Origin of the sequence: Lentzea terrae (assembly GCF_003265345.1) — a bacterium.
Lineage (GTDB): Bacteria > Actinomycetota > Actinomycetes > Mycobacteriales > Pseudonocardiaceae > Lentzea > Lentzea terrae.
Genome location: NZ_QFWW01000001.1, coordinates 248,520 through 304,731 on the forward strand (window position 1 = coordinate 248,520; position 56,212 = coordinate 304,731).

58 protein-coding genes and 1 pseudogene (2 of these 59 only partly in view) are annotated in these 56,212 nt (G+C 68.0%); 29 read left to right on the forward strand and 30 right to left on the reverse strand.

Going from position 1 to position 56,212, the window contains the following annotated elements:
- The 3 genes from kdd to DI276_RS01090 form a co-directional block, all read right to left on the reverse strand.
- Nucleotides 1-465 carry the start of an L-erythro-3,5-diaminohexanoate dehydrogenase gene (gene kdd / locus DI276_RS01080; RefSeq protein ID WP_112261345.1) on the reverse strand. 546 nt of this gene lie to the left of the window's left edge, so only the first 465 of its 1,011 coding nucleotides appear in the window; the start codon lies at nt 463-465; its stop codon lies beyond the left edge, outside the window.
- 70 nt (nt 466-535) lie between these two features.
- Nucleotides 536-2,044 carry an alpha-amylase family protein gene (locus DI276_RS01085; RefSeq protein WP_112261346.1) on the reverse strand — a complete coding sequence of 503 codons (1,509 nt, stop codon included), beginning with the start codon at nt 2,042-2,044 and terminating at the stop codon, nt 536-538.
- A complete protein-coding gene (locus DI276_RS01090; RefSeq protein WP_112261347.1) occupies nt 2,041-3,000 on the reverse strand; it encodes a TIGR03885 family FMN-dependent LLM class oxidoreductase in 960 nt (319 codons plus the stop codon). The genes DI276_RS01085 and DI276_RS01090 overlap by 4 nt, the downstream gene beginning before the upstream one ends.
- A 186-nt stretch (nt 3,001-3,186) precedes the next feature.
- Here DI276_RS01090 and DI276_RS01095 point away from each other — a divergent pair, with 186 nt between their 5' ends.
- Nucleotides 3,187-3,582, forward strand: a complete 396-nt coding sequence (locus DI276_RS01095) for an SsgA family sporulation/cell division regulator (RefSeq protein ID WP_112261348.1) — start codon at nt 3,187-3,189, stop codon at nt 3,580-3,582.
- Here DI276_RS01095 and DI276_RS01100 read toward each other — a convergent pair.
- Nucleotides 3,579-4,139, reverse strand: coding sequence for a GNAT family N-acetyltransferase (locus DI276_RS01100; protein WP_112261349.1), 561 nt, complete (start codon nt 4,137-4,139; stop codon nt 3,579-3,581). The two genes, DI276_RS01095 and DI276_RS01100, sit on opposite strands and share 4 nt — an antisense overlap.
- Nucleotides 4,136-4,594, reverse strand: coding sequence for an FxsA family protein (locus DI276_RS01105; RefSeq protein ID WP_112261350.1), 459 nt, complete (start codon nt 4,592-4,594; stop codon nt 4,136-4,138). The genes DI276_RS01100 and DI276_RS01105 overlap by 4 nt, the downstream gene beginning before the upstream one ends.
- A 130-nt stretch (nt 4,595-4,724) precedes the next feature.
- Between DI276_RS01105 and DI276_RS01110 the strand changes: the two genes are divergently transcribed.
- On the forward strand, nt 4,725-6,107 hold the full coding sequence (locus DI276_RS01110) for a KamA family radical SAM protein (RefSeq protein ID WP_112261351.1): 1,383 nt from the start codon (nt 4,725-4,727) through the stop codon (nt 6,105-6,107).
- A gap of 565 nt (nt 6,108-6,672) precedes the next feature.
- Here DI276_RS01110 and DI276_RS01115 read toward each other — a convergent pair.
- A complete protein-coding gene (locus DI276_RS01115) occupies nt 6,673-7,881 on the reverse strand; it encodes an FAD-dependent oxidoreductase (RefSeq protein WP_112261352.1) in 1,209 nt (402 codons plus the stop codon).
- Between the two features lie 121 nt (nt 7,882-8,002).
- Between DI276_RS01115 and DI276_RS01120 the strand changes: the two genes are divergently transcribed.
- Nucleotides 8,003-8,659, forward strand: a complete 657-nt coding sequence (locus DI276_RS01120; RefSeq protein WP_112261353.1) for a TetR/AcrR family transcriptional regulator — start codon at nt 8,003-8,005, stop codon at nt 8,657-8,659.
- A gap of 208 nt (nt 8,660-8,867) precedes the next feature.
- Here DI276_RS01120 and DI276_RS01125 read toward each other — a convergent pair whose 3' ends face one another.
- Both DI276_RS01125 and DI276_RS01130 read right to left on the reverse strand, forming a co-directional pair.
- Nucleotides 8,868-9,296: a DUF6069 family protein gene (locus DI276_RS01125; protein ID WP_198680392.1), complete on the reverse strand. Its 429-nt coding sequence runs from the start codon at nt 9,294-9,296 to the stop codon at nt 8,868-8,870.
- Between the two features lie 292 nt (nt 9,297-9,588).
- Entirely contained in the window at nt 9,589-10,518 is a 930-nt protein-coding gene (locus DI276_RS01130) for an MBL fold metallo-hydrolase (protein WP_112261354.1), read from the reverse strand.
- A gap of 80 nt (nt 10,519-10,598) precedes the next feature.
- Between DI276_RS01130 and DI276_RS01135 the strand changes: the two genes are divergently transcribed.
- The 9 genes from DI276_RS01135 (at nt 10,599) to DI276_RS01175 (ending at nt 20,243) form a co-directional block, all read left to right on the forward strand.
- The gene (locus tag DI276_RS01135; protein WP_232836367.1) at nt 10,599-11,579 is read left to right on the forward strand and encodes a LysR family transcriptional regulator; all 981 of its coding nucleotides are present in this window, start codon (nt 10,599-10,601) and stop codon (nt 11,577-11,579) included.
- A 149-nt stretch (nt 11,580-11,728) separates the two neighbouring features.
- Nucleotides 11,729-12,661 carry a fumarylacetoacetate hydrolase family protein gene (locus DI276_RS01140; RefSeq protein ID WP_232836368.1) on the forward strand — a complete coding sequence of 311 codons (933 nt, stop codon included), beginning with the start codon at nt 11,729-11,731 and terminating at the stop codon, nt 12,659-12,661.
- Nucleotides 12,658-13,782, forward strand: coding sequence for an FAD-dependent monooxygenase (locus tag DI276_RS01145; RefSeq protein ID WP_112261356.1), 1,125 nt, complete (start codon nt 12,658-12,660; stop codon nt 13,780-13,782). Before DI276_RS01140 ends, DI276_RS01145 begins: the two co-directional genes overlap by 4 nt.
- Entirely contained in the window at nt 13,779-14,813 is a 1,035-nt protein-coding gene (locus DI276_RS01150; protein ID WP_232836369.1) for an amidohydrolase family protein, read from the forward strand. The genes DI276_RS01145 and DI276_RS01150 overlap by 4 nt, the downstream gene beginning before the upstream one ends.
- A 24-nt stretch (nt 14,814-14,837) precedes the next feature.
- On the forward strand, nt 14,838-15,779 hold the full coding sequence (locus DI276_RS01155) for a VOC family protein (RefSeq protein WP_112261358.1): 942 nt from the start codon (nt 14,838-14,840) through the stop codon (nt 15,777-15,779).
- Between the two features lie 10 nt (nt 15,780-15,789).
- The gene (locus tag DI276_RS01160; protein ID WP_112261359.1) at nt 15,790-16,734 is read left to right on the forward strand and encodes a fumarylacetoacetate hydrolase family protein; all 945 of its coding nucleotides are present in this window, start codon (nt 15,790-15,792) and stop codon (nt 16,732-16,734) included.
- A 40-nt stretch (nt 16,735-16,774) separates the two neighbouring features.
- Complete coding sequence (locus DI276_RS01165) at nt 16,775-17,977, forward strand: MFS transporter (protein WP_112261360.1); 1,203 nt, start codon at nt 16,775-16,777, stop codon at nt 17,975-17,977.
- Nucleotides 17,977-19,575 carry a sensor histidine kinase gene (locus tag DI276_RS01170; protein WP_112261361.1) on the forward strand — a complete coding sequence of 533 codons (1,599 nt, stop codon included), beginning with the start codon at nt 17,977-17,979 and terminating at the stop codon, nt 19,573-19,575. The genes DI276_RS01165 and DI276_RS01170 overlap by 1 nt, the downstream gene beginning before the upstream one ends.
- Complete coding sequence (locus tag DI276_RS01175; protein WP_112261362.1) at nt 19,572-20,243, forward strand: response regulator; 672 nt, start codon at nt 19,572-19,574, stop codon at nt 20,241-20,243. The genes DI276_RS01170 and DI276_RS01175 overlap by 4 nt, the downstream gene beginning before the upstream one ends.
- A gap of 14 nt (nt 20,244-20,257) precedes the next feature.
- Here the strand turns inward: DI276_RS01175 and DI276_RS01180 are convergent, their stop codons facing one another.
- The 7 genes from DI276_RS01180 to pabB all read right to left on the reverse strand — a co-directional run bounded on the left by DI276_RS01180 (nt 20,258) and on the right by pabB (nt 25,575).
- Entirely contained in the window at nt 20,258-20,536 is a 279-nt protein-coding gene (locus DI276_RS01180; RefSeq protein WP_112261363.1) for a muconolactone Delta-isomerase family protein, read from the reverse strand.
- Between the two features lie 17 nt (nt 20,537-20,553).
- Nucleotides 20,554-21,258 (reverse strand): alpha/beta fold hydrolase, encoded by a 705-nt coding sequence (locus tag DI276_RS01185; RefSeq protein ID WP_112261364.1) that lies wholly within the window; start codon nt 21,256-21,258, stop codon nt 20,554-20,556.
- Nucleotides 21,255-22,121 carry a class III extradiol dioxygenase subunit beta gene (locus DI276_RS01190; RefSeq protein WP_112261365.1) on the reverse strand — a complete coding sequence of 289 codons (867 nt, stop codon included), beginning with the start codon at nt 22,119-22,121 and terminating at the stop codon, nt 21,255-21,257. Before DI276_RS01190 ends, DI276_RS01185 begins: the two co-directional genes overlap by 4 nt.
- On the reverse strand, nt 22,114-22,458 hold the full coding sequence (locus DI276_RS01195; RefSeq protein WP_112261366.1) for a protocatechuate 3,4-dioxygenase: 345 nt from the start codon (nt 22,456-22,458) through the stop codon (nt 22,114-22,116). The genes DI276_RS01190 and DI276_RS01195 overlap by 8 nt, the downstream gene beginning before the upstream one ends.
- Nucleotides 22,459-22,477: 19 nt before the next feature.
- Nucleotides 22,478-23,350 (reverse strand): formyltetrahydrofolate deformylase, encoded by an 873-nt coding sequence (gene purU, locus DI276_RS01200; protein ID WP_112261367.1) that lies wholly within the window; start codon nt 23,348-23,350, stop codon nt 22,478-22,480.
- Nucleotides 23,350-24,162: a methylenetetrahydrofolate reductase gene (locus DI276_RS01205; protein WP_112261720.1), complete on the reverse strand. Its 813-nt coding sequence runs from the start codon at nt 24,160-24,162 to the stop codon at nt 23,350-23,352. The genes purU and DI276_RS01205 overlap by 1 nt, the downstream gene beginning before the upstream one ends.
- Before the next feature lie 189 nt (nt 24,163-24,351).
- A complete protein-coding gene (gene pabB / locus DI276_RS01210) occupies nt 24,352-25,575 on the reverse strand; it encodes an aminodeoxychorismate synthase component I (protein WP_112261368.1) in 1,224 nt (407 codons plus the stop codon).
- A gap of 233 nt (nt 25,576-25,808) precedes the next feature.
- On the opposite strand from pabB, the gene DI276_RS01215 reads away from it, so the two are divergent.
- The 8 genes and pseudogenes from DI276_RS01215 to DI276_RS01245 all read left to right on the forward strand — a co-directional run bounded on the left by DI276_RS01215 (nt 25,809) and on the right by DI276_RS01245 (nt 30,527).
- Nucleotides 25,809-26,531, forward strand: a complete 723-nt coding sequence (locus DI276_RS01215) for a PIG-L deacetylase family protein (protein WP_112261369.1) — start codon at nt 25,809-25,811, stop codon at nt 26,529-26,531.
- Nucleotides 26,528-27,223, forward strand: a complete 696-nt coding sequence (locus tag DI276_RS01220) for a 4-carboxy-4-hydroxy-2-oxoadipate aldolase/oxaloacetate decarboxylase (protein WP_112261370.1) — start codon at nt 26,528-26,530, stop codon at nt 27,221-27,223. The genes DI276_RS01215 and DI276_RS01220 overlap by 4 nt, the downstream gene beginning before the upstream one ends.
- A gap of 42 nt (nt 27,224-27,265) precedes the next feature.
- Nucleotides 27,266-28,669, forward strand: a complete 1,404-nt coding sequence (ligM, locus tag DI276_RS01225) for a vanillate/3-O-methylgallate O-demethylase (RefSeq protein ID WP_112261371.1) — start codon at nt 27,266-27,268, stop codon at nt 28,667-28,669.
- A 178-nt stretch (nt 28,670-28,847) separates the two neighbouring features.
- A complete protein-coding gene (locus DI276_RS51760) occupies nt 28,848-29,111 on the forward strand; it encodes a GntR family transcriptional regulator (protein WP_232836414.1) in 264 nt (87 codons plus the stop codon).
- A complete protein-coding gene (locus DI276_RS01230; RefSeq protein ID WP_232836370.1) occupies nt 29,009-29,452 on the forward strand; it encodes a GntR family transcriptional regulator in 444 nt (147 codons plus the stop codon). Before DI276_RS51760 ends, DI276_RS01230 begins: the two co-directional genes overlap by 103 nt.
- 15 nt (nt 29,453-29,467) lie before the next feature.
- Nucleotides 29,468-29,803, forward strand: a complete 336-nt coding sequence (locus DI276_RS49655) for a hypothetical protein (RefSeq protein WP_157984441.1) — start codon at nt 29,468-29,470, stop codon at nt 29,801-29,803.
- A gap of 116 nt (nt 29,804-29,919) precedes the next feature.
- Nucleotides 29,920-30,237, forward strand: a pseudogene (locus DI276_RS01240) (lysine 2,3-aminomutase); the annotation flags it as partial.
- 62 nt (nt 30,238-30,299) lie between these two features.
- Nucleotides 30,300-30,527 (forward strand): macro domain-containing protein, encoded by a 228-nt coding sequence (locus DI276_RS01245; protein WP_112261374.1) that lies wholly within the window; start codon nt 30,300-30,302, stop codon nt 30,525-30,527.
- Nucleotides 30,528-30,546: 19 nt separating this feature from the next.
- Here the strand turns inward: DI276_RS01245 and DI276_RS01250 are convergent, their stop codons facing one another.
- From DI276_RS01250 to DI276_RS01260, 4 genes are all read right to left on the reverse strand, one after another.
- Entirely contained in the window at nt 30,547-30,825 is a 279-nt protein-coding gene (locus DI276_RS01250; RefSeq protein WP_112261375.1) for a hypothetical protein, read from the reverse strand.
- Complete coding sequence (locus DI276_RS52905; RefSeq protein WP_269814215.1) at nt 30,825-30,947, reverse strand: hypothetical protein; 123 nt, start codon at nt 30,945-30,947, stop codon at nt 30,825-30,827. The genes DI276_RS01250 and DI276_RS52905 overlap by 1 nt, the downstream gene beginning before the upstream one ends.
- 319 nt (nt 30,948-31,266) lie before the next feature.
- A complete protein-coding gene (locus tag DI276_RS01255; RefSeq protein ID WP_157984442.1) occupies nt 31,267-34,854 on the reverse strand; it encodes a S8 family peptidase in 3,588 nt (1,195 codons plus the stop codon).
- A gap of 144 nt (nt 34,855-34,998) precedes the next feature.
- Nucleotides 34,999-35,334 (reverse strand): SDR family oxidoreductase, encoded by a 336-nt coding sequence (locus DI276_RS01260; RefSeq protein ID WP_157984443.1) that lies wholly within the window; start codon nt 35,332-35,334, stop codon nt 34,999-35,001.
- Between the two features lie 19 nt (nt 35,335-35,353).
- Here DI276_RS01260 and DI276_RS50695 point away from each other — a divergent pair, with 19 nt between their 5' ends.
- The 6 genes from DI276_RS50695 to DI276_RS01290 all read left to right on the forward strand — a co-directional run bounded on the left by DI276_RS50695 (nt 35,354) and on the right by DI276_RS01290 (nt 40,996).
- Nucleotides 35,354-35,551: a hypothetical protein gene (locus tag DI276_RS50695; RefSeq protein WP_198680393.1), complete on the forward strand. Its 198-nt coding sequence runs from the start codon at nt 35,354-35,356 to the stop codon at nt 35,549-35,551.
- Nucleotides 35,552-35,646: 95 nt separating this feature from the next.
- Nucleotides 35,647-35,853 carry a hypothetical protein gene (locus DI276_RS01270; RefSeq protein WP_112261378.1) on the forward strand — a complete coding sequence of 69 codons (207 nt, stop codon included), beginning with the start codon at nt 35,647-35,649 and terminating at the stop codon, nt 35,851-35,853.
- Entirely contained in the window at nt 35,850-36,248 is a 399-nt protein-coding gene (locus tag DI276_RS01275; protein WP_112261379.1) for a hypothetical protein, read from the forward strand. Before DI276_RS01270 ends, DI276_RS01275 begins: the two co-directional genes overlap by 4 nt.
- Before the next feature lie 279 nt (nt 36,249-36,527).
- Nucleotides 36,528-37,982 (forward strand): family 43 glycosylhydrolase, encoded by a 1,455-nt coding sequence (locus tag DI276_RS01280; RefSeq protein WP_112261380.1) that lies wholly within the window; start codon nt 36,528-36,530, stop codon nt 37,980-37,982.
- Nucleotides 37,983-38,096: 114 nt separating this feature from the next.
- Complete coding sequence (locus DI276_RS01285; protein WP_157984444.1) at nt 38,097-39,578, forward strand: family 43 glycosylhydrolase; 1,482 nt, start codon at nt 38,097-38,099, stop codon at nt 39,576-39,578.
- A 38-nt stretch (nt 39,579-39,616) separates the two neighbouring features.
- Nucleotides 39,617-40,996 (forward strand): glycoside hydrolase family 43 protein, encoded by a 1,380-nt coding sequence (locus tag DI276_RS01290; RefSeq protein ID WP_112261382.1) that lies wholly within the window; start codon nt 39,617-39,619, stop codon nt 40,994-40,996.
- 80 nt (nt 40,997-41,076) lie between these two features.
- On the opposite strand, the gene DI276_RS01295 is transcribed toward DI276_RS01290, so the two are convergent.
- From DI276_RS01295 to DI276_RS01305, 3 genes are all read right to left on the reverse strand, one after another.
- Complete coding sequence (locus DI276_RS01295; protein ID WP_157984445.1) at nt 41,077-43,185, reverse strand: patatin-like phospholipase family protein; 2,109 nt, start codon at nt 43,183-43,185, stop codon at nt 41,077-41,079.
- A gap of 48 nt (nt 43,186-43,233) precedes the next feature.
- Nucleotides 43,234-44,826: a P-loop ATPase, Sll1717 family gene (locus DI276_RS01300; protein WP_157984446.1), complete on the reverse strand. Its 1,593-nt coding sequence runs from the start codon at nt 44,824-44,826 to the stop codon at nt 43,234-43,236.
- Between the two features lie 114 nt (nt 44,827-44,940).
- Nucleotides 44,941-45,516, reverse strand: a complete 576-nt coding sequence (locus DI276_RS01305) for a hypothetical protein (protein ID WP_157984447.1) — start codon at nt 45,514-45,516, stop codon at nt 44,941-44,943.
- A gap of 191 nt (nt 45,517-45,707) precedes the next feature.
- Here DI276_RS01305 and DI276_RS01310 point away from each other — a divergent pair, with 191 nt between their 5' ends.
- Genes DI276_RS01310 through DI276_RS01320 form a run of 3 tightly spaced genes read left to right on the forward strand, consistent with a single transcriptional unit; the run spans nt 45,708 to nt 47,704 of the window.
- Nucleotides 45,708-46,667, forward strand: a complete 960-nt coding sequence (locus DI276_RS01310) for an aldo/keto reductase (RefSeq protein WP_198680394.1) — start codon at nt 45,708-45,710, stop codon at nt 46,665-46,667.
- A 54-nt stretch (nt 46,668-46,721) separates the two neighbouring features.
- Entirely contained in the window at nt 46,722-47,147 is a 426-nt protein-coding gene (locus DI276_RS01315) for a nuclear transport factor 2 family protein (protein WP_232836371.1), read from the forward strand.
- Nucleotides 47,144-47,704: a TetR/AcrR family transcriptional regulator gene (locus DI276_RS01320; protein WP_112261388.1), complete on the forward strand. Its 561-nt coding sequence runs from the start codon at nt 47,144-47,146 to the stop codon at nt 47,702-47,704. The genes DI276_RS01315 and DI276_RS01320 overlap by 4 nt, the downstream gene beginning before the upstream one ends.
- A gap of 3 nt (nt 47,705-47,707) precedes the next feature.
- On the opposite strand, the gene DI276_RS01325 is transcribed toward DI276_RS01320, so the two are convergent.
- The 8 genes from DI276_RS01325 to DI276_RS01360 form a co-directional block, all read right to left on the reverse strand.
- Entirely contained in the window at nt 47,708-48,943 is a 1,236-nt protein-coding gene (locus tag DI276_RS01325) for a cyclase family protein (protein WP_112261389.1), read from the reverse strand.
- Nucleotides 48,944-49,271: 328 nt separating this feature from the next.
- On the reverse strand, nt 49,272-49,742 hold the full coding sequence (locus DI276_RS01330) for a peptidoglycan-binding domain-containing protein (protein ID WP_157984448.1): 471 nt from the start codon (nt 49,740-49,742) through the stop codon (nt 49,272-49,274).
- 16 nt (nt 49,743-49,758) lie between these two features.
- On the reverse strand, nt 49,759-50,211 hold the full coding sequence (locus tag DI276_RS01335) for a peptidoglycan-binding domain-containing protein (protein WP_198680395.1): 453 nt from the start codon (nt 50,209-50,211) through the stop codon (nt 49,759-49,761).
- Nucleotides 50,212-50,487: 276 nt separating this feature from the next.
- A complete protein-coding gene (locus tag DI276_RS01340; protein ID WP_112261391.1) occupies nt 50,488-52,479 on the reverse strand; it encodes a glycoside hydrolase family 32 protein in 1,992 nt (663 codons plus the stop codon).
- Nucleotides 52,480-52,496: 17 nt separating this feature from the next.
- Complete coding sequence (locus tag DI276_RS01345) at nt 52,497-53,453, reverse strand: glycoside hydrolase family protein (protein WP_112261392.1); 957 nt, start codon at nt 53,451-53,453, stop codon at nt 52,497-52,499.
- A 38-nt stretch (nt 53,454-53,491) separates the two neighbouring features.
- Nucleotides 53,492-54,376 carry a carbohydrate ABC transporter permease gene (locus DI276_RS01350; RefSeq protein ID WP_232836372.1) on the reverse strand — a complete coding sequence of 295 codons (885 nt, stop codon included), beginning with the start codon at nt 54,374-54,376 and terminating at the stop codon, nt 53,492-53,494.
- 3 nt (nt 54,377-54,379) lie between these two features.
- Nucleotides 54,380-55,333 carry a carbohydrate ABC transporter permease gene (locus tag DI276_RS01355; protein ID WP_112261393.1) on the reverse strand — a complete coding sequence of 318 codons (954 nt, stop codon included), beginning with the start codon at nt 55,331-55,333 and terminating at the stop codon, nt 54,380-54,382.
- Nucleotides 55,334-55,388: 55 nt separating this feature from the next.
- Nucleotides 55,389-56,212: the 3' portion of a sugar ABC transporter substrate-binding protein gene (locus DI276_RS01360; RefSeq protein WP_232836373.1), read on the reverse strand. The gene runs 436 nt beyond the window's last position; 824 of the gene's 1,260 nt are visible here — the last part of the coding sequence; its start codon lies beyond the right edge, outside the window; its stop codon occupies nt 55,389-55,391.

The window sequence follows — 56,212 nt, forward strand, 5'->3', positions numbered from 1 at the left end:
CATGTCGTCCGGCAGCACGGCCGCGATGGACCGCCCGAACAGCACCGCGGTCCCCCGGCACGGCACCTGCTCGTCCTCGCCGTCCCAGTCCTGCAGGCCGTCGTTGATCTTCAACGGCGTCAGGGTGAGGCTGACCAGCGTCGCGATCCGGTCGCCGGCCTTCAGCCCGAGCGGCGACTCGGGCCCGACCTCCAGCACGGTACCGAGCAACATGCCGCCCGAGCCGGTGACCGGGTTCTGCATCTTGCCGCGCTCTTCGACGATGTCCAGCACGGCCTGGCGGACGGCTGATCCGCTGCCGTGCTGCTCCCTGAGCTGCCGGAACGACGCCGCGTCCAGGTTGAGCCGCTCGACCGCGACGATCACCTCGTCGGCGGCGGGGACGGGTTCCGCGTCCAGCCGCCACGCCTGCTGCGGCAGGACGCCCTTGGGCTCGAGGACGCGGTGCAGTCCGTACGCGCTCACCTGAAAATCCTTCGGTCGACGACGCTGTCTCGACAATATCTTCACGTGAAGCGTAAAGATCCCGCAAGCATCACTCGGTAACGAGCCTGAACCACCTGCAGTCGTAGGGTGCGAGGTCGATCTTGGCACCGCTCTTCGCCGGCCGCACGTTCCCGCCGGTCAGCAGGTCGGTGAGCACACCTTCCGCGGGCACCCGCACGGTGATCTCCCGGTTCGCGAGGTTGTGCACGGCGATCACCGTGCCGCCGTCGCAGTCGGCGCGGTGAGCGAACACCGCCGGGTCACCCGCGTCGAGCACCTGCGCGTTGCCCCACGCCAGCTCCGGGCACTCCCGGTAGAGCCGGATCAGCTGCCGCATCCAGGACAGCAACGAGTCGTGATCGTGGCGCTGCTCCTTCGCCTTTTCCCAGTCCATCGGCACGCGCACCGCCAGCCTGCCCTCCAGCGACAGGTCCTCGTCCAGGCCGAGCTCCTCGCCGTAGAACAGCACCGGCGTGCCCGGCAGCGTGAAGAGCAGGCTGTAGACCATGCGGATGCGGCGCTGGTCGTGGTTGAGCATGCCGGGCAGCCGTCGGCGCAGGCCGCGGCCGTAGAGCTGCATGGACGGGTCGGGTCCGAAGGCGTCGAAGACCTCCTTGCGTTCGTCCTCCGGCAGCTTGTCCAAGGTCAGCTCGTCGTGGTTGCGCACGAACGTCGCCCAGTGGCCGTCGCGTGGTGGCTGCGGGCGTTCCTGCAGCGCCTTGACCAGCGGGCCGCTCGACTGCCGCGCCAGCGCCAGGTACATCGCCTGCATGCCCACGAAGTCGAAGCACATCGTCAGCTCGTCGCCGACGCCCTGGCCGTAGTAGGCCATCGTGTCCTTGTACGGCAGGTTCACCTCACCCAGCAGCACGCCCTCGCCGTTGCGGCGGTTGAGGAACGCGCGCAGGTCGGTGAGGTAGTCGTGCGGATCGGGCAAGGAGAGCGCGTCGGTGGCGTCGTTGTGCTCCAGCAGGAACGGGACGGCGTCGACGCGGAAGCCGCTCAGGCCCAGCTCCATCCAGAAGCCCATGATGCGCGCGATCTCGTCGCGGACCTCGGGGTTGGAGACGTTGAGGTCGGGCTGGTGCTTGTAGAAGCGGTGCAGGTAGTACTTGCCGACCTCCTCGTCGTACTCCCAGAGGCTCTTCTCCTTGTCCGGGAAGGTGATTCCCTGCGGGCCGTCGGTCTGCGGCTCGTCGGCCCAGACGTACCAGTCGCGCTTGTCCGGGTCGTGGAACCACGGGTGCTGGTCGGACGTGTGGTTCACGACCAGGTCGGCGATCACGCGCATGCCCCGGTCGCGGGCGGCGCGGACGAACTCCACGAAGTCGCCGAGGGAGCCCAGGCGTGCGTCCACGGAGTAGAAGTCGGTGATGTCGTAGCCGTCGTCGCGTTCGGGCGTTGGGTAGAAGGGCATCAACCACACACACGTGACGCCCAAGGCGTGGAGGTGGTCGATGCGTTCGGTGGCGCCGCGGAAACCGTTGTCGGAGAAGGTTTCCACGTCGAGGCAGTAGAGGACGGCGTTCTTCCACCAAACGTCTGACGTGCGGATCATCGCGTCACCTCCGGGAGCACGTGCTCGCCGAACGCGTCGACGAACGGGATCAGGTCCTGGCCCACGTGGTGCAGGTAGATCTCCTCGAAGCCCAGCGACGTGTAGGCGTGCAGGTTCTCGACGTGCCACTTCAGGTCGGAGGAGACGTCGACGACCTTGGTGACGTCTGCGGGCGTGACGTGCTCGGCGACCACGTCGAAGTGCTCGGCGAGTTCAAGGTCCCAGCAGACGGGTGGGCGGAACACGTTGGAGCGCCACTGCTCGTGCGCGATCGTCAGCGCGGTGTCGTCGTCTTGCGCCCAACTCAGGTGCACCTGAAGGTGGAGCTTGCCGCGTCCGCCGGCGTCCCGGTACGCGTCCGCGACCTCCCTGAGCTGCTCGGGCGCGGCGTTGACGGTGATCAACCCGTCGGCCCACTCGGCGCACCAACGCGCGGTCTGGGGGCTCACGGCGGCGCCGATCAGCAACGGCGGTTCGGTCGGCCGTGTCCACAGCTTCGCGCGGTCGACCGTGACCAGGCCGTCGTGGCTGACCTCCTCACCGGCGAGCAACGCGCGGATCACGTCCACGCACTCGCGCAGGCGGGCGGTGCGGAGGTGCTTGGGCGGCCAGCCGTCGCCGGTGATGTGCTCGTTGCTGGCCTCGCCGGTGCCGAGCGCGGCCCAGAACCGGCCGGGGTACATCGCGGCGAGGGTGCTGATGGCCTGGGCGGTGATCGCCGGGTGGTAGCGCTGGCCAGGGGCCGTGACCACGCCGAACGGCAGGTTCGTGGCCTGCAGTGCGGCGCCCAGCCAGGACCAGGCGAACCCGGAGTGGCCCTGTCGTTCGCTCCACGGGGAGAAGTGGTCGGAGCTCATCGCCGCCGTGAACCCGGCCTCCTCGGCTCTCTGCACGGCGGCGAGCAGGTCGGTGGGGTGGACCTGCTCATGTGACGCATGGATGCCGAAAACGGTCATGCGACTTCAGGTACCCCGCACGAAGATCGAGGCAACCTGCTTGCCGGTCCTGATGTTCTGACCAGGCCGTTCCCACCGGCCCCTGCCCGTGCACCTGACCGCCGAACTTTTCCGCCGATCCCTTGAACCGATCCCGAACAGCATCCGTGTGGATGGCAGCACCCTCGGAGCGGAGGAGGAACGGCGATGTTCAACGAGACCCGTATCGGCACCGCCACTGTCGTCGAGTTCATCCGGCCGGACGGCTCGATCGAGCCGATGAACGTCGACCTCCACTACCGCTCAGACGATCCGCACGCTGTGACAATGCGGTTCCAGGCCCGCGACCAGGAGTCGACCTGGTTGGTCGGCCGCGAGCTGCTGTCGGACGGCCTGCTGTCGCCGGCCGGCCTCGGCGACGTGCGGCTGCGGCCCGAGCACGGCGACCTCCTCGTGCTGGAGCTCTTCACCGAGGACTCGCACGCGGTGTTCCACCTGTCGGCCGACGAGCTGGGCCGGTTCCTGGACTCCACCTACGCCGTGGTGCCGGCCGGGCAGGAGGTCCTCGACTTCGAGCTGCTGCTGAAGGACCTGCTCGCCTAGAGTCGCAGGCCCAGGACCAGCTTGTCCGCGGAGTCGATCACGCGGAAGCCGAGGTGTTCCCAGAAGCCGATGGCGTGTGTGTTGTGGCGCCGCACGTGCACATGAACGCCCTTCTCGAGCCGTTCAAGCAGTCTTCGCACCACCGCGCCGCCGAGCCCCTTGCCCTTCGCGCGGGGCAGCAGGTTCGCGTGCATGTGCGCCGGATAGTCCTTGACCAGCACCGGATCGACCTTCGCCGGGTGGTGGATGTGCCGCACGACCCGGTTCGCGTTGGCCGTTAGCGGATAACGAACGCGCAGGTCAGGCCACCAGTCCCGCTCACAGCGCTCCTCGAACGCCTCGCTGTCGGGCGCTGCCAGCGCATAACCGCAGACGCCGTCGTCGTCCTCCACGACGAACGCGAGGTCAGGCTCGAACGCCACATACGGCCCGACGTAGGCATGACCGAGCAGACGAGCGTCATCGAACAGATGGCGCGCGCCCAGGCCACCGTTGCCGGTGTCGAGGCAGATGTCGTAGAGCGCGTCCAGGTCAGCGGGCCGGTACGCGCGGATCACGTCAGCTCGCGCCGATCCGTGACGATCACGGGCTCGACGTCGACAACTTCGCCCTCGACGACCTGACCGGGCCCGAAGCGGCGGTCGTGCTCGAACTTCAGCGCGGCCGCCTCCGCCTTGCGCGCCATCCTGCGGCTGACGAGCTTGCGCGTGGGCGGGAACAGCAGGAACAACGCCGCCACGTCGCTGATGAAGCCAGGCACCATGATCAACGCACCGGCCGCCGCGATGAGCACGCCGTCGGCCATCTCCTGGTGCGGCTGCTGGCGCTTCCACACGGTCTCGGAGAACGCGGCCATCGTCTGCGCCCCCTGCCTGCGCACGAGCTGCAGACCCACGAGTGTGCCGAGCAGCAACAACGCGATCATCCACAGCCCGCCGATGGCGTTGCCAACGGCGATCATGACCGCGATCTCGGCGAACATCCCGAGCAGCACCAGGGCGAAGACAGGCATGCCTCTTGAACGCACGGGGCCTCCGTTTTGCTCCCTGGGCGCCCTCCACCAGCGCTTGAGCTGAAATATTTACGGCACGCTAGCGATATGACAGGATATCTTTACGCGACCTCGACGCTGAGGAGTACGGATGACTGCGCTGCACGACGCCCCCACGGCGTTGGAACGGCTGGACCGCCAGCCGTACACGTACGTGCGCCGTGAGCTGGTCGAACCCGACTGGCGGCGCTTCCCCGGCTGGTCCCACGTGACCGAGGCGCAGTGGCGCGACGCCCAGTGGCAGCGGGTGAACTGCGTGAAGAACGTCAAGCAGCTCCGCAAGGTCACCGGCGACCTGCTGACCGAGAAGTTCTACGACGACCTGGCCGCGGACCAGGAAACCTTCGCGACCATGTCGATGCTGCTGCCGCCGCAAATGCTCAACACGATGGCGGTGGACGCATCTCCTGCGGACTTCACCGACGCCTTCCTGGCCGACCCGGTCCGCCGCTACATGCTCCCGGTGAAGTCCGACCGCGACCCGCACTGGCCGTCGCACCCGCACTCCCAGCGCGACTCGCTGCACGAGGCCGAGATGTGGGTCGTCGAGGGGTTGACCCACCGCTACCCGACCAAGGTCCTCGCCGAGATGGTGTCGACCTGCCCGCAGTACTGCGGCCACTGCACCCGCATGGACCTGGTCGGCAACTCGACGCCGCTGATCGACAAGCACAAGCTCTCGCTGAAGCCGGTCGACCGCCAAGACCAGATGATCGAGTACCTGAAGAAGACCCCAGGCGTGCGCGACGTCGTCGTCTCCGGTGGCGACGTGGCCAACGTGCCGTGGCCACAACTCGAGTCGTTCCTGATGCGCCTGCTGGACATCGAAACCGTGCGCGACATCCGCCTGGCCACCAAGGCCCTGGCCGGCCTGCCGCAACACTGGATCCAGCCACGCGTCGTCGAAGGCCTGGAGCGCGTCGCCCGCACCGCCTCGCGCCGCGGCGTGAACCTGGCGATCCACACCCACGTCAACCACGCCCAGTCGGTGACGCCACTCGTCGCCGAGGCCGCGCGGACTGCTCTCGAGGTCGGCGTCCGGGACGTGCGCAACCAGGGTGTGCTGATGAAGGGCGTCAACGCCACGCCGGACGATCTGCTCGACCTTTGCTTTGCGCTGCAAGGGGAAGCGAACATCCTCCCCTACTACTTCTACATGTGCGACATGATCCCCAACGCCGAGCACTGGCGGGTGTCGGTGTGGGAGGCGCAGGAGCTCCAGCACGCGATCATGGGCTACCTGCCTGGGTACGCGACGCCGCGCATCGTGTGCGACGTGCCCTACGTGGGCAAGCGGTGGGTGCACCAGCTCGCCGAATACGACCGCGAGCTGGGCATTTCCTACTGGACGAAGAACTACCGCACCGGGATCGAACTCGAGGACCCCGAGGCACTCGACCGCCGCTACCCCTACTACGACCCGATCTCCACGCTCGGCGAGGCCGGCCAGAAGTGGTGGTCCGACCAGACCTGACGGGTCACGATGGGGCCGTTTTCGGAGCACCTTCCGAAGGCGGCCCCATCAGCATGTTTTGCCTGGTCAGACCCCATAGTGTCTCGTTGCGCCTCGACACCAAGGGGCCCAGAAGGGGCCCAGGAAGTCCAAAGTGGACGGCACTGTTATTCCACATTGGACTATCGGAGCTCATGCCTTGAATCGCCGGTGCGCTGACCACTGAGGCGTTCTCACCTGCTCGGTGCGCGTTTCCCGAACGCGCAGGGGTGGCCTGCTGGCATCACGTTGCGGCTGACGTCACGGCCTCAGCTCACCTGCTCGAACGCACTGTTCATCGGCCAGCTCGCCGGCCCGCTCGTCGTGCTGGCCACTGACCGGCCCCGTCAACGGGCCTTCGCCTGCACTTCTGGTCATCGGAGCCGTCCCGCTGGTCGTCGCGGGCGGCAGCGCTCGATTCATCCAGGCCCGAGCGATCCGTCAAGGCGTCGTCTGGAGACCCGCCGCGAACCACTGACATTTCGCCCCAAGGGGCGTTCCTGTTGCCCGTTCCCAAGCGTGGCAGCGGGAACGCGCCAGCGACACGTCAGTCTTCGATGAGGGCCAGTTGCTTGTTGATTTCGCGGTAGTTGTTGTCGCCCACGACCTTCTGCAGCAACGAGGTGTGGTCGAAGATGAAGTCCCGGATGGGCCGTAGCGGTGCCGGGGCGTGGTGGAAGACCTTGCCGAGGATCCATGCCTGCTGGACCTGCCGGGCGGTGTGGGGTTTGCGCGGGTCCTCGTAGCTTTGCAGACAACGTTGTACAGCGGTGAGATCGGTGAGGTCGACGCCGCGCAATGCGCGGCCGAGGAAGTAGCCGTCCTCAATGGACATGCCGGCGCCGTAGGCTGCGTAGGGTGAGGTCGGGTGTGCCGCGTCGCCCACGAGGGTGGCCCGCCCCTTGGACCATTGCTTCAGGCGTGGCCGGTCCCGCAGTACCCAGTGCTGCACGTTGTCCGGCTCTGTCTGGGCGATCAGTCCGGGCAGGGGGGCGAGGAACCCCTCGGCCAACGCGGTGGCCGCGGCCTTGAGGTCGGCCGGCGCTGGGGCGTCGGGATCCGTGGCGGTCAGCACCCACCATTGGAAGCCGTCGCGGCCCTTGTGCCGGATCGACGTCCAGCTTCCCTGCACCGTTCTGCCGTGTGTCAGGACGGATTTGTTCGGTTCGGTGCCAGCAACGTCGGAGAAGGTGAATCCACCGAAGATGTGCAGCCGATGCTCACGCCTGGGCGCGTCTCCCCACAGCGTGCGCCGTACCAGCGAGTCGATGCCGTCGGCGCCGACCAGTAGGTCGTGTTGGGCTGTCGTGCCGTCGGGGAAGTGCAGGGTGACTGCGTGGTCGTCCTGCTCGATGCGTGTCACGTGCTGGTTGAACCGGATGGTGCCCGACGGGATGGCGGCGAGCATTCGTTCGTACAGTTCGGGCCGCAGCAGTCCGATGAACCCGCCACCGTATGAGCGCTTGGTCTGCGGGTCCTGCTTGACGTCTACGCGCACGCGGCCGCTGATGCTGCGGAACTCGGTGTCCGTCGGCGAGCCGAAGTCGTTGATGTCCACTCCGAGCGCGCGCAGCGCCTTCAGCGGCGGCGGCCACAGGTTGAGGATGTTGCCCGCCGGCCGTGCCTCGCGGTAGCGCTCGTAGACGACGACGTCGTGACCGGCCTGGGCGATGGACAGGGCCGCGGCCATGCCGGCCGGTCCGGCGCCGAGGATGGCTACGCGGCCGCAGGGTCCGTTGGAGTGCGGGATGGCCATGGGGAGACCTCGCGACATCGAGAGGAAAAACAGTAGCGATCGCTACTGTTTTCGCAGTTTGTAATGTGCGCTACGGTTTTGTCAAGACCTGGGATGTATCGGGGATGAGGGAGACGACGTCATGGGTGAGGCCGAGTCGGCGCCCGCGGCCGACCTGGAGATCCGACCGCCCAAGCAGCGGCGCAGCCGCGAGGCGTGGAACCGGGTGCTCGACGCCGGAGTGTCGATCCTGGAGGACGGCGGGTACGAGGCGTTCACCATCGCCGCCGTGTGCGAGCGGGCCCAGGTCGCGCCGCCGGCGATTTACGCCCGCACGACCAGTAAGGACGCTCTCTTCCTCGCCATCTACGAACACGGCATGCAGAGCCTGCGCGCGGAGCAGCGGGTTTTCGCCGACGACAGCCGTTGGGCGGACTTGTCGGCGGCCGAACTCGTCCGTGCGGCGGTGGCCGAAACGGTCGGCATGTTCTTTCGCCACGAACGATTTCTGCGGGCGGTCATCCTGATCTCCGCGTCGCATCCCGAAGTCCGGCGCCGGGGTTCGCGCTACAGTCAGGAGCACGGGGACGGATTCGCCAAGGTGATCCTGCGGGTGGCGGACACCATCACGCACCCCGATGTCGAGGCCGCGGTCAGCTCCTGCTTCAGCACGGTGTTCGCCGCATCGGTCATCCGTGTCGCATACGGTCCTGGATTCGCCAGCTCGCTGCCAGTCGACGACGACGCGTTCATCGCCAATCTGGCAGCGACGGCGGTGCGCTACCTGCTGTCCGACTGACAGTGTCCGGCCGGTGAGGGGATCCCCGGGATGGTCCTTAGTGGACTGTTGAGGACAATGTGCTGCCATGTCTCGGTTGCAGGCTTCTGACCCGCCCCGATGGGTTCACCCAGTGCCCATGGATGGTTCGAACGAGCGGGCCAGCGGTACGGATTCCACCCCGAGTGGACGCCTTCGGTTTCGAAGGCGTCCAGTTCTGTTTCGGTGATCAGGCGGGGATGGCGGCGTTCTGCGGCTTGTCCGCGGGCAGTGGCAGCACCTTCTGGAAGATCGGTACCGCGATCGCCGCCACCACGACGTGCATCAGCATGAGGCCGACCACGCCGAGCGGGCTCGCGCCGGGGATGCCGAACAGCGGCAGGTCGGGCAGCAGTGAGACGGCGACGACGATCGGCACCAGCTTGCGCAGCAGGGCGTTCGGCCGGGCGGCCTTCCGGCGGATCAGGGCCCACGCCGCGGCGGCCACAACCGTGCCGACCGCGGTGAGGAACACGTAGGCCTGGGGCGTGAGGCCCTGGATCACCTCGGGTGAGGCGCCCAGCGCCTGGGCGGCGACGGATACGACGGTGTTGGCGATGGAGGCCAGCACGATCGCGGCCAGCAGGCTGAGTGTCACCTTGATCTTGCTCGTTTCCATGACTGTCTCTCCTGGGGCTCTGCGGATGGCGTCAGCTCAGGTTCTCGAGCAGGGCAGTGACGGCGTCCTCGACCAAGCGCCGATACCGGATGTCATGGCGGTGTCGTGGTCACAGCCGTGGTCCGGCCACGATGAGCTGAGTGTTGTAGCGGGGGTGGCGCGTGGGGCGCGGCGATCGCCGCCGAGGCGGCGCACACGGCTCCGGCCTGGGCGTCCACCGCTGAGCCGTCGGGCGCCGAGCCGCAGGAATTGCGCCGAGTGCTCGACCGGCCGGATCTCGAAGTTCATCTCATTAGGCCCTGCAAGTCAGCGGGCGGCCGCCGTTGTAGGTGACCATGTCGCGGAACGCGGCCGGCACGTCGATGCGTGCGCCCGGAGCGGCCCCGTTCTCCTCGGCGTAGGCGCGGTGCAGGTTGCCGACGATGCGTTCGCTGTCGAGCCATCCGGCGTACTGACCGAGGTCGCACTCACGGGCGGCATCGAGCGGCGAGAGTCCAGCCGCGACGCCCTGCTTCGCGACCTCCTGGAGGAAATACAGGTACCCCAGCGCATCGTCGATGACCTCGGGACCGCACACCGGGCCGTGGCCGGGCACGATCGTGGTGGCGCCGAACGCGGTGATCACGTCCTTCAGGACCGCGATCGAGCCTGCGACAGAACCGGAGAGTAGGAAGGGTGTTCCGCCCGCGAACAGCAGGTCGCCCGCGAAGAGGACGGAACGCTCCGGCACCCAGATGACCGAGTCGTTCGTGGTGTGCGCTGGACTACCCACATGGCGGACCTCGCAGCGCAGGTCGTCGACCCACAGCGTCACACCCTCGCGGTAGGTCAGAAACGGTGGTGCCAGTGGTAGCGAGCCGTCGTCGATCGGCTCGAAGATCCCGGTGAGCCGCGGCCCGGCGGCCATGGCCAGCATCTCCGACCGGGTGTTCTCATGCGCGACGATCGTGGCCCCGGGAAGCCAACCGTTGCCGGCGGTGTGGTCGGGATGGCTGTGAGTGTTGACGAGGGTGTGCACCGGTCCCGGCGACACGGCACGCATGGCGGCGTCGAACGCACGGGTGCGCCGTTCCGTCGAGCAGGTGTCGACGGCCACCGTCCCGGACCGCCCGACGAGCATCCCGGTGTTGTTGATCATCCAACCGCCATCGGGCTGCACGTAGGCATAGATGCCCCCACCGAGGTCCTCGATCCGAGGATCGCTCACAGCACCGTCACTCATGCGTTTACCCTCGGACCCCCTAGTCCGATCGGGAAGCTGATTTCGCGTATACCCGCCATCGGTGAGACTGATGACCTGGCGTGCTCGTGCGAGCCCACACCAGGCAGATGTCCCACATCAACGAGCGCGATGCGGAGGCCGCTGTGAACCTGTCCAACCTGGACTTGAACCTCCTTGTGTCGCTGGACGTGCTGCTCGAGGAACGGTCGGTGACACGCGCCGCCGCTCGCCTGGGTCTCTCCCAGCCCGCCCTCTCCGGCGCGCTCGCCCGGTTGCGACGACACTTCGACGATCCACTGCTCGTCCGTTCAGGCAACACGTCCGAATTGAGTCCACTCGCCGAGGCGCTGCGGCTCCGCACGTCACACGCGCTGAACGAGGTCGAGCGCGTGTTCGCCAGCGAGGCCGTGTTCAATCCGGCGACCTCCAGGCGCACCTTCACCCTGCAGGTCTCGGACTACGCCATGGCCGTGATCGGTCCGCGGGTCGCGCAGGTGCTCGGGGAGCAGGCTCCAGGTGTCGTGCTGCGGTTCGAGAGTCAGTCGAGCACCGCGATGAACAGCACGACCGACTGGCTCCGCGGGGTGGACGGCATGATCCTTCCGCGCGGATTCGTGTTCGGCCTCCCCGCGATCGACCTGTTCGCCGACGAATGGGTGTGCGTGGTCGATCAGGACAACAATGCGGTCGGTGACGTCCTGACCATGACGGACGTCGCCGAGATGCCCTGGGTGCTCACCTACCACGGACCGACCCGATTCCTCGCTGCCGTGCGACAGCTGGAGCAACTGGGCATCGAGCCCAGGGTCGAGGCGGTCGTCGAGAGCTTCCTCGCCCTGCCGTTCTACATCACCGGAACCCGCCGCCTCGGACTCATTCAGCGTCACCTCGCGGAGATGCTGGCTTCCGGCAACCGACTCCGGGTGCTCGCATGCCCCTGGGGCGTGGTGCCGGTCGTGGAGACGTTGTGGTGGCATCCGCTGCACACTCGCGACCCTGGTCACGCCTGGCTGCGGTCGGTCCTCACCGAGACGACCCAGCACCTCAACCGACGAACCTGAGGTTTCGTGGCGGAAGTTCCGCCGACAGAGGCAGGGTGCGCTGAAGCGACATTCGTCTGCCTTATGTGGGGCATCAGCGATTTCGGCTTCCCTGATGTGGTCGGTCCAGAAGACAGTGGTGGCCGTCACAGCAAATGGAAGGACCACTTGTGGTTACCCCTTTCGCTCTCGCCACGGTCACCGATGACACCGCGGAGCGTCCTGCGCTGGTCGTTGATCTTGACGGAGCTCCCACCTGGCGAGACCTCTCCGATCTCGGGCCGACCGTGCACGCGCTGCTGCAGGACTGGGACTCGGTGCTACGGACGCTGCACACACTGACCGACCAGGCCACCCGCCCGCTGCAGCGAGAACAGGTCCGGCGTCCGCTCGTGCCGGGTCAGGTCCTTCAGGCCGGTGCGAACTACCGCACCCACGTCATCGAGCTCGCGGTCAAGCACGCCCCCGGCGACCGGCCCGAGGCCGAGGTACGGGCCGAGGCCACCGCGGCGATGGAACGCCGCACCGCCGACAGCGACCCGTACCTGTTCATCGGACTGCCCTCGGCCATCACCGGCCCCTACGACGATGTCGTGCTGCCCGCCTACTCGCAGCAGCACGACTGGGAGCTCGAGCTGGCCGTCGTGATCGGCCGAGAGGCGTTCCAGGTGGATCGCGCACGCGCCCTCGAACACGTCGCCTGCTACACGATCGCCAACGACCTCACCACGCGTGACCTGGTGTTCCGCCGCGACATGCCAGCGATCGGCTCCGACTGGTTCCGGGCGAAGAACGCCCCTGGCTTCACCCCGCTCGGCCCCTACCTGGTGCCCGCTGAGTTCGTGCCCGAGCACCCACAGATCCGGCTTGAGCTCAACGGAGAAGTGATGCAGGACGAGTCCACCGAAGACATGATCTGCGACGTCGCCGCGATCGTCGCCGCCGCGTCGCGAACGACCCCGCTGCGCCCCGGCGACCTGTTGCTCACCGGCAGCCCTGCCGGCAACGGCATCGCCCACGGCCGTCTGCTGCGTGCGGGCGACGTCATGACCGGCACGATCACCGGTCTGGGTGTTCAGCGCACACGGGTGGTCGCGCCGTGACCGCCGTGGAGTCCGTCGGGATCATCGGCGCCGGAATGGCCGGTCTGGGCGTCGCCATCCTCCTCGCCGAAGCGGGCGTGCCGGTGGAGGTCATCGAGACCACGCCGGAGGTCGGTGCCCTCGGGTCGGGTGTCACGCTGCAGGGCAACGCACTGCGCGTCCTGCGCCGCCTCGGCGTGTGGAAAGGGATCGAGCAGGCGGGGTACGCCTTCGACTCGGCCGCACTGCGCACGCCGGACGGCACGCTGCTGGCCGAGATGACAGACACTCGGACCGGCGGTCCGGACCTTCCTGCCACGGTGGGGATCTACCGCCCCGACCTGGCACGCCTGCTCGTCGATCGCGCTGTCGAGCTGGGTGCGAAGGTGCGAACCGGTATTCGGCCCGTCTCGCTCGAGCAGGACGACCACGGGGTCGACCTCGAATTCTCCGACGGCACGCGCGCTCGCTACGACCTCGTCGTGGGTGCGGACGGGGTGCGGTCGTGGACCCGTGACACGCTCGGCATCCAGTTGGAGACCGAGCCGGTAGGCATGGGGATCTGGCGCGCGTTCGCGAAGCGGCCACCGTCGGTGACCCGCACCGACCTCAGTTACGGCGGCGCGGCCTACATCGCCGGGTACTGCCCGACTGGCGAGGACACGCTGTACGCCTACCTCGTCGAGGACTCGCAGGACCGCAGCACGCTTTCCAACGACGAGCGGCTGGCCACCATTCGCGGGCTCGCCGAGCACTACCACGGCGCGTGGGACGACATTCGCGAGAACCTGACCGACCCGTCCCAGGTGAACTACACGTGGTTCGAGTGGCATCTCCTGGATGGGCCGTGGCACCGCGGCCGCACGGTGTTGATCGGCGACGCCGCCCACTGCTGCCCGCCGACGATGGCACAGGGGGCCGCTCAGGCGCTGGAGGACGCGTTCGTCCTGGCCGAACTGCTCACCGACCGCGACATCCTGGACGAGGACCTGTGGTCGGCGTTCACCGCACGGCGGCTCGACCGCGCGCGCATGGTGGTCGAGGGTTCGGTGCAGATGTGCCGATGGCTGTTGGCCGGCGAACGGGGCGACCTGCCAGGACTGCTGGGCCGCGTCCACTCCCTGCTCACGGAGCGGCCGTGAACACTCCAGTGGAGCCCCAGCCGGGCAAGGACCTCGTGATCGACGTGCACGCCCACTGCCTTGTCCCCGAGGTGGAGGCGCTGGTCGCCGACCAGCCGGCACTCGCGGAGCACCGCGCGCTCGACGCGCGGCGCCACGGTGCGGAGTCGATGGCGGTGTCGGGGCAGATGGTCCGTGCGGCCCTGCCCGCGCTGACGACCGTGGAGCGGCGCCTCTCCGATATGGACGCCGCGGGCGTGGACGTGCAGGTCGTCTCGCCGTCCCCGTCGCATTACCACTACTGGGCCGGCCCCGGCCTCGCGACCGCCGTCTGCCGAGCGGCGAATCGCGGCGTGGCGGGCGTCGTCTACCGGGCCCCCGACCGGCTGGTGGGCTTCGGGCTGGTCCCCCTGCAGCATCCCGATCTGTGCGTCGCCGCTCTCGACGACGCCCTCGGTCTCGGTCTCAAGGGCGTTGAGATCTCCTCCTTCGCCCCCGGCGTCGAACTGTCGGACGCACGGCTCGACCCGTTGTGGGCGCGGGCCGCCGAGACCGCCGCCGTGGTGTTCCTGCATCCCTTCGGCTGCTCACTCGACGAGCGACTCGACCGGTTCTACCTGGCCAACACGGTCGGACAACCGGTGGAGAACGCCGTCGCCCTCTCACACCTGATCTTCTCGGGGGTCCTGGACCGCCACCCGAACCTGCGGGTGGTCGCGGCGCACGGCGGCGGCTACCTGCCCACCTACCTCGGTCGCTCCGACCACGCCTGGCAGGTGCGCAGCGAAGCCCGGCAGTGTGCCGAAGAACCCTCGGCCTACCTGCGCCGGATCTGGTTCGACTCGCTCGTCCACACCCCGCAGGCACTGCGCGCTCTGGTCGCCGCCGTCGGCGCCGACCGGGTCCTGCTCGGCTCCGACCACCCATTCGACATGGGCGTGCCCGATCCGGTTGCCCGCCTCGACGCCGCCGGCCTCGACCCGGCCGACCGCGCCGCGATCGCCGGCGGCACCGCACAGAAGCTGGGGCTGGTCCCCCAGAGGGAATTCTGACAGGAGGGAATTCTGATGCCAGACATGACGGCTGCGCGCCTGATCACGCACTTGCGGCACATCGACATCGCCGTGCCCGACCTGGCCGTCCAGCAGGCGTTCTACACCGGACAGTGGGGTCTCACGGAAGTCGCCACGGACACCGGATTGTCCTTCCTCGCCGCGGAAGGCTCGCCCGAGCAGTACATCGTGCGCCTTCGTCAGGCCACCGACAAGCGCATCGACCTCATCGCGTTCGGTGCCGCGACCCCGGCCGACGTCGACGCACTCGCCGGCCGACTGGCACGGGGTGGCGTGACTCTCGTGTCAGAGCCAGGAGCGCTCGCGACGCCCGGCGGCGGCTACGGGTTCCGGTTCTTCGACAACGAGGGCCGCACCGTCGAAATCTCCGCCGGCGTCGCCGAGCGGACCCACCGCAAGATCGAAGAAGGCGAGTCGATCCCGGTGCGCCTGTCGCACGTGGTGGTCAACTCCGCCGATCCCGAGGGCACCGTCGCGTTCTACCAGCGCCATCTCGGGTTCGCGCTGTCGGACATCCTCACCCACCCGCGGATGGGTCACATGATGTGGTTCCTGCGGTGCAACCCCTGGCACCACAGCTTCGCGATCGCCCGCTGCCCGCACCCGTCCCTGCACCACGCGAGCTTCGAACTGCGCGGGATCGACGAGTACATGCGCGGTACCGGACGTCTCCTGCGGGCCGGCGTCGAGAAGATCTGGGGGCCTGGCCGGCACAAGGCAGGCAACAACACCTTCTCGTACTTCCTCGACCCGCAGGGCAACACGGTCGAGTACACGACCGAGTTGCAACTCCTGGACGAGGACACCTGGCACCCCGGCCTGCACGACCTCTCCGAGCCCGACGTGGCCGACCAGTGGGGCACCGCCAACCAGATGAACGAGTTCGTCGCGAAGAAGTCGTTCAACGACCCGGACCGGGGCCTGTTCCTGGCCCCGCCCGTCTGAGGGCCGGCCGATGCGATTCGCCACGATCTCCGAACCCGGAGGGCAGGTGCGGTGCGGGGTCGTGCAAGACGACACGCTGCTGCGCCTCCCTGCCGGGACCACGGTGCTCGACCTGCTCTGTACCGATGGGCTCCTCGACGCCGGAGCCCGCGCTGTGGCCGACGGCGACGCCGTCCCGCTGGCCGGGATGCGGCTGTTGCCACCGCTCGAGGCACCCACCGTGCGCGACTTCGTCGCGTTCGAGGAGCACGTCGAGGGAATGACAGCCGGGGCCGGAGTGGGGCCGGAGTGGTACGCGGCACCAACGTTCTACTTCACCAACCCGTATGCGCTCGTCGGCGCACACGACGACGTGGCAGTGCCGCCCGGCTGCTCCAAACTGGACTTCGAGTGCGAGGTCGCGGCGGTCATCGGCAGGGGTGGCGCCGACATCGCCCCCGGCGACGCGTCCGCCCACATCGCCGGCTACACGATCTTCAACGACTGGTCGGCACGCGACCTCCAGTTCCGCGAGATGGCCGTCCGCCTCGGGCCCTGCAAGGGCAAGGACTTCGCCACCACGATCGGCCCCGTCCTGGTCACGGCCGACGAACTCGAGCCCTACCGCGATGCCGACGGATTCCTCGCACTCGGGATGACGGTTGCGGTCAACGGCATCGAGATTGGTCGTGACCTGCTCTCCAACATGAGTTGGCCGTTCGAGGACCTCGTCGCCTACGCCAGCCGCGGCACCGAGGTTCGTCCCGGCGACATCCTCGGCTCCGGCACCTGCGGCAACGGCGGCTGCCTCGCCGAACTGTGGGGCCGCGGCCGCACCGATCTGCCCCCGCTGCAGCCCGGAGACGTGGTCACGATGACGGTCGAGGCTCTCGGCACTCTCCGCAACACAGTCGTCGCCGGACGCGAACCGCACCCGATCGCGAGTGCCCGGTCCCGCCCTCGCACGCGCCCCTGAATCTGTCCCGTTCTGTCCCCACAACGCCGTGGAGGTCCTCATGAACACCGACGCATCCCGAACCGCAGGGCTGCCACAGCTCATCCTGTTACTGGCGGCCAGTTCCATGCCCGTGCTCGGGGCCGTCCTGATCGCACCCGTGCTCCCGCTCATCGCTCAGCACTTCGCGTCCGTGCCGGGCATCGAGGTCCTGGTGCCGATCGTGCTGACCATCCCCGCGCTCGTCATCGGGCTGACCGCTCCGTTCGCGGGACAGATCGTCGACCGGCTCGGCCGACTGCGGGTACTGCAGGTCGGCATGGTCGGCTACGCGGTCGCCGGCACCGCACCCCTCTGGCTCGACAGCATCGGCTCGATCATCGCCAGCCGCGCGTTCGTCGGAGTGTTCGAGGCCGGCATCACGACGGCGGCAACCACGCTGATCGGCGACTACTGGAAGGCGAAGCGCGACCGCTACATCGGTCTCCAGGCGACGACGGCGTCGTTGGGCGGGGTTGCTTTCATCGCGCTGGGCGGCGCGCTCGGGGCCGGGGGCTGGCGCGCACCGTTCTGGGTCTACGCGATCGCGCTGGTGCTCGTCGTCCCGATGGCGTGGCTCCTGTGGTCGCCCCAGCGATCGTCGGAGCCGGCGGATCCGCGTTCACACGGCGTTCCGTGGCGCGCGCTCGCCACGCCGTGCGGGGTGACGCTGTTCGGCGGCGTGGTCTTCTACATCCTCATCGTCCAACTGCCCACCGTGCTGACCTCGATCGGGATCACGTCCACCGCGACCACCGGCCTGCTGACCGGCGTGCTCGCCATCGCCATCGCCATCGGCGCGGCGCTCTACGGGCGCTTCGCGAAGCTGGGCAGGCGAGTGCTCCTGCCCATCGAGTTCGCGACATCAGGCCTCGGGCTCGTCATCGTCTTCGCCACGTCGAGCGTCACGGTGGTAATGATCGGCGCCGTCATCACCGGGTTCGCGAGCGGCCTGCTCTTCCCGACGCTCATCTCGTGGGTGCTGGACAACGTCGAGTTCCCCCAGCGCGGGCGCGGCACCGGGCTGTGGACCGGCACGGCGTTCGTCGGCCAGTTCCTCTCCCCCCTTGTCGTGGCGGGGCTGGCAGTCTTCACCGGCGGGCTGCAGGGCGGAATCGGCGCACTCGGGGTGCTCTCCGTCATCGTCGGAGCCGCGCTGTTCCTGACCTTCCGCAAGCAGAACCCGGCGCCCGCTTCCGCCGTCCCCGCCCGCGCCTACCGGTGATGGGAACCTCAGGCGACGGCGATCTCCACGAGGCGACGTGGGCGCGGCTGGCTCTCGACGCTCCTGACGGGCTCGCCGTCGTCGACGCCGCAGGACGGTTCCTGTGCGTCAACCGCACCGGCGCTCGTGTACTGGGCGCTGCCGGACAGGACCTTGCCGGGATCACCACTCCGTTCCAGCTCGCTCACAACGTCGCTGCCGAACCGGCGGGTCTGTTCGACGACCCTGGTGAACAGGTCATCAGGTGGCAGCCGCCGAACGGAGCCCGGCGGGAGCTGGCCTACCGCGTTCAGCGCTCCTCGGACGGGACGGGCGTGTCGCTGATTTCCTTCCGCGACGTCACCGACGAACGCCGTCGGCTGCGGCGCATCGCCGCAGTGGCCCGCACCGCCGCGAAGCTCGCGACGCAAGGATCGCTGTCGGCCACGCTGGACGCACTGGCGTACGAGGTTCTGCAAACCGACGCTCTGGCCGGCGTGCAGATCCTCACCGTGGACGACGACAGCCGAGTCCTGCGGATCATGGGCTCGGCGGGCTTCCGCCATTGGCCCGGCTTCTTCGACGCCCTCCTGGAGTGTCGCGAGAGGGGAGCATCATTGAAGATGCTCGACGCGCTGCGGCAGACAGAACCGATCGTGGTACCCCATCGTTGGCAGACGATCCGCGAGGACCCCAGGTGGGAGCCGCTGATCGAGTACCTCGGCGAACTCAGGTGGGACTCGTTCGCCAGCGTTCCCCTGATCATCCGCGGACGCCCCGCCGGAGTGCTGAACGCCTACTTCGCGCCTGGCCAGGACGTCGGCGCCCGCACCGTCGAGTTCCTGGTCGCGATGGCCGAACAGGCAGTGATCGCCGTCGACTACGCGTCGCTGATGGAACGGGAACGCGACGTGGTCCGAAGGCAGGAGCGTCAACGGCTTGCCCGTGACCTGCACGACTCGATCGTGCAGCAGGTCTTCTCGATTTCGATGCAGGCCAAGTCATTGGAGGTGCTGGCGGGCCGTGACGGCGCGTTGCGGACCACTGCGGTCCAGCGCTTCGCGGACGAGGTGGGCCAGCTCGCGCAGACCGTCCTGACCGACCTGCGGGCGATGGTCCACGAACTGCGTCCCTCCTCCAGCACCGAACCCGGAGGCATCGAGGAGTCCGTACGCGCGCTCGTCGAAAGCACGACGAACCGCACCGGACTGCGGTTCACGCTGACCATCGGTCGCGGCCTCGATCACGTCCAGGGCGAACCCGCCGAGGACGTCTACCGAATCCTCGCCGAAGCGATCCACAACGTCGTCAAGCACGCCAAGGCTGCGCGCGTGGTCATCCGGTTGGCGATCCGCGGGGAACAGCTCACCGGCACCGTCTCCGACGACGGCCGCGGACTGATCGAGGCTGCCGTCAGCTCCCCCACGCCCTCCTCCGGCTACGGCCTCAGCACGATGCGGGAGAGGGCACAACGGTGGGGTGGAACGGTCACCGTCAAACCGCGCAAGCGATCGGGCACCACAGTCCGGCTCGTGGTTCCCCTCAACTCCGGCGTTCGACTGGAACAGCCGCCGGTTCTGATTTCGCCCTCACCAGAGCTTCGAGGACAGACGCCATGACCCACACCGCTGCTGCCGCGACCCGAGTCCTCATCGTCGACGACCACGCCGTCGTCCGCAGGGGCATTCGCGCCTACCTCGAGGTGCTCGACGACATGGAGGTGGTCGGAGAGGCGAGTGACGGGCAGGAAGCTCTCGACAAACTCGAGACCATGTCGGCTCACGGCGAGCTGCCGGATGTCGTTCTCCTGGACCTGCTGATGCCACGGATCGACGGATCGACGGTGGCCGCCGGGGTCAGCGCTGCCTACCCGTCCGTGCGCGTCGTGATCCTCACGAGCTTCGGTGAGATGGACCGCGTGCACACCGCGCTGGCCAACGGCGCTTCGGGCTATCTGCTCAAGGACGCCGGGCCGACAGAGGTCTCCGCCGCCATCCAGGCGGCGGCCCGCGGTGAGGTCTTCCTCGATCCCGCGATCGCCAGGCGACTGACCCAGGAGATCCTCTCACCGCAGACCGGACTGAGCGCGCTGACCGATCGCGAACGCGCGGTGCTCTGTCTGGTGGCCACAGGACAGTCCAACAAAGCTATCGCGAAAGATCTCGTCATCAGCGAGCGCACCGCACGGACGCACGTCAGCAACGTGCTCCGCAAGCTGCGGCTGACCTCTCGGACACAGGCGGCGCTCGTCGCGGTTCGGGAAGGACTCGTTGCGCCACAGGTCTGAGAGCCAACGGCGAACTACGCGCGCTCCTGTGGATGGGTGGCCAACGCCTCGACAGTGATGTCCATCCACTTCCACATCGGCAACGAGGTGAGCGCGTCGTGCAGCGCGGCCGGGTCCTCGGCCTCGTACAGCCCGACGGTGGCGTTGCGGCCCGGCACACGCCAGAGCCGTTTGAGCACACCAGCTTCCCTGAGCTGCATGGCACGCTCACGCTCGCCCTGGCGCAGCTGCTCGCGAGTCTCGTCCGGCGTGTCGGCCGGTAGCAGGTTCTCGGTGCGAACCAGGAATTCCATGTTTCGTCCTCCAGGTCTCAGGCGGCCACGGTGAGGAGCAGGTCGGCGAGCTCCTTGGGCGCGGTGACCATCGCCTCGTGACCGGTCGCGATCGTGTGGACCGGCCAGTCACGAGCAGCGGCGCGTTCGGCGTGCGTCTCGAACACGCGCATCCAGTCGGTGCATTCGATGAAAGCCGCTGGCACGCGTTCCACGGCGCCGGACAACCGCAGCGGCTCCGTGTAGGTGCGCCACGGGTGCGGTGTGAGCCGTGCGGACAACCAGTCCACATCGGACTGTTCGGTGACGCCGAGAACCTGCAGCGATCGGACGGGGATGAGCCAGCCGAAACCTGGTCCGGCGACCGACTCGCGGTAGTGGCCGGCGATGGTCGTGGGCTGCAGGTCGATCGCGGCCTCGCCGTCGTCTCCGACGAACGCGTCGAGGTAGATCCGCTTGTGGATCCGATCAGGGACGCGGTCGGCGACGCCGGTGACGACCTGCCCCGCGTAGCTATGCCCCACCAAGACGACGTCGTGAGCGTCGTACGCCTCGACGAGACCGACGACGTCCTCGATGTGTGTTCCGAGACCGACCGAGGGGTGCAGCGTGTGCGCGCGGTCGCTGAGACCTGTGAGCGTCGGCGTGTGGACCTCGTGGCCGGCAGCGCGCAGCAACGGAGCCACGCGCTGCCACACCCAGCCGCCGTGCCAGGCACCATGCAGCAGCACGAAAGGGGTCATCGGCTCACCGCACCCGAGGCACCGAGATCCTCGAACAACGCCAGTGCGGCCGCCGTGTTCGAGGCCGGCACGTGGTAGGTGTCGTGCACCCGGCGAATGGAGTCGCTGAGCGCGCCGCGCATGACCAGCCACATGATCAGTTCGATGCCCTCGGTTCCCGCGTCTCGGATGTAGTCCTCACGGGTGAGCGCCGCGAGCTTCTCCGGCTCCGTCTCGATCGCCTGGAGGAACATCCGGTCGAACTCGGTGTTGATCAGGCCCGCTCGGGCGCCCGACAGCTGGTGGGACATGCCACCGGTGCCGAAGACGGCAACCCTGATGTCCTTCGGGAAGGACCGGATCGCCCTGCCGAGCGCCTGCCCGAGGGCGTAGCAGCGAGCCGCGGTCGGCTGCGGGTACTGGATGACGTTGACCAGGATCGGCACGACGGCGCACGGCCAGGCATCGCCGGGCTCCGGGCAGTAGACCGACAACGGCACGGTGAGACCGTGATCGACGTCGAGCTGGTGAAAGGTGGCGATGTCGAACGAGTCGTCCATGAGCTCAACGACGAGGTGCTCGCTCAGCTCCGGTGCGCCTACGACCCTTGGCACCGCACGACGTCCCCAGCCCTCGTCGGCGACGTCGTAGCTTTCCGCCGTTCCGATGCCGAACGTCGGCACCAGGTCGAGACCGATGGAGTTCGCGTGGTCGTTGTAGACGATGACGGCGACGTCCGGCCGGTGCTCGGCCATCCACTCCCGTGCGGGGGCGTACCCGTCGAAAAGCGGCTTCCAGTACGGGTCCTCGGTCTTCTTGTGGTCCATCGCCGCTCCGATGGAGGGCACGTGCGAAGTCGCCAGGCCCCAGATCACTTCAGCCACACTTCCGCCCTCCAGCCTTGAGCGCCTCGGCGAATTCCTCGGCCGTCATCCCGGTGAAGACACCGCCGAGGTACTGCATCGACTTCTTGTCGATCATCGCGAGCTTGAACGAGTAGAAAATGGACGCTCCCAGGTCGTGCATCCTGATCCAGTCGCGTTCCAGCACCGATGCCTTCTGCTCGGGTGTGAGACCGTGCTCGTCGCAGTAGCCCGCTTCGTCCGCGGCGAATCGTTCCCGGTTCGCCGCGGACGTGAGCGAGCCGAACATCTTGTTCAGCGCGTAACCACGCCGGTTCTGCCTGATGTCGAGGACGTAGTTGTCCTGTGCCTTGGTCATAGTCGTGTCCCTCACACTCCTAGAAGACGACGGTGGTGTTGCCGTCACGGATGACGCGGTCGTCGCAATGCCAGGCGACCGCCCGCGACAGCACGAGCCGTTCGACGTCGGCGCCCTTGCGCTGGAGGTCGCGGGTCGTTTCCTCGTGCGACACCCGGATGACGTCCTGCTCGATGATCGGGCCCTCGTCGAGGTCTTCGGTCACGTAGTGGGCGGTGGCGCCGACGAGCTTCACCCCGCGCTCCTTGGCGCGCTGGTAGGGGCCGGCGCCCATGAAGGCCGGCAGGAAGGAGTGGTGGATGTTGATCACCGGAACAGCGAGTTCGTCGAGGAAGTCGCCGGAGATGATCTGCATGTAGCGGGCGAGGACGACCGTGTCGACGTTGCCCTTGAGCAGGTTGAGGTGTTCCTTCTCCGCGACGTCCTTCCTGTTCTTCTCGACCGGCACGTGGAAGAACGGGATCCCGAACTGGCGGACGTCGTCGCCGAGATCGGGGTGGTTGGAGATCACCATCGGAATGGTCATGTCCAGCTCGCCGCGGCGCTGCCGCCACAACAGGTCGAGGAGGCAGTGGTCGGCCTTCGACACCATGATCGCGACGCGCTTGCGGCGCTTGGCCTCGACCAGCCGGTACGACAGGCCGAAGTCGGCGACCAGCTTCTCGTCGAGCGACCGCTCAAGCTCCGGCAGCTTCGTCGAGAGGTTCGGCAGGGTGAAGACGGTGCGCTGGAAGAACCGCCCGCCGGTGGGGTCGCTCGTGGACTGGTCGAGCGCCACGACGTTGGCGCCGTGCTCGGCCAGGACGGTGGACACGCGCGACACGATGCCCGGCTGGTCCGCGCCCTGGACGATGAGCCGGCCGTAGTCCTCTTCGGAATGAGTCGCGGCCATCAGCGATCGTCCTTGTCTCGCACCGCGGCCAGCAGTTCCTGCCGCCACAGCTCGGTTTTGCCGAGTTCGTTGAAGGTGAAGATGTGCAGTCCGGCGATGTTGTTCGGGATCTTCGACGCCGCGGCTCCCAACGCTCGCGCGAGCCTGGTGGGCCGGTAGGCGCCGGGCAGCAGGAACTTCCAGAGCAGGCTCTGCTGCTTCTGCAGGAACCTCGCGGACTGTCCCAGCCCGATGCCGGCCGAGATGCGGATGAGCTTTTGCCTCGTCACCGGTCCGGGCATGCCGACGAAGACCGGAAGGTCGACACCGTCCTCGGCGATACGAGCGGCCCAGTCGGCCGTGGTCCTGGCGTCGAAGCAGATCTGCGTGACGACGCGAGTGGCCAACGGCGACTTCTGCTTCAGCGCCAGATCGATGGCGTCCTGCGGGATCGACCCGTGTCCTTCGGGGTAGCCACCGATTCCGATCTGGTCGAACGGGTGGCCGATCTCGCCCATCGCCTGGAGCAGCGAGAACGCGTCGGTGAACCTACCTGCGGGCGTCGGCGCGTCACCGCCGATGACGAACACCGACCTCGTGCCCGCCTCGACGAGCCGTGCGATGACGTCGGCGACGTGCCTGTCGTCGACGAACTGCCGGGCAGGCAAGTGTGGCGCGACCTGGTAGCCGTGACCAAGCAGTCGCTCGGTGAGGCCGAGGGTGGTGTCGATTCCCTTCGCCTCCGTCACGGTGACCGTGAGCGGGACACTCCTGGGGACGTGGTCGAGCACGTCCTGCTCGGTGTTCTTGAAGGGCATGACCTCGTAGCCCATGTTCCGCACGAGGTCGGCGAGACTCCTTCGCCGGCGTCGGCCCTCGGCCGCCTCCGTGCTGCTGAGGTTGACCACCCGGTCCTCCTTTCGATCTGGGTGACGGGGTCAGCTCAGGACAACGTCATGGGCCGGACTGGCGAGTTGCGGGGCGGCAGCAACACCGCCTCGTTCAGTACAGCCGCGTGAGCGTCACGTTTCGTCGGGCATCGAGGCCGACTTGACCGCGACAAATGACCGATGTGGACGGATGGCCGGCCGCAGCTGCCGCAGGTCGCGCCGTGCCGTCAGCACTGCGGCCTTCGCCCGCAGTTCCGCGTACTCGGCCGCGGGGTCGGAGTCCCACGTGATCCCGCCGCCGGTCCCGTACATCCCCCGCTGCTGGTCGCGATCGACGACGAGGGTGCGGATCGCCACGTTGAACCGGGCGCGGATGTCTTCGGTGTGTGGTGCCACGAAACCGATCGCGCCGCAGTAGACACCTCTGGGGGTCGGCTCGAGGTCCCGGATGATCTCCATGGTGCGCTGTTTCGGTGCCCCGGTCACCGAGCCGCACGGGAACAGCGCGCGGAAGGTGTGCTCGATCCCCACGCCGGGCCGAAGTACCGCGGTCACCTCGGACGTCAGCTGGTGAACGGTCTCGTACCGTTCTGCCTGACACAGAGCGGTGACCGCCACTCCCCCTGGGACGGCCAGCTTGGCGACGTCGTTGCGCACCAGGTCGACGATCATGATGTTCTCCGCGCGCTCCTTGGGACTCGCGCGCAGCTTCGCAACGAGGTCACGGTCCTCCGCCAACGTGCGGCCTCGTCGCGTGGTGCCTTTCATCGGTTTCATGCGCAGACGGTTGCCGACTGTCTCGAAGAACAGCTCCGGGCTGGCGCTGGCGATGACGAACCGCCCGGTGTCGATCAGAGCGTTGTACGAGCCACCCTGTGCGTGAACCAGGTCGGCGTACAGCTGGGAGACATCGCCCTCGACGTCGGCCGCCATGCGTGTGGTCAGGTTGCACTGGTAGGTGTCACCTGCGGCGATGTGCCGCTTCACCGCCTCGACCGCTTGGCGGTGTTCGTCCTGTTTCCAGTCGTAGCGCCAGGGGCCTGTTCGACAGGTTCGCCGCGGCGGTGACTCGATCACCGGAACTACTTCCGGAGCAGGGGTTATCCCGAACCAGGTCAGGGGAAGCTCGCCGCTCGGACGGTGGACGGCGAGCGAGGGGTCCAAGCCGGCCGCCGCTTCGTAGGACACGAATCCGAAGGCCCACCAGCCGTTCCGGGCAGCGGAGTCCACTTCGGACAGAACCTCGGCGACGTGCTCTGGTTTCCACGCCTCAAGGTCGTAGGCGAAGTCCGGAAAGCGGTGCGCGATCCCGCTGCGAAGATCATCGAACCGCGCCCACACAGGACTGAATCTCATTGATCGGCCGCCCTCCCGCCGTCTCCCAGCGCATAGAAAGAGCCCGTAACCAGACGCTAAGTCCCCGCACGAACCTGCCGAAACGGTCCGATGTCGACTTTCCCGACGTCAATCAACCTGTGGTCGGCGAGTCAAATGACGTAGCAAGGACCGGTCGCCACGACCTGATGACGGGGCGGGTCCGGCTCCTACTGTCGGTGCCGAGAGTCAACGACGATCGAGGAGTTGCCAGGATGAGTTCCACACTGGTGATCAGCGCGCACGCAGGAGACTTCGTATGGCGTGCCGCGGGTGCGATCGCGCTGGCCACCAGTCGAGGTCATCGGGCCAAGGTTCTCTGCCTGAGCTTCGGCGAGCGTGGCGAATCGGCGAAGGCGTGGCGGGAAGGCAAGTCTCTCAACGAGATCAAGGCGATTCGGCGCGGCGAGGCCGAAGCCGCGGCGGACGTGCTGGGCGCCGAGATCGAGTTCCTCGACGCCGGCGACTACCCGCTGCTGGAGTCGCACGAGCTCGTCGACCGCATCGTGCGGGCGTACCGGGACGTGAACCCCTCGGTGGTCCTGACGCACCCGCTGCTCGACCCCTACAACGGCGACCACCCTGCCGCTGCGCGCATGGCGCTGCAGGCACGCGTGCTCGCACAGGCCATCGGCTACGACGCGCCAGGTGATCCGCTCGGTGCGCCGCCGGTCTTCTTCTTCGAGCCGCACCAGCCGGAGCAGTGCGACTTCAAGCCCAACGTCCTGCTCGACATCACTCCCGTGTTCGAGACCAAGCGCAAGGCCATGGAATGCCTGCCCGCCCAACAGCACATGTGGGAGTACTACAGCGACTTGGCCAAGCGCCGCGGCGTGCAGGTCAAGCGCAACGCCGGCCCCAACCTGGGCCTGGCCCACAACACCATGGGCGAGGCCTACATGCGGCTCTACCCGCAGGTCACCGAGGAGCTCGCATGAGGACGGTCATCGTCACGGACCCGCCCCGTGCGCCGATCGAGAAGGTCGACAAACTGGCCGAGTACGGCGTCGCCACAGTGCACGAAGCCTTGGGGCGCACCGGTTTCCTCGGCCCCAGCCTCCGTCCGGTGCACCTCGGATCTCGCATCGGTGGAACGGCGGTCACTGTCGTGTCCTGGCCGGGCGACAACCTCATGATCCACGCGGCCATCGAGCAATGCCGTCCCGGTGACCTGCTCGTCGTGACGACCACCTCCCCCAGCACCGATGGCATGTTCGGCGAACTCTTCGCCACCGCACTGCAGGTCCGGGGAGTCCGGGGCCTCGTCACCGCAGCCGGTGTCCGCGACGTGGCGGAGCTGCACGAGATGAACTTCCCCGTGTGGACCGCCGCGGTCAGCGCCCAGGGCACCGTCAAGGCCACCGCGGGCGCCGTCAACGTGCCGGTCACGATCGGAGGCCAGTCGATCCGCCCAGGCGACGCCGTCCTCGCCGACGACGACGGCGTCATGGTCGTGCCACGTGCGGACGTCGACAAGGCGTTGGAAAAGTCGCACGCGCGGTCGGAGAAGGAAGAGGCCACGCGCCGAGCCTTCCGCGACGGCGAGCTGGGCCTGGACCGCTACGGACTGCGCGACAAGCTCACCCAACTCGGCGTCGAGTACGTCCCCGCCAGCGAATACGGGCTCTGAAAACACGCCCGCCCACCCCGATTTCCCGAAGGAACGGAAGACATGACCGCGAAGAACCTCCAGGACGTCCTCGACCGGGCGGGCAACACCGTCGAGCTGCTCCGCAACTCCCAGCTCGGCGCGTACATCTACCCCGTCGTCCCGTCCGAGTTCACGAACTTCCGCCGCGAGGTCACCGCCTGGCAGAACACGGCCGTGCTCTTCGACCAGAGCCACCACATGGTCAACCTGTTCATCTCGGGCAAGGACGCGCTGAGGCTGCTGTCCGACACGGGCATCAACAGCGTCGCGAAGTTCGAGGTCGGCACCGCGAAGCAGTTCGTGCCCGTCTCCCCCGAAGGCGGAGTCATCGGCGACGGCATCCTCTTCCGCGAGGCCGAGGACCAGTTCACCTACGTCGGCCGGGCGCCGGTCGCCAACTGGCTGTCCTTCCACGCCGAGCAGGGCTACGACGTCGACCTGCGACTCGACCAGCGCTCCCCCTCCCGCCCCTACGGCAAGCAGGTCACCCGGGACCTCTGGCGGTTCCAGATCCAGGGCCCCCGCGCCTGGGAGGTCATCGAGAAGGTGAACGGCGGGCCGGTCGAGCAGGTCAAATTCTTCCGCATGGGGCACATCACCATCGCCGGAGAGCAGGTCCGTACGCTGCGCCACGGCATGGCCGGAGCTCCGGGCCTCGAGATCTGGGGTCCGTACGAGAGCTACGACAAGATCCGCGACGCGATCCTCGAGGCCGGCCGGGAGTTCGGCCTCGAACCCGCGGGAGCGCGCGCCTACTCCTGCAACACCCTGGAATCGGGTTGGATCCCTTCCCCGCTGCCCGCCGTCTACACCAGCGACGAGCTGCGTCCGTACCGCGAGTGGCTCGGCGCCGACAGCTACGAGGCCACCAACGCCCTTGCCGGCAGCTTCGTCTCCGATCACATCGAGGACTACTACCTCAACCCGTGGGAGCTCGGGTACGGCTCCTTCGTGAAGTTCGACCACGACTTCATCGGCCGCGACGCCCTGCAGGCGATCGATCCCGAGCAGCAGCGTCGCAAGGTGACCCTCGCCTGGGACCCCGAGGACGTCGCCAAGCTCCTCGCCTCCCCCGTCGACCCCGAGGGCTCCGGCTACCAGTTCTTCGACCTGCCCAACGCCAACTACGGCTCGTCCAACTTCGACTCCATCGTGGACGCCGACGGCAACAACATCGGTCTCTCCCTCTTCACGGGCTACAGCGCGAACGAGCGCAAGGCGCTCTCCCTCGCCACGATCAACCCCGACGTCCCGCTCGGCGCCGAGGTCCGCGTGATCTGGGGCGAGCCCAACGGCGGTAGCCGCAAGACCACGGTGCAGCCGCACGAGCAGTTCGCGGTCCGCGCGATCGTCAGCCCGGCGCCGTACTCGGTCATGGCGCGCGACGCCTACCAGGCGGGCTGGCGCACCTCAGTCTCGGTCTGATCCGCATCCATCCAGACCCATCAAGCCGCGCACAAGGCGGCACCGGTCCCGCCGGGGTGAGGCGGAACATGCCTCACCCCGGCGGACCAGTTCAAATGAACGGGAGTGCGCTGTGACGGTCAGCGTGGAACAGGCCGCTGCAACGTGCTCGATCACAGACCAGATCCGCGACGCCATCGTGGGTGGTGACTTCGTTCCAAACCAGCGTCTGGTCGAGGCCGACCTGTGCGAACAGTTCGGTGCCAGCCGTGCTTCCGTGCGCGCCGCGCTCGTGGAACTGGCCAACGAACGGCTGGTCGAACGCGTGCAGAACCGCGGCGCCAGGTTCGTGCAATCACGGTGGACGAGGCGGTCGAGATCTGCGAGGTGCGCATGGTCGTCGAAGGCCTCTGCGCCGCCAAGGCCGCCGAGCGCATCAGCCGCGACGAGGTCAAGGAGCTGAAGGCGATCAGCAAGAAGATGAGCTCGGCCGTGTCCGGCGGTGACGTGCTCGGCTACTCCGAGCTCAACCAGGAACTGCACCGGCGCGTGCGAGAGATCAGCGGCCAGCACGCGGCTCGTGCAGTGCTTGAGCGGTTGCGGGCGCAGAGCATGCGGCACCAGTTCAAGCTCGCGATGCACCCCGGTCGGCCGAACGTCTCTCTGCCCGAGCACCTGGCCATCATCGACGCCATCTGCACCCGAGACCCCGCCGCCGCGGAAGAAGCGGCGCGCGCTCACCTGCGCAGCGTCAACACAGCACTGCAGGAAATCGCCTCAGGGGATTCTGCTGGTCGACTTTGACCCACATGGACCTACGTGCGCGCGTCACGACTCTGCCTGCTGCCGCTGCATTTGGAGTTCATGGTCGTCCTGCGCGGTGTCGTTGACGGCTGGGAAAAGCCGCTGGACCGCAGCGACGATCGCCGCACGCCGAGCGGCCATGAGGGCATCGCGATCTTCGCTGTCGGACGTGCGCCTCTCAACGCATCCGGCGCGCCACAAACCTCTCTGTGCGGCCAGCTGTCTTGCGCGGTGCTCGATCATGGCGACGGGATCTTCGTGCCCCCTGGGAATCACAGCCTGGACCTACGGCGGGACCGTGGTTCCCTCGGGCACGACCCCAAGATCAAGACGGGCTCAGCCGCTAGATAGTGTTCAAGGCCGAGCTGCGTAACCTCAAGGGGCCCAGAGGGGCCCCATGATCGACATTCACCCCAGCCTCTACGCATCGCCGCAGGTCGCGCGGCCGCCGGGCGTGTCGGAAAACCATGTGCGACATGATCCCCAACGCCGAGCACTGGCGGGTGTCGGTGTGGGAGGCGCAGGAGCTGCAGCACGCGATCATGGGCTACCTGCCCGGCTACGCGACGCCGCGCATCGTGTGCGACGTGCCGTACGTGGGCAAGCGGTGGGTGCACCAGCTCGCCGAGTACGACCGTGAGCTGGGCATTTCGTACTGGACCAAGAACTACCGGACCGGGATCGAACTCGAGGACCCTGAGGCGCTCGATCGCCGTTACCCCTACTACGACCCGATCTCCACCCTGGGCGAGGCCGGCCAGAAGTGGTGGACCGACCAGGCCTGACGGGTCACGATGGGGCCGTTTCGGAGCTACTCCCGAAGGCGGCCCCTGGCGACCTCGGGGCCATGATCGGCCAGCACGGGCTGCGCCGGACGGAGGAAGGGCCGCCGATCCGGTACGACGCGCTGGAGTCGTGCCTGGAGAAGCTCGCCGGGCACGCACGGCAGCGAAACGCCGCGGTGCACATGCCGAAGATCGGCGCCGGTCTCGCCGGTGGCGACTGGGATCGGATCGAGTCGATCGTTCGCCGTGCCCTGGCCGGTGTGCCGACGACGGTGTACGTGCTGCCGTGACTGGGTGCGGCCGGCGCGCTCATCCCGCCTGTCGGGCGACGGCCTCCGCCCACATCCGCTCGAAGTAGTCGCGATCGACTTCCTCGTACCCTTGATCGTCGTCGCGCCAGTCGGGCTCAAGCGGCTGGTCTGTCAAGGTCATACCGAAGTCCGGGTCCTCTTCCTCGAGAGAGGTCACCATCCGGTCGCCTACCACGGTCACCTGACGGACCGGCTCACCGTCGACGAACTCGCACACGGCGAAACCGTCGTCGGCCGAGAACGACTCGATCTCGAATCGGACATACACAGTGCTCATCAGAACGGTGTCTTCCCACTTCTCACGATCCGGCTCGCGATGTCGAGCGCATCGTCGGACAGATGCGCGAACACGTGCTCACGCCCCTTGATCAGGTTGAGTCCTGACACATCGATCTCCACGTCGCTACCCCCTACTACGACCCGATCTCCACCCTGGGCGAGGCCGACCAGAAGTGGTGGTCGGACCAGACCTGACAGGTCGCGATGGGGCCGTTTTCGGACAGACTTCCGAAGGCGGCCCCATCCGCGTGTTTGGCTGCTCAGAGCCCCATGAAGTCGCAACGTGCGCCGACGTCAAATCCCGCCGGGAGATCCAGATGAACAGCCTACTGTGTCCACTTTGGACACAGTAGGCTGGCATTGCTTCCTCGAAGAGGATTCGTTCGACGACCGGTTCGAGTTCGGCACCGCCAAGCTCGAGCAGGGCACCCCTCCGGCCCTACTTCACCGCGTAGGCCCTGGTGATCGTCTCCGTCACCGAGTTGCCCAGGACGTCGGTGGCCGTCGCGCGCAACGACGCGAAGCCCGCCGGTCCCGCGGGAATCTCCAGCTTCCCGCCGGCGACCTTGACGCGGCGCCACGTGACGCCGTCGTCGAAGGAAACCTCCACGCCGAGCGACCGCACGCCCGCGGCCCGTGCGCCAGGTTGATGCGCTGCGGACACCGTGCCGCTCACCGCACCGTGCGCGGTGTTGCGATCGTCGAGGTTCAGCGCGTACCTGATGTCGAGCAACGGCAACGCTGTCCGCTCATCGGTGCCGGACCGCGAGTGGAACCTCCACTCCGAGCGCACCTCGGGAGACAGTGCCGGGTTGAGGTTTCCGGACGGTCGCACGGCCTTGGCGGTGAAGGTGAGCCACCCCTGCCCGGACGGCACCTCGAACGTTCCGAGCGCGGGCCGGTCACCGCGGGCGATCTCCTTGCCGCCCCGGGACAACACGGTCGTCCCGGTGTGCAGCGGGGTGAAGAAGCTTGCCGTGGTGGGATCGCTGTCGGAGAACATCGGGATCGTCAGACTGATCCGGTCGCGCGTGCGGTACGCCCACGGCAGCGGTTTGCCGTCCTGCCGCGAGATCGGCGGCGTGGTCAGCTCCGGCCCGAACGGCGCGGCGAAGACGCGTGAGGTCCGCTTCTCCCCCGCTTCGAGCTGCACCGGCAACGTGATCTCCGCGTGCGACTGGTCGCCGTTGTCCAGGTATCCGCCGGTGTCGGCCAACTGCACCCCGACACCGGGTGTGACGTAGTCCGTGCGGCGCTGCGGCCACTTCGACTCCACCTCCGCCCCCGCACGCATCAGCCCGAGACCCCATGACGCGACACCGAATCGGTACGTCCCCGGCGGCATGGTGTCGATCAGCCTGCGTTCGATCCGGCCGAGGCCCGCCCTGGCGAACTTGAAGTCGTACCCGTCGGGCAGACCCTTGACCTCCTGCCCGAGGAAGTAGGACACCGGGCTGTTCGCTCGCACGGACAGCGTGGCCTGCACAGTCCGTTGCGTCATCAGATCCTGCACGCGGCGCAGATCCGCCGCGTTGTAGATGAGGCCGGTCGGCAACTCGGGTTCGGCGTCCGGGTCCGAGTCACTGGTGGGCATGAAGAAGGAGAGCACCGCACGCGCGCCCTTCTGCTTCAGCAGCTTCACCCCGTCCATCAGCTGGTCACCCGGCGTGTACACCGGGTCGTCCCAGCTCTTCGGTGTGATCACCGCGATCGCGCCGGAAACGTCACCGGCGGCCTCGATCGACGCCCGGTCCGCCTCACCGACGCCGACCAGCCGGCCGGTGTGCGTGCCCGTGAAGTCGTTGGTCCACGGGAAGTACGTGTCCCCGAGCTCGAAGCCTCCGGCCTCGTTCACCGTCGTCAGCGCCCACGGGTGGTTCCAGTAGCTGAGGCTCGTCAACGTCAGGCCGCGCATTTGAGAGCCGGCGACGCTGTACAGCTGGGAGCCTTCCCTGGGCACACCACCGCGCAGAATGCCCGCGAACTCCATCGGCCCGGACTCGTCGGGGTCGGACATGAGCCCGATCCCGCCACCGGGCTGCGGCCGCGCGTCCGGGTCGTCCACGCCGACCGTGACCGGCTTTCCCGCTGCGGTGTTCGCGTCGACGTTGGTGTCCTTGGAGATCTCCACGCGCTGGGCGAACATCGTGTCGTTGCCGGCCGTGTCCACGATGAGCCCGAACACCCGGTACGGGCCGTTCGCCACGGTGAGGGTCACCGAGTCGGTGGAAGTGGAGGTGAAGTCCGCGTACGCCTGGCCGGTGCGTTCGTTCTGCGCGATGACCAGCGACTGGAACGTCTCGCCGGCCCTCGGGGGGACCTTCACGGTCAACGTCCGCCGCTCGCCGTTGAACTGGCCGGTCACCGGAGTGTTCAGCACCACGTCGCCGCCACGCGCCCGCAGCACTCCGGTGACATCGCCCGCCGGTTGCGCGGCCGGGCGCGCGGTCACGGTGACCGCCGCCGAGCCGCCCGCCGGCACGGTCACCGACTTCGCCACCGAAAGGACGCCCTCGCGGTCGACGTCCAGGTCCAGCGCCAGGGTGACCGGAGTGCTCCCGGAGTTGACGTAGGTGATCTTGCGCGTCGCCTCGGCCGTGCCCCACACCGTGCCGAACCCGGCCGCGCCCTCTGCCCGCACCTGTTGCGCGACACCGCGAGCGATGTCGAGCCTGCCCGCGCCCTGGGCCAGCGTGGAGATGCCCGGCAGTCGCCTGGACGACCCGATCAGGGCGCTCTTGATCTGCTCGCCGGTCCAGTCGGGGTGTTGCTGCGCGAGGATCGCGGCGGCGCCGGCGACGTGCGGGGACGCCATCGAGGTGCCGGAGATCTGCGCGTACCTGTCGCCCACCGCGTACTCGGGCAACGTCCCGGCCGCCCGCGCGGCGACGATGTCCGTGCCCGGCCCGGCGATCTCCGGCTTCAGCCCGAAGTCACCCCGCCTCGGTCCCTGGCTGGAGGTGGCGCTCAACTCGTCCCGCTTGGTCACGTTGGCCACGGTGAGCGCCCGGTCCGCGGTACCGGGCGAGCTCACGGACTCGCGCGCCCCGTTGTTGCCCGCCGCGACGACGAACAGCGCGCCACTGGACTCGGAGAGCTGGTTCACCGCCTGGGACATCAGATCCGTGCCGTCGGTGACGCTGCCGCCGATGCTCATGTTCACCACGTCGGCGCCCTGTTCGACGGCCCACCGCATGCCGTTGAGGATCCAGTCCTCCCTGCCGCCGTACTGGCCGAGCACCTTGCCGACCAGCAGCCGGGCGCCTGGTGCGACGCCGTGGTAGCGCCCCTGCGACGCCACGCCGCTGCCCGCGATCGTGCCGGCCACGTGGGTGCCGTGCCCGTCCGTGTCCTGCACGCCCTCGCCGGTGAAGTCCGCGGACGAGTCCACAACGGACTTCAGGTCCGGGTGTTCCCGGTCGTACCCGCTGTCCAGCACCGCGACCTTCACACCGTCGCCGCGGAACCCCGCCTGCCACGCCTTGGGAGCGCCGATCTGCTTCAGGCTCTCGTCGAGCGCGGGCCGGACGCGGCCGTTGAGCCAGATCTTCTCCTGAGCAGCCGCGACACCGGCCGAGCCGCGCTCACGCCAGCGTTGCGCCGCCTCGGTCTTCGGGATGTAGACCGCCGAGACGCCCGCGGTCAGGGCTCGCGAGGCGGAGTCGGTCACGATCGTCGGCACGGTGGACTCGTGCCGGTCGTCGTAGTCCTGCTGGACGAGCCCGGTCACGTCGAACAGCCGCTGGTCCAGCTTGCCGGCCTCGAGGTCCGCGACGGCGTCCTCGGGCACCACGTGGTCGTGGCCGTCGAGCCGGTAACGCCAGGCGCGCAGTCGCTCCCGGCCTTTCGCCATCCGCACGGACGAGACCCGGTCGCCCTCGACGACCACCTGGTCGCCCGTGATCAGCGTGACGACTCCAGGCGTGGCCGCGGCTTGCGGCGCACCTGCGTTCGCCGTCGCGGATGTCGCCACCACGACGGAGAGCAGGAGCGCGGCCACCAACGCCGCGCTTCGTTTTCTGTACATGCGCATCCTTCGAGCGGGAATAGCTGGATCCCCGAACGTAGGGGTGCGCGCCGCGCCGTGTCTGCGATCTTCATGACCTCTTCACAACCGGGATTCTCGCCGCTCACAACGAAAACGAGTCGCGTCGGTGCGGAGCTTGATCTGTCAGGCACCGCTTCTGGTCATCACTCGCCGCGCGATGGCGAGGGCAGAGCGCCTCGGCATCAGCTTGCCGAACAAGAAGGTGGTCAGCTTGTTGGCGTAGCCGTCGATGACGGATGGCCGTTTGCCTGACAGGGCGCGGAACACAGTACTGGCGACGACCTCGGCGCTCCGTGTGCCGCGAGTGTTCATCGGCGTCTTCGTGGGACCTGGGCTGACTGCCACCACCCGGACTCCGGTGCCTCGGCGCCCGGCGGTGATGTCCGCACGGGTTCCCACTGCCAGGTTCAACGTGAACAGGCTGTGATCGACGCCGTTGGCCGCGATCTGCACCAGCAACACGAGGCCGTCCTGGTCGGTGGCACCTCCGGTGCTGCTCGGGCACAGCCGCGGCTCGTTCGCCGCACAGCAGTACGTCCTGAACCACGCCCACCTCATCGACGCCCTCGCCCTCGCCGACCCCTTGTGCGGCTTCAGCCTCTCTCCGCCCACTGAGCACGGGCAGGCGCACTACGACCCGATCTCCACGCTCGGCGAGGCCGGCCAGAACCCGTAGAGTCTGTCTCGACGTCAGACGTCCCCAGAACACCCCAGGAAGTCCACGAAGGACGGTGCGCTGCGAGGACCTGACAACCTACGGGGAGTGGGGACGTGCACGAGCTGAATGTCGCGCTGAACGAGTCGACAGTCGTCGGGGTGCGGCAACGCTCGGATGGCAGCATCGTGTTGCTGCTCCAGGTGCTCGCGCTGTCCGCGGACGGCCCGATCGACCCGATGCCCGGCGCGCGATCGTCCTGTCCGGCGCGTCACGGTCACGGATTCTGCTGCGGCGTCAGGACTCCGACTTCGGTCCGGTGATCCCGCTGGCCGACTTCGACGCGCTGGAGGAGTTCTTCGCCTCCGTCGCCCTGCACAACTCGATGTACGGGTGGGAGTTCCTGGACAACCCCAACCTGGTCCAGGACTGGCCTGCCGAGGTCAGCCTCGACGTGACACACCGAGACACGCCCGCCGAGCACACCTCGTACTGGTTCAACGAGGTCGGCGTGGCCGTCGAGGACGGGTATCGGCCCTACTGCGTCGAAGGTGTCGTCGAGTACGACGAGCTGACGGTGGAACGCTTCGACGGGACTCCTGTGCCGGTCGGCGAGTTCACCGCCGCCGGGAAGCGGTGGTGGGAGGCGTTCTACCGCGGCGATCCGCGCGCCCACGAGGTGCAGCGCGCGGTCAACGAGTCGCCTGGCTGGCGGTGATTGACCCGGTCCGGCCAGCGGCACGAGGTGATGCCACGCGAATGATCAGTCCAGCTCGATGAACGCGTCGTTGTCGACGACGTCCACGATCTCGTCCGTGCTGAGGACTGCGGTTCTGTTAGCGCTAACAGGGTTGTTGTTCGAGCAGGACCCCGGGTGAGCGGATGCCTGACCGCCGGAAGGTGCAACTTTCTGGAAAGTAGGTCTTGAGCTGCACGGAGGCCGCTGTTAGCGTTCACACCCCGCGTGCTACCTCGATCCCCACGATGGAGTGGACCGATGAACGCTGCTGTTCCCAGGCGGTTCGTCCGCAGGCTGGCTGTGGTCGCGTTGGCCGTTGCGACCGCATTCGCAGACCTGGTGGTGGTGATGCCCGCGGCGCACGCGTCGCCGGCCGTGCGGTTCACGAACTCGTTGGCGGAGCGGCGGGCGGACCCGCACATCTTCAAGCACACCGACGGCTTCTACTACTTCACCGCGACGGTGCCGGAGTACGACCGGATCGTGCTGCGCCGTGCGACCACGATCCAGGGACTGGCGAGCGCGCCGGAGACGGTGATCTGGCGCAAGCACGCCACCGGCGAGATGGGCGCGCACATCTGGGCGCCGGAGATCCACTTCATCAACGGCAAGTGGTACGTCTACTTCACCGCCGGGCGGTCCGACGACAAGTGGCGCATCCGGATGTACGTGCTGGAGACCGCCGACCCCAACCCGCTCACCGGCACCTGGGTGGAGCGCGGGCGGATCGTCACGCCGTGGGACACGTTCTCGCTCGACGAGACCACGTTCGTGGCGAACGGCGTGCGGTACCTGAGCTGGGCGCAGGCCGAACCCGGCGGCGACTCCAGCATCTACCTCGCGCGGATGGGCGCCGACCCGTGGACGATCACCGGGACGGTGACGAAGCTGACCTCGCCGACGTTGGCCTGGGAGACCCGCAGGAACAGGGTCAACGAGGGACCGGCGGTGATCCAGCGCGACGGCCGGATCTTCCTGACCTACTCCGCCAGCGCCACCGACGCGAACTACTGCCTCGGCATGCTGTCCGCGTCATCGGCGGCCGACCTGCTCAACCCCTCGTCGTGGACCAAGAGTCAGACCCCGGTGTTCGCCAGCAGCTCCGCGACGAGCCAGTACGGCCCCGGCCACAACTCGTTCACGGTGTCCGAGGACGGGCAGAGCGACATCCTCGTCTACCACGACCGCAGCTACCGCGACATCGTCGGTGACCCGCTCGCCAACCCCGACCGCCGCACCCGCGTGCAGAAGGTCTACTGGAACGCCGACGGCACACCGAACTTCGGCATCCCGGTCGCCGACGGCGTCACGCCGGTGCGGCTCAAGTCGTACAACTTCCCGGACCGGTTCGTGCGGCACTGGGAGTACCGGGCCAGGGTCGAGGCAGGCGTCAACCCGTTGGCGGACTCGCAGTTCCGGATCGTGACCGGCCTCAACGGCGCCGGCACGGTGTCGCTGGAGTCGGCCAACTTCCCCGGCTACTACCTGCGGCACCGCAACTACGAGTTCTGGGTGCAGCGCGACGACGGCACGGCCCTGTTCAAGAACGACGCCAGCTTCTTCCAGCGCGCGGGCCTGGCCGACAGCTCTGCGGTGTCGTTCGAGTCGCAGAACTTCCCCGGCCGCTACCTGCGCCACAACGGCACCACCGTCAACCTGACCACCGCGACCGACACCGTCGCCCGCGCCGACTCCACGTTCGTCCTGGAGTGACGCTCCCAGCCCGCTCCACCTGACCGTGGAGCCGGTCACGCCTTTCCCTGTGTCGTGCAACGCGGCCGTGCGCACCCGCACGAGTCCGAAACCCTGTGGCACCCCGGAGTGGTCATGCTGTCTTCCCTGCCCCATCCAGCCTCGCGGCGTCTGCTGTCGCTCGTCGCGGCCTTCCTGATGGCGCTGTCGTCAGTGCTGATCGGCCAGGGCGTCGCGGTCGCGGCGCCCGGCCCGTCGTTCGTCAACCCAGTCGTGCCCCTGCCGAACAGCGCGGACCCCACGCTGGTCACCTACAACGGCGCCTACTACTACGTGGCGACGACGTGGACCTCCGACATCGTGATGCGCAAGTCGACCACGATCGCCGCCCTGCGCAGCGCCCCGGAGCAACGGGTCTTCACGGCAACCCAGAACGACGGTTGCTGCACGATGTGGGCGCCGCACCTGGAGCAGATCAACAACCGTTGGTACATCTACTACTCGGTGCAGCCGAAGGCGGGGTTCGGCGAGCGTCGCACGCACGTCCTGGAGAGCGCGGGCAGTGACCCGTTGGGGCCGTACACCTACCGCGGCATCCTCAACCTGATGCCCAACGGCGGTTGGGCGATCGACGGCGCGGTGCTCAAGCTCAACGGCGCCAACTACTTCCACTTCTCCGCGTTCGGCTCGGACGGCCTGCAGTCGCTGTTCATCGCACCGATGGACACGCCGTGGTCGGTCTCCGCGTTCGGCACCCGCATCTCCGCGCCCACGCTGGCCTGGGAGCGCCAGGACGGCAACGTCAACGAAGGCTCGTTCGCGTTGCAGCGCAACGGCCGCACCTTCCTGACCTACTCGGCCAGCGCGTGCTGGGGCCCCAACTACAAGCTGGGCATGCTGGAGTACTCGGGCGGCGACCCGCTGGCGGCGAGCTCGTGGACGAAGTTCCAGAACCCGATCTTCGAGCGCAACGACGCGAACGGCGTGTTCGGCCCCGGCCACCACTCGTTCTTCACCTCGCCGGACGGCACCGAGACGTGGATCGCCTACCACGCCAACGACTCGGCGTCGCAGGGCTGCGGCACGACCCGCACCACCCGCGTCCAGAAGATCTCGTGGAACGCCGACGGCACGCCGAACCTGGGCACCCCGGTCTCCACCTCCACCGTGCTCCAAGGCCCCTCGGGTGAGACCGGTGGCCCGGTGGCGCGCGTAGACATCAAGAACCGGCACAGCGCGCTGTGCCTGGACAACTACAACTTCGGTCTCAAGCCCGGCGCCGAGGTCCGGCAGTGGACCTGCAACACCGCGGCCGTGCAGGACTGGTACCTCACGCCGAAGGGCGACGGCTACTACGAGATCTTCAACGGCTACAGCGGCCTGTGCCTGGACAACAAGGACTTCGCCACCGCGCCGGGTTCGCCGGTGCAGCAGTTCACGTGCAACGGCCTTGCCGTCCAGCAGTGGCGGCTGACCACCACCAACGGCCGCACCACGCTGGTCAACAAGCACAGCGGGCTGTGCCTGGACAACTACAACTGGGGCATCCAGCCCGGCGCCGAGGTCCGGCAGTGGACCTGCAACGGCCTGGCCGTCCAGCAGTGGGACCTCGTCTGATGCGGACACGGCAGCACGGATCGCGAGAGGAAAAGATCATGGTACGACTTCTCCGGCTGGCCGTCTGCTGGCTCGTCGCAACAGGACTCGCGGTGAGCGTCGGCGCCGCTCCCGCACAGGCAGCCGATGCCGCCTACGTGATGGGGTACTTCAAGGAGTCGCTGAACGGCTCGGGCAACGTCAACGCCGTCCACCTCGCCGTCAGCAACGACGGTCTGGAGTGGACTCCGCTCAACGACAACAACGCCATCCTCACACCGACCGCGGGCACCAAGGGCATCCGCGACCCGTTCATCACCCGGCTCAACAACGGCACGTGGGTCGTGCTGGCGACCGACATCCCGGTGGGCGGCTCGTTCACCAAGCCCAACCAGAACATCCACGTCTGGACCTCGCCGGACCTGGTGAACTGGTCGGCCGACCGGCTGCTCAACGTCAACTCGACCAACACCACCTCGTTCAGCTGGGCGCCCACGCTCCACTGGGACCCCTCGCGCAACGCCTACGGCATCACGTTCTCGACCATCCCCCCAGGCGGCTCGCACGCGGTGATCTCCGTCGCCTACACCACCGATTTCGTCACCGCGACCACGCCGGTCGTGTTCTTCGACCCCGGCACGGCCGTCATCGACTCCCACGTGATCACCAACATCAACGGAATGAACTACCTGTACTACCGCAACGACGCGACAACCGGGATCATCGGCGCCCGCTCGACGTCGCTCCAGCCGGGCAGCTTCACCCGCTACAGCGGCGCGATCGGCGACAACCGGTGCACCGAGGCGCCGACACTGGTCAAGTCGCTGACCGCGAACAAGTGGTGGCTGTGGGCCGACACCTACTGCCCCAACGCCAAGTTCGACCTGTGGGAGGGCGACCTCGCCGCCGCGACCTGGACCAAGGTCGGCCGCCAGTCCTACACCGCGCCGTTGAACGGCAAGCACAACACCGTCCACCCGATCACCGCGGCCGACCGCGACCGCCTGCTCGCCCGCTACGGCGGCACGAGCTGGAACCGGGTCAAGTCGCTCAACTTCCCGGGCCACTACGTCCGGCACGCGAACTCAGTCGGCCGCATCGACGAGCAGCCGTTCGAGCCGTACCAGGACTCGCAGTGGCGGCTGCGGGCCGGCCTGTCCGACCCGAACGCGGTGTCGTTCGAGTCGGTCAACAGGCCCGGCTACTTCCTGCGGCACCAGGGTTTCGAGGTCAAGCTCATGCAGAACGACGGGACGTCCGGCTTCGCCGCGGACGCCACGTTCACCAGGGTCACGGGCCTCGCGGACGCCTCCTGGTCGTCGTTCCGCTCGGTCAACCACCCGACCCGGTACCTCCGGCATTTCGGCTTCGTGCTGCGCATCGACGAGATCTCGACCGCGACCGGCCGTGCCGATGCGACCTTCCGCCTCGTTCACTGACACCTGGAGACAGCGCCGCCGCCGTCCGGCGGCGGCGCCGGCCAGGAACGGGCCGCTCCCAGCACCTTCCGCAACGTGTCTCAACCGCGCACGATGCGCACCGGGCGCAGCAGCGCTTCCGGGATGTTCAGCAGCCCCAGTGCTTCTGTTCCCGCCTCGTAGCCGAGGCGCCGGTAGGCCTCGAACTGTTCGTCGGTGAACATCTGCTGGCTCGTCGAGTGGTTGGGAAACCGGCCCTCGCGCGCCTTGAACGCGTGCAGGTCCCAGCTAGCCGACCGGGTGAGCACCGCCTTGGCGTAGATCAGCTTGGCCTCGCCGTCCTGGTCCGGGTACCGCACCTGGCCCCGCACGGCCATGGCCTCGCTCATGCCGTCGTCTCCCGGCATCGTCGAGCGCGGGTCCAGTTCGACGTCCGCGCCCAGTTCGCTGCGCGCCAAGGCGATGGCGCGGCCGATGTCCAGGCCGGCGCCGGTGGGGTCGCTGCTCGCGTCGAAGCACAGGACGTGCGTGCACCGCCTGCGCAACAGTTCCACCAGGCCCATGTTCTCCCAGTGGCCGCCGTCGGTCAGGTAGATGAAGCGGTGGGTGGACCTGGTGGCGCCCAGCGCCTCGCGCAGCACGTACAGGGCTCCTGGCTCGTGCCAGCCGTCTCGGACGGACGCTCGCAGCCGGGCGGCCCAGGTTCGGGGCGGTTCTGGCTTGTGCTGCCAGCGCGGGTGCAGCGGGTTCTTGATCCAGACGCCGAGGCGGACGTTCGTCAGGGCCATCAGGAAGCGCAGCGGTGGGTAGGTGAACCTGCCCATCAGCGGCGACAGGGCGGCGCCGGACACGGCCATGATCGACGGCAGGGTGAGCTGGGTGCCCGGCAGGCCGGTCTGCTCCTCGTACCAGTCGGTGCCGCGGCGGCCGAACAGGCCACCGCCGCTCTGGTCGTGCTCGAAGGTGAACGACTCCGCGAACCGGCCTACCGGCACCTCGTCGCTGGTGAGGTTGACCGCGCAGCAGACGATCAGCTTGGGCATCTTGCGCCCGCTCGCACCGAGCTTGCACCCGATCTTGGAGAAGTAGAGCCGCTCGTCGTAGCCGATCGGTTCGCACACGACGTCGCCGTCCTCGTCCACCTTGCGCCGCAACGCGAACACGCTGTTGAGCCGCTCGCGGTAGAACAGGTGCATCGAGTAGCGGCGGTTGTGCACCTTGATCGACATCACGCCGACCACGGCGACCGCCGTGAGCACACCGAGCAGGTCGCCGGCGCCGCGGATGCCGACTCGCGCGGCGAACTCCAGCGACGACAACAGGGGCACGAGCAGCAGTCCGGCGCTGCCGAGCCCGGAGAGCACCAGCATGAGCCGCAGGGCGCGGAAGCGGCGGCTCAGCGCGAGCGCAGCGACGGCCAGGACCAGCGACAGCACCAGCCACACCGCGCCGATCGCGATCCGGCCCTGCGTGGTGTCGAAGGCCTCCGGCTGCTCGCGGAAGAGCCAGGAGATCATCGTGGTGGAGACGGTGCGGTACAGCGAAGCGAGTGGCGGCAGCACCAGCAGCACCAGGATCACACCGACCAGCGTCACGAGGTTCGCGGCCATGCCCTCGGAACGCGTTTCCCCGTAGTTGCGGGGAGATCGGCGGATGTCGTTGAACCTGCGGTAGGCCACGAACAGCACGGCGATGACCAAGAGCGCGGCGGCGGCGATCAGCAGCACCGTCAGGGTCGGGGACGCGGGCAGGTCGAGGCCGTTGAGCCGCAACCGGTCCAGTGGCAGGTCGAGCAGGTGCAGCGCCCATCCCGTGAGCCGCCCGCCGATGAACGCGCAGAGCACGAACGGCAGGTAGTTGAGGACGAAGCCGTAGACCATGCTCAGCGCGAGCCACAGCCTGCCGACCCGGCCGGGCGCCAGGTAGTTCGTGTGCTGGCGCAGGTACCGCTCCTCGACGGAACCGTTGCTCCAGTGCGGTTTCCCGTTGTCCGTGTCCGGGTCGCTGTAGGCGCCGGTGATCGCCAGCGCGCTCGCGACGTAGTTGCCGCCCGACACCCCGGTCAGGTAGTCGGCGCGCTCCAGGACGTGCTGGCGCTGCAACGCCTGCATCGCACCGAGGTTGAACGCCGCGGAGCGGATTCCCCCACCGGACAGCGCGATCCCGATCCGCATCCCTTCCGGCGGGTCCTCGACGTACTCGGCCCCCACGTTCGGCAGTTTGCGACCGCCGTGCCCCAACGCCATGTCAGCCTCGCATCAGGTGGCCGTGTACCCGAGCGACACCCGGTAGTCCTCGTCGGCGGGGTCGCAGCCGTGCGGGTAGGTGGCCTTCGCGTTCTTCTTGCGCAGCCTCGGCAACGACCGCTCGTGCAGGTACCGGGTGAACAGCGGGTGGAAGCACAGGAAGTCGGTGTCCTCTGCCGCGGTGAGGCCGGCGTCGAAGGTGTATTGGAAGTGCGCTTTGTTGTAACGCGCTGTCTCGTCGAACCGCACTCCCAGCGCTCCCAGCGTGAACAGCATCGGCAGGAACTCGCCGAACTCCATTCCGGTGGCCTTGCGGATGCCCTCGCGGTTGAACACCCGGTGCAGGTCCTTGGCGGCGAAGCAGATCTCCAACCGGTCCGACAGCCGGACCAGCGCCTCGCGCGCCAGCGGGAACGACGCCTGGTGCGCGGCGAAGATCCCGTTGACCACCATGCGTTCCGCGCGCCGGGTGCCGCCGCGGATCGCCTCCTCGGTCACCGCCCACGGCACGGAACCGTTCACCGGTGCGGTGAACACGCTGTTGAGGATCTCGATCAGGTGCCTCGGCAGCAGCTGGGTGTGCCGGAGCAGGTAGGCGAGCGGGTCCTCCTCGGCTCCGAGTCCGCTGGTCATGCGCGGCGGCAGCGCGGCCCGCAGGAGTTGCGGCTCTTCTCTGGCCGACGCCTTCTTGAGCAACGCCTCGTAGTGCTCCGGATGGTGCGTGCGCAGGTAGAGGCCCAACCGGTTGTCCGCGAGCCGGAGGAGTTCCTTGGCGGTCCAGTAGATCGTGAGATAGCTGCCCCGGAAGTCCTTCTCCGGCGCGGTGGAGATCTCGTGGATCTGGTCGAAGAGCTCGCTCGGTAGGCAGATCTGCACGCCGAACGCGTCGTTGCCGAGGATCACCCTGCCGACGCAGCGGAACATGCCGGACAACACGTCCCGCAGCTCGGGCAGCCTCGCGTGCAGGTCCTCGAGGTTGTCCATCACGATCACCAACGGCTGCTGCCGCTTCTGCAGGATGACGCGCATCGCCCGGCGCGCCTGGTCGAACGTGACGCCTCCGTGCGAGACGTCGCCGATGATCTCGTTGAGGCCGATGAGGTCGCGGTTGGCGATCCGGCGCTGCAACTCGGCGAGGAAGCGCTCGGTGATCTTGGTCGGGTCGGTGTGCTCCGGACCGTCCAGGTGGTCCCAGACGTCCTGCAGCTCGTTCACCGGGTCGTTCTCCTGCGCGGTGTCGCGCACGTGGAACAGGGCGACCTGCTCGAACACCGCCTCCCAGATGTCGGCTGCCTGGTCGACGAAGAGCGGCCCGCGCACCTCGGTCCAGCGGCGGATCACGCTCGCCATCCACTGGTAGACGGTCGCGGTGCGCAGCGCCCGCACGCTGTAGTTCATCGTCGAGCCGAAGAGGAACGCGGTTTTTCCTGCGCCTTTGCGGCCGATGATGTAGGTCGGGCGGCTCGCGCAGGTGGTCTGCGCGTAGATCAGGTTGGAACGATCGAACAACTTGTCCACTCCAGCGAGACCGGCCTCGAACACGCTCTCGCTGTCTGCGGGCCCGAATGGCTCCCGTGTCGTGAGGATTCGATTCAGTGCGTTCACGGCACCTCCCCGGTCATAACACAAGTGCATGCACCCGAAGCGCGGATGCGGAATGGCTATCGCGCCACCCGAATGCGTGAACGATTCCAGGTGAGGATTACCTTCGACGAGGTCCTAACGACGGTCGGTTTGCCCGAAGTCGAAATTCGCCATGCTGTGCCGCCAGGCGAGTGCGACCGGCACCAGCAGTGCCGCGTAGCCGGCAACCGGAACCGCGACCCACCCGGACATGTGCGCGGCCGCCTTGACGAGCATCAGGCCGATGTACCCGAGGTAGATGATCCCGACTCCGCCATAGGCGATGAGTATCGCCGCGCGCTGGCTCGGGTGGGCGGTGTGCAGGTTGCCCGCCCTCTCACTAGCGCCCACGCCGATCGCACCGCGCTCCACCGACGAACCGTCAGGCTCGGACACGTGGCCGAGGAGTGCCCGTTCGAGCGTGAGGATCGACCGGGCGCGGACGGCGGCGAGGTTCAGGAGCAAAGCGTGGAACGCGGCGATGCAGACGAGCGGAAACGGGAGCAGGCAGATCGCCCAGCGGAGAAGGTCCAGCTTGTCGTAAAAGGCGATCGTGCCGACGAGATACGTGACGGCCGCGCCCATCGTGGCGAGGCTGACGGTCAGCGTCGTCGAACGGTCGGCGCGATCGGACTGGTAGATCGCGGTCAGCACACTCAGGTCGTCGGACAAAGCGCCTCCCCGCGTTTCCGGCAGCACCTCGGCACACCACCGCGTTCAACCGAATTACTACTCCACAGAACTGATCACGGGACGCACGAACGCTCGATGATCGCCCGAACAGGGCAGCCGCCTCGTCGCGCACACCGGTCTGGTCGAGACGGCGAGCTGCGGCAACGCCGGCAAGGGCGCACACTCTGCTGGTGACCGAGAGCGGCCCGGTTCCGGCTCGTGAGCTGGGACGGACGGGCATCCGGGTACCGCCGCTGGGCGTCGGCGTCATGGTGTGGGGCGACATGACGCAGTCGCCGCGGATGAACCCGGCTCGCAACGCCTACGGGCCCACCAGCGGCCTCGCCGACCAGCGCGACGCGTACGAGGTCAGCCTCGCGGCGGGCGTGAACCTCTTCGACACCGCGGCCATGTACGGCAACGGCGTGTCCGAGCGCCGGCTCGGCGAGCTCACCGAGGGCAACGACCGCGTGCTCGTCGCGACCAAGTTCCCGGCCAAGTTCTTCGCGCGCGCCGGCAGTCTGCCCGAGGCGCTCGACGCCAGCCTGTCCCGGCTGCGGCGCGGGGTGATCGACCTGTACCAGGTCCACTTCCCGGTGCGCTGGATGCCGATCCCCCGGCTCATGAACCTGATGGCCGACGCGGTGGCGGCGGGCAAGGTGCGGGCCGTCGGCGTCAGCAACTACTCCGCGGAGCAGCTGCGCACCGCGCACGCCGCGCTGGCCGAACGCGGCATTCCGTTGGCCTCCAACCAGGTCCAGTACTCGCTGCTGCACCGCGAGCCCGAGACCGACGGCGTGCTGGCGGCGTGCCGCGAGCTCGGCGTCACGCTCATCGCGTACATGCCGCTCGCCTCGGGCGCGCTCACCGGCAAGTACGACGCCACCCACCGTCCGGCGGGCTGGCGCCGGTACCGGCCGCCGTTCCGCGGCAAGGCGGCGCTGGCCGAGCTCGAACGCGTCAACGCGGTGCTGCGCGAGCTGGCCGGGACGCACGGCAGGACGCCCGCGCAGGTCGCGTTGCGCTGGCTCGTCCAGCAACCCGGTGTCATCCCGATTCCGGGTGCGAAGAACGGCAGGCAGGCGGCCGAGAACGCGGGCGCGCTGTCGTTCGAGCTCAGCGACCAGGAGATCCGGACGCTGTCGGGCTGATTCAACCCATGTCTGATGGTTGCCGCCTTCCTTACTTACTTGTAAGTTAGCTGAATGACGACAACCATGCCTGCTGTGGCCGCCACTGACATCGATGCGGTCGAAGCGTTCTGCGCCCGCTGGGAGAAGGCCTGGAACGGGCACGACGCCGACGCGGTCGCGGCGATGTGCGCGGACGACCTGGTCTACGACGAGCCGGCGCTGCGTCAAACCGCGCACGGTCGCGACTCCATCCGCGACTTCGTGGCGAACATGGTGCGCAACTTCCCGGACTACTCGTTCACGCGCGTGGGCAACTACGCCGACACGACTCGACGCGCCTTGGTGGTGGCGTGGCACTTCACCGGCACCGTCGCAGGCACTGATCGGCGCGTGGAGTTCCACGGCGACGACCGGCTGGAGGTGGGCGAGGACGGACTGATCCACGCCTATCGCTGCCTGTACGACAACAAGTTCGTGGAACGCCAGGTCCGCGGATGAGCGAGAGCGCGCCTGCCCGCCTGCCGGCGGCGGCACGCCGGACCCAGATCATCGAAGCGGCCGAAGTCGAGTTCGCCAGGAACGGGCTGGCCGGCGGGCGTCTGGACGCGATTGCCGAGCGGGCCGGGATCTCGCACCCCCGCATCGTGCAGATGTTCGGCACCAAGAAGAAGTTGTTCCTCGAAGTCGTCGACGTCGTCTTCGCCAGGATCGAGGCCGCGTTCGAACGCGCGCAACCGACGTTGCCCGCACTGGGCAACGCCTATCTGAAGCTCCTCCGGCGTGAGCGAACCGTCGGCCTGGTGATGTTGCAGGGTTATGCGGCGGCGGCCGATGGTGACGTTCAGGAGGCGGTGCGGCGGCATCACCTGGAGCTCATGAAGTCGATCGCCACGTTGACGGGCGCGGACGCGTCGCGGGTGCGCACGTTCTTCGCCACGGGACTCGTCCAGACGGTTTCCACCGCACTCGAACTGTCCGACCAGCGCGCCGACACGGCCTGGAGCGCGTGGCTCCTCCAACTCGTGGATCCGGCATCGGGGGAAGGCGGCGAGTAGCCCTCAGGGCCTGGCGGCCAGCGCGGCAGGTGGGGTGTTGGAGGCGGTGGAGCCGGCGTGGAACTGCGGCGTGACGAGGTAGACGAACTCGAACGCCTCGTCAGCGGCCAGGGCCTCGGTGCGCACGCCCTCGCCGATGCGGATGCCGTGCTGGGTCAGCAGGACCTGGTGCACCGGGAAGACGTTCTGGCCGGTGACGGCGGGGTCGAGCACCTCCAGTCCCCACGTGTCGCTGCCGACCAGGGCGACCCGGCGAGAGGCGAGATAGCGGGCCTCGCGGAGGTAGATGCCCGGTTCCGCGGTGATGTACCGGCGGTTGTGCGGGTCCTGGGGGTCGTCGAAGCCGTCGCGGTTGAGCAGGTGGGTCCAGCCGGTGCGGAACAGCGCCACGTCGCCCGGTCCCGGCTCGCGGCGCACGCCCTGCCTGCGCAAGGCGTCGCGCATGTCGGTGAGGGTGATGCGGTAGTGGTCGCGCAGCACCCACTCGCCGTTCACCGGTGAGCGGAACAGGTCGGTGCGGGCTCCCTGCGCGAGCTTCAGGCCCACGATGTCGTAGAGCACACCGCGGGTCACGATCGGGCCCAGGTGCTCGTTGCCCAGTTTCGCGAGCCCGCGCGGGGTCGCGATGTCCGGCCCGCGGTGGCCGTTGTAGTAGGTCTCGCCGACGCCGATGTGGCCGAGGTTGTCCAGCTGGGTGGCGATCTGGTACGTCCCGCCGTGCGGGAAGCGCTCCTCGTGGAACGAGATGGTGTTGGCCCCGAGCGGCGTCGGCGACTGCAGGATGCCGGACTCCGGATGCGTTCGCGGGTCGTAGTTCGCGGCCGGGACGAAGTCGCCCTGCGGCTGGTAGCCGAAGACCGTGAGCCGCTGCCGGAGGACGCGCGGCGGCTCGCCGGCGAACGCCGGGAAGTTGTCCTGCATGAGCTCGCCCAGGTTGTACGTCCGCACCGGGCCGCGCCCTTCCAGCACCCGCAACGCCTGGCGCGTCCGCTCCGGTGTCACCTCGTTCCACGTGCCGCGCTGGTCGTCGCGGCCGTAGCGGCGAGCCGTCCGCTCCGCCCACCCGCCGACCTCGTCGGGGGTGAACATGCGGTCGGTGAACTCCTCGCCGGAGGAGGCGGTGGCGGTACCAGTGCCGATCCCCGCCGACATCGCGGCGGTCACCGCTGCCGCCTTCGCGGTGAGACCGAGGACTTCCCGCCGGCTGTGCAGGTGGGCACGCAAGAAATCAGGACGCATGACCCACCACCTTGCAGGTCCTGTTGGTCCTCCGGCAATCACCCGGCTCGGTACGCTTCAGCGGTCCACGCACACGACTCGCCCGACCGCGTACCAGTCGTGCGGGAAGCCGTCGTCGTCCTCCCACGCTTGCAGTTCGAACCACGACGTGCCGGAGGCCCCAGATGGTCGGTGGACGCGGAACCGATCCTGCTGTGGTGCGAACTCCAGCCCGCGCTCGACACGATCACTTCGTCACCTGGAACGGCGGCGTGCGCCGGTGGTGCGACCGGCAGGGCGACGGCGGACGGCCCGCCGCACGATCGCGTGCGACGGGCCGTCTGCCGGGTCAGACCCGGTACGACTTGCAGGTGGTGCCGCTGGGGAACTTCATCCGGTCGCGCGTGTTGGGCCCGTAGATCCCGTCCGGCGCGGAACGGATGTAGTTCTGCACGCCCTTCACCGCGGCTTCCGTGCGCGGGCCGAAGCTGCCGTCCCGGTCGAGGTCGCGAACGAACTCGCCGCCGTACGGCGCGGCCAGGCGGACTCCTGGATAGCACTGGATCAGCCCGCGCTGCAGACCGGCCACGACGGCGGTGTTCGCGACCAGGTCGCGCCCGATGTTGCAGGTGGTGGAGTTGGTGTTGGTGGCGGGCACCACGATGCGGTTTCCCGCCGCGTTCACGTAGGTGATCATCTTCTGGCACAGCGGTGTCGCGGCCGACGCCGCCCCGGTCGACACGGCCATCCCGCTCACCGCCAGTGCGACGGCGGCGATGCCCAGCCCTGCTCGGCGCAGCGGCGCGAGGTTCGACTTCATGCGGAGTCCTTTCTGGTCAGTACGCATAGCAGTTGCGGCCGTCCGCTGCGAGGAACTTGATGTGGTCACGTGTGTTCGGACCGTAGATGCCGTCGACGTCGGCGCCGGTGTGCCGTTGCACGGCCTTCAGCGCGGCCTCGGTGCGCGGGCCGAAGGACCCGTCCGCGTCGATGCTCTCGATCTTCTCGTCGGAATAGGGCGAGGCCAGGTTGAGCTTCGCGTAGCAGGACTTCAGGCCGAGCTGGAACCTGTGGACGACCTTCTTGTCCGCCACCGCGTAGTCACGGCCCATCTGACAACTGCTGCTGCCCTTGACGGTCGGCACGTGGATGATGTGGCCCCCGCGATTCATCGACGTGAAACCGGAGCAGGTGGCCAGGTCCGCCCCAGCCGCGGGAACGGCGAACGTGACCGCTCCCACGGCCGCCATGGCCAATCCGATCGCGCTCTTGCGCAACAACCACTTCACAACGACTCCCCTTCGTTGGCACGAGAGCGCTTTCGCTCTCCCGTGGCAACGATAGGAACGGCGTGCGCCGGGTGGTGTCCGGTGAACGCCCTACACGATCAGCGCTCGTGGAGGCTGGGAGAACCCGACCTGGCACCCGGCTGTCAGGCGTTCACCTGACACCACGGCGGCTCTCCGACGACGACAGTGGGCACGTGGCCCAAGCGGATCACAGGCCGGGGGGTCGATGGAGGAAGGCCGGTCGCACGGGAGCGCGACCGGCCCCTTCGCCACCGCTCAGTCGCTCAAGAGCAACTGATCGACCATGAGATGGCCCCACGCACCGGTGGCCTGGTCGACCACCCGCACCTGGGCGCTCTGCCCCTGCAGCTCGCTGACGTCCCAGTCGACCGGTTTGAGCACTCCGGTGTCGTCTCCGGTGGCCGTGCGCACCACCTGGCCGTTCACGACCAGGCTGATCGAGGTCTCCCCCGCGGAGCCGCGCGGGTGGTTGCCGCCGGCGAGCAGGAAGTGCAGGTGCTTGCGGTCCACGGTGAACGACGGTGAGGTGATCGTGCCGGTGCCCGGGTCACCGCCGCCGGCGAACGTGTCCAGCGCCGCGTTGCCGACCATGCCCGGCAGGTACCAGGGCAACGGCCCGGTGCCGGTGAAGTTGCCGGTGGTGGTCCAGCCGGGGTCGAAGGACGAGCCTTCGAATCCCGAGAGCAGCCTGGCAGGGCGTTGGCTCAGGTCGTGGAACTCGGTGATCTTCGTGTTGGCGAAAGTGGCGCTGCCGCCGGTGGTGTAGAGGTTGATGCCGGTGTCCGCGGGATCGGCGAACACCTGGCTGGAGTGCACGTACCGGCCGTCGTCCACGAACACCTCGATCGTGGTCCGGTCGACCAGGATTCGCAGATGTGCGGTGGTTTTCGCCGGATTCCACGGGGCGCGGCTCTCTCCTCGCGGCCCGTTGGGGTCGGGTTGTCCGGTCTGCCGGCGGTTGAGATAGCTGTAATCGCGGTAGATCCCGGCATCCGCGTGCCGGGTCCCGTCCGCCGACACCCGCAGCTGCAGACCGATGTTGTCGAGCTCCGTCCAGCTGACGTCCGTTTCCAGCTGGTACGCCGTTCCGTGGTACGGCAACGGAACCAGGCCGTCGTTGACCTCGATGGTGCCTAGGTTCCGGACGGAGGAGGCGTGTGAGGCCAACGCGGAAGTCGGTTGGGACACCAGCGAATACCCGTCGGTGTAGCGCTTCAGCCTGATGTCCCGGACGATCGAGTCGGTTCCGTTGAAGCCGTCCGCGGCCCTGGTCGGAGTGTTGTCCGCGTAGGCCCAGTTGTTCATCCAGGCCAGGCCGAACCGCCGGTCCAGCGGCGCGGCCGGGTCCTCCCAGGTGACTCCGGCGTACCAGTCGAAGCCGTGGTCCAGCCACTGCGGCTCAGCGGAGCCGGCCGTGAACTTGGTGCCGTCGAAGGAACCTGTCCAGTACGCAAAGGTTTCCGGCTTTCCGGACGCCCTGCCGTTGGCGCTCACGCCGAGCACCCAGTGCGTGGTGCCGTCGTCGGCGCGAATCTGGAACAGGTCCGGGCATTCGAGGATGCCGTAGGTGCTTACGAACTCGGACTGCCGCGTCCACGTCTTGAGGTCCGGCGAGGTGTAGAGCCCGACCCGGTCCCCTTCGGTGATCGCCGCCACCCACCGGCCGCGGTCGGAGTCCCAGATCACCTTCGGGTCCCGGAAGTCCCTTCGGCCACCGTTGGGGATCACCGGTGCGTCGCCGTGCGGCCGGAACGTCCGGCCGCCGTCGATCGAGTACCAGAGGAACTGCGCCTGCTGCCCAGAACCGTTCGAGATCTGCGCCGGCGTCGGGTGATCCATCTGCGTGACGAGCATGATCACCGCACCGGCACCGAATCCGGCCGTGTTCGCGGTGTCGACGACGGCGGAACCGGACCACAGGTCGTGGTTCGCGTTCGTCTTCTTCGGTGCGGCGATGCCCTGGTCCGCGAAGGCAACCCCGTCGGTGGTCGTGGCGAGTCGCCAGGCGGTGCCGACCTCGGTCGGGTAGTCCGCGTTGTACAGGTAGTAGTAGTTGAACTTCCCGTTGACGTACACCGGCCGCTGGGGGTCGTTCATCCAGCGGTCGGGCACGGTGAAGTGGTACTGCGCGCGATAGGTGACCGCGGCCTGCGCCGGGGCGGCGGAACCCGCTGCCCCGGACGCCAGCGCGAGTGTGGCGGCGATTGCCACGCGCAGCAGGCGAAGTGCGCTCGTCGTTGAGCTCATCCGTCCTCCAGAAACTGTCAGAGACCAAGAACACTGAGACGTTTGCCGTCCCACGCCACGGGCATGGGATCGCTGATGGCGCCGACGAAGCCGTGCTCGCCGCGGTTGTGGAACGCGAGCAGCACCCACCGGTCGTCGGACCGGCGGTGGATCAGGCGGCCGCTGTAGAAGCGGTCGTCGGTGACGGGCTCCGCGGCCGCGATGTCGAACGGGCCGAGCAGGCCGCCGGCCGGGGCGGCCCAGATCCCGCCGGTCGTGCCGGTGGCCCTGCGGTCGGGTGAGGCGTGCTCGGCCAGACAGGAGAACAGCAGGACCGGCCGGCCGTCCACGACCTCGACCTGGGTGACCTCCAGCTGCCCGAAGCCCCGCGCCCCGGCAACGGTCAGCGGCGGGCGCGGCTCCCAGTGACGCAGGTCCGCGGAGATCGCGTGGCCGACCACGCCGCGCTCGAACACCTCGCCGGCGGTGGCGCGAGCGGTGATGAGCATGTGCCAGCCGTCGCCGTCCGGGTCGGCGAACACCCACGGGTCGCGAAACGCCTCGTCGTGCCAGACGCCGGCGTCGAGCGTCTCGTACCACCGCGGCTCGGCGGCCAGGACCGGGTTCTCCGGAACTCGTTGCCACGTCACGAGATCAGGTGACGTGGCGACGCCGATCCGTTGCACGTTCTGGCCGTCCGGGGCGGCCGTGGAGCCGGTGTAGAACAGGAACCACGTGCCGTCCGGGTGCCGCACCACCGAACCGGTCCAGGTCGCGAGGTCGTCGAACGCCGGAGCGTCCGCACGCACCAGCGCGTCCTCGATCCGCGTCCAGCTCACCAGGTCCGTCGACACCGCGTGGCCGATCGACGCGCGGTAGTGGCGTCTCTCGGGATCAGCCAAAGCCCTTGAGGCGTAGAGGAAGAAGAGGTGGTAGCTCTCGCCGTCGTCGGCGAACCAGAAGTCCCACACCCAGGAATCGGGCAGCGCAAACATCCACAGGCCTTTCGAAAGGTCTTGTGAGAGAAGGAAAGTCAGCCCTTGACACCGCTCGCGGCGACGCTGCTGACAAAGGCTCGTTGGAAGGCGAGGAACACGACCAGCACCGGCAGCGTGATCATCGACGTGTAGGCCATGATCTCGCCCCACGCGGTGTTGTCCTGGAAGAAGTACTGCATGCCCACCATGACCGGCCGCAGGTTCTCGTCCTGGACGACCATGCTGGGCCACAGGTACTGGTTCCAGGCCGGCAGGAAGGTCAGGATCGCGACCGTGGCGAACGCCGGACCCGACAACGGCACGGCGATCTTGCGGTAGATGGTGAACCAGCCCGCGCCGTCGATCCGGGCGGCCTCGTCGATCGCGGTCGGAATGGTCGAGAAGTACTGGGCGAACAGGAAGACCGAGAAGCCGTTGGCGATGAACGGGACGATCTGCACCTCGTACGAGTCCAGCCACCCGAAGTCGTACTGCACGATCCCGTTCTGGAACACCAGGGTCGGCAGTTGCGACACCCAGTAGACCATCGGCACCGCGATCGTCTCGAACGGCACGATCAGCGTGGCGATGATGATGCTCAGCACCACGCCGCGCCCGGTCCAGCGCAACCGGGACAGCGCGAACCCCGCCATGGAGTTGACCACGAGTCCCGCACCCACGACGACCGCCGTGACGAACACCGAGTTGAGCAGGAACCGGCCGACCGGCACCCGGTCGAACACCCCGGAGTAGTTGCGCAGGCTGATGTCGCCGACCGGCAGGAACGCCCGCCAGCCACCTACGTCGGACAGGATCTGGCCGTCGGGCTTCAGACTGGAGACGAACATGAACACCAGCGGGAACAGGAAGAAGACGGCCAGTCCGGCCATCGCCAGGTAGATCCAGAGCCGCCGGCGGCGGCGCAGCGCGTGCTCTGCCACGGCTCAGTCCTTCTCTCTGGTCAGGAAGCGCTGCACCAGCGCGACGATGAGCACCAGCACGAAGAACACCAGCGACAGCGCGGAGCCGTAGCCGATCTGCTGCTGCCGGTAGCCCATCCGGACGGCGTGGTAGACCAGCGTCGAGGTCGAGTCCACCGGGCCACCCTGGGTCATCACGTCGATCTGCACGAACAGCCCGAGCGCGGCGATCGTGATGGTGATCAGCACGAACACGCGGGTCGGTCGCAGGCACGGCCACGTCACGTCGCGGAACTGCCGCCAGGGGCCCGCACCGTCGATCCGCGCGGCTTCGTACAGCTCTCCGGGAATGGTCTGCAGCCCGGACAGCCAGATCAGCATGTGGAAACCGACCGCCTGCCAGATCGACAGCACGATGATCGCGGTGAGCGCGGTGCTCGGGTTGTTCAGCCACGCCGTGCCGTGCCACGCGCCGAAGGTGATCGCGTCGAGGAACGAGTTGATCAGCCCGTCCGGCTGGTACATGAACTTCCACAGGATCGAGACCACGACGATCGAGGTCACGACCGGGATGAAGAAGATGACCCTGAACGCGACCGCGCCGCGCATCCTCTGGTTCACCAGGATCGCGAGCACCAGCCCGAACCCCGCCTGCACCGGAACGACGACGGCGGCGAACGCGAAGGTGTTCAGCAGCGAGCGGAAGAACGTCGGATCGGCCGTGAACGCGCGGACGAAGTTGTCGAGGCCGGTGAAGCTGGTCGGTTCCGGCGAGATCAGCCTGGCGTTGGTGAACGACAGCACGAAGCCGAGGATCACCGGGATGATCAGGAACGCCAGCAGCAACAGCACCGCAGGAGCGGCCATCGTCCAGCCGGCACGGCGTTCGGACCGCAGGTCGGCGCGGATTCTGCGGCGGGGAACGGATTTCGAGACCGCGCTCGCGGCGCGGGACTCCGGCGAGGAGATCGCCGTCATGGAGGTGCCTTCCCGCTCAGCCCGCCGGGCGTTGCCGCCCGGCGGGAGCGACGACCTAGAAGCCGTAGCCGTTCTGCGACGTGATGTCGGTGTCGATCGCCTTCGCGGCGGTGTCGAGAGTGGACTTGACGTCGGCACCGCTCATGATGTCCTTCGCCGCCTTCTCGAAGGTCGAGGAGATCACCGGGTAGCCGGGCGTGGCCGGCCGGGCGAGCGCGAACTTCTGCGACAGCACCGCGAACTGGTGCAGGGCACCGGTGTCGCTGAAGTACTTCGACGTCTTCGCCGCGGCGGTCGTGCTCGGGATGACCACCTGGCTGTCGGCGAAGGCGGCGAGGTACTTGTCCTGGAAGCTGAACTTCAGGTACTCGCGGGCTCCGTCGGCGTTCTTGCAGCCGACCGAGATGCCCCACTGCCAGGAGCCGCCGCCGATCTTCGGGCCCTTGCCGAAGTCCACCGGTGGCAGGATCAACAGGTCGTCGCCGACGGCAGCGAGTGCGTCCTTGGCGTTCCAGACGCCGGTGTAGCTCAGTGCCACCTTGTCGTCGATGAACCGCTGGTTGCCCACCGGGCCCGCGTTGTCCGCCCAGCCGTTCTTGAACGCCTGCTGGAACCACGTGAAGAACTTCACCGCGTCCTGGCCGTTCAACGCGCCGTCGGCGGTCTTCATCGTGCCGCGGTTGATCAGGTCACCACCGGCGCTCTGCAACATCGGCGAGTACGCGTAGGACCACCACTCGCCCTTGTCCGCGGCGCCCAGGTCGAGCGGCGTCTGATAGCCACTCGCCTTCAACTTGGTGGCGGCCGCGTCGAACTCGTCGAGCGTCCACGGCTTTTCGACGGTCGGGATCCTGATGCTGTTCTTGTCCAGCACCGACT

Excerpts from the sequence above, each read along its gene's own strand:
- DI276_RS01120 (WP_112261353.1), top strand. The coding sequence starts at position 8,003 with ATGGGTGAGGCCGAGTCGGCGCCCGCGGCCGACCTGGAGATCCGACCG.
- DI276_RS01085 (WP_112261346.1), bottom strand. The coding sequence starts at position 2,044 with ATGATCCGCACGTCAGACGTTTGGTGGAAGAACGCCGTCCTCTACTGC.
- DI276_RS01155 (WP_112261358.1), top strand. The coding sequence starts at position 14,838 with ATGACGGCTGCGCGCCTGATCACGCACTTGCGGCACATCGACATCGCC.
- DI276_RS01345 (WP_112261392.1), bottom strand. The coding sequence starts at position 53,453 with ATGTTTGCGCTGCCCGATTCCTGGGTGTGGGACTTCTGGTTCGCCGAC.
- DI276_RS01255 (WP_157984442.1), bottom strand. The coding sequence starts at position 34,854 with ATGTACAGAAAACGAAGCGCGGCGTTGGTGGCCGCGCTCCTGCTCTCC.
- DI276_RS01290 (WP_112261382.1), top strand. The coding sequence starts at position 39,617 with ATGGTACGACTTCTCCGGCTGGCCGTCTGCTGGCTCGTCGCAACAGGA.
- DI276_RS01170 (WP_112261361.1), top strand. The coding sequence starts at position 17,977 with ATGGGAACCTCAGGCGACGGCGATCTCCACGAGGCGACGTGGGCGCGG.
- DI276_RS01165 (WP_112261360.1), top strand. The coding sequence starts at position 16,775 with ATGAACACCGACGCATCCCGAACCGCAGGGCTGCCACAGCTCATCCTG.
- DI276_RS01250 (WP_112261375.1), bottom strand. The coding sequence starts at position 30,825 with ATGAGCACTGTGTATGTCCGATTCGAGATCGAGTCGTTCTCGGCCGAC.
- DI276_RS01315 (WP_232836371.1), top strand. The coding sequence starts at position 46,722 with ATGACGACAACCATGCCTGCTGTGGCCGCCACTGACATCGATGCGGTC.
- DI276_RS01180 (WP_112261363.1), bottom strand. The coding sequence starts at position 20,536 with ATGGAATTCCTGGTTCGCACCGAGAACCTGCTACCGGCCGACACGCCG.
- purU (WP_112261367.1), bottom strand. The coding sequence starts at position 23,350 with ATGGCCGCGACTCATTCCGAAGAGGACTACGGCCGGCTCATCGTCCAG.
- DI276_RS01325 (WP_112261389.1), bottom strand. The coding sequence starts at position 48,943 with ATGCGTCCTGATTTCTTGCGTGCCCACCTGCACAGCCGGCGGGAAGTC.
- DI276_RS01090 (WP_112261347.1), bottom strand. The coding sequence starts at position 3,000 with ATGACCGTTTTCGGCATCCATGCGTCACATGAGCAGGTCCACCCCACC.
- pabB (WP_112261368.1), bottom strand. The coding sequence starts at position 25,575 with ATGAGATTCAGTCCTGTGTGGGCGCGGTTCGATGATCTTCGCAGCGGG.
- DI276_RS01115 (WP_112261352.1), bottom strand. The coding sequence starts at position 7,881 with ATGGCCATCCCGCACTCCAACGGACCCTGCGGCCGCGTAGCCATCCTC.
- DI276_RS01245 (WP_112261374.1), top strand. The coding sequence starts at position 30,300 with ATGATCGGCCAGCACGGGCTGCGCCGGACGGAGGAAGGGCCGCCGATC.
- DI276_RS01130 (WP_112261354.1), bottom strand. The coding sequence starts at position 10,518 with ATGAGTGACGGTGCTGTGAGCGATCCTCGGATCGAGGACCTCGGTGGG.
- DI276_RS01125 (WP_198680392.1), bottom strand. The coding sequence starts at position 9,296 with ATGGAAACGAGCAAGATCAAGGTGACACTCAGCCTGCTGGCCGCGATC.
- DI276_RS01320 (WP_112261388.1), top strand. The coding sequence starts at position 47,144 with ATGAGCGAGAGCGCGCCTGCCCGCCTGCCGGCGGCGGCACGCCGGACC.
- DI276_RS01185 (WP_112261364.1), bottom strand. The coding sequence starts at position 21,258 with ATGACCCCTTTCGTGCTGCTGCATGGTGCCTGGCACGGCGGCTGGGTG.
- DI276_RS01280 (WP_112261380.1), top strand. The coding sequence starts at position 36,528 with ATGAACGCTGCTGTTCCCAGGCGGTTCGTCCGCAGGCTGGCTGTGGTC.
- DI276_RS01110 (WP_112261351.1), top strand. The coding sequence starts at position 4,725 with ATGACTGCGCTGCACGACGCCCCCACGGCGTTGGAACGGCTGGACCGC.
- DI276_RS01215 (WP_112261369.1), top strand. The coding sequence starts at position 25,809 with ATGAGTTCCACACTGGTGATCAGCGCGCACGCAGGAGACTTCGTATGG.
- DI276_RS01330 (WP_157984448.1), bottom strand. The coding sequence starts at position 49,742 with ATGAAGTCGAACCTCGCGCCGCTGCGCCGAGCAGGGCTGGGCATCGCC.
- DI276_RS01205 (WP_112261720.1), bottom strand. The coding sequence starts at position 24,162 with ATGGGCTACGAGGTCATGCCCTTCAAGAACACCGAGCAGGACGTGCTC.
- ligM (WP_112261371.1), top strand. The coding sequence starts at position 27,266 with ATGACCGCGAAGAACCTCCAGGACGTCCTCGACCGGGCGGGCAACACC.
- DI276_RS01160 (WP_112261359.1), top strand. The coding sequence starts at position 15,790 with ATGCGATTCGCCACGATCTCCGAACCCGGAGGGCAGGTGCGGTGCGGG.
- DI276_RS01195 (WP_112261366.1), bottom strand. The coding sequence starts at position 22,458 with ATGACCAAGGCACAGGACAACTACGTCCTCGACATCAGGCAGAACCGG.
- DI276_RS01220 (WP_112261370.1), top strand. The coding sequence starts at position 26,528 with ATGAGGACGGTCATCGTCACGGACCCGCCCCGTGCGCCGATCGAGAAG.
- DI276_RS01175 (WP_112261362.1), top strand. The coding sequence starts at position 19,572 with ATGACCCACACCGCTGCTGCCGCGACCCGAGTCCTCATCGTCGACGAC.
- DI276_RS01095 (WP_112261348.1), top strand. The coding sequence starts at position 3,187 with ATGTTCAACGAGACCCGTATCGGCACCGCCACTGTCGTCGAGTTCATC.
- DI276_RS01285 (WP_157984444.1), top strand. The coding sequence starts at position 38,097 with ATGCTGTCTTCCCTGCCCCATCCAGCCTCGCGGCGTCTGCTGTCGCTC.
- DI276_RS01105 (WP_112261350.1), bottom strand. The coding sequence starts at position 4,594 with ATGCCTGTCTTCGCCCTGGTGCTGCTCGGGATGTTCGCCGAGATCGCG.
- DI276_RS01355 (WP_112261393.1), bottom strand. The coding sequence starts at position 55,333 with ATGACGGCGATCTCCTCGCCGGAGTCCCGCGCCGCGAGCGCGGTCTCG.
- DI276_RS01340 (WP_112261391.1), bottom strand. The coding sequence starts at position 52,479 with ATGAGCTCAACGACGAGCGCACTTCGCCTGCTGCGCGTGGCAATCGCC.